The sequence below is a fragment of the Streptomyces sp. MH60 genome (assembly GCF_002939385.1).
Classification (GTDB): domain Bacteria; phylum Actinomycetota; class Actinomycetes; order Streptomycetales; family Streptomycetaceae; genus Streptomyces.
The window spans coordinates 1-57353 of record NZ_MULI01000031.1; the positions used below are offsets into that span (position 1 = coordinate 1).

Consider the following 57353-nt stretch of genomic DNA (forward strand, 5'->3'; position numbering starts at 1 on the left):
CGGCTCCGGCGCCCACTTCAGCACCGGCACCCGCTCCGGCGTCGTCTGAGCCCTTCGTGCCCCCTGCCGCGTCCTCCCTTCCGGCTTCCCCCGCGCCGACGCCCGCGCCCGCGGCCCCGCGGGTCCCCGCGCCCGCGCCGGTGCACTCCGCACCCGCGGCTCCCGCCGCCCCGGCGGACGACGCGTCCTCGCTCCGCGGCCGCACGGTTGCGATGACCCGTATCCGCCGGGCCATCGGCAACAACCTGAAGAAGGCGCTGCTGGAGCAGGCGCAGCTCACCTCGACGGTCGAGGCCGACGTCACCCGGCTGATGCGCCTGCGGAACCGGGCGAAGGACGGGTTCCTGGCCCGCGAGGGACTCAAGCTCTCCCCCATGCCCTTCTTCGTCAAGGCGGCCGCCCAGGCGCTGAAGGCGCATCCGGTGGTCAACGCCCGGATCAACGAGGACGAGGGGACCATCACCTACTTCGACACCGAGAACATCGGGATCGCGGTCGACACGGAGGCCGGTCTGATGACCCCGGTCGTCAAGGCGGCCGGTGACCTCACCGTCGCCGGGCTCGCCCGGGCCGTCCACGACCTCGCCGACCGGGCCCGCGGTGGTCACCTGACCCCCGACGACGTGTCGGGCGCGACCTTCACGATCTCCAACACCGGTTCGCGCGGCGCGCTGTTCGACACCGTCATCGTGCCGCCGAACCAGGCCGCGATCCTCGGCGTGGGCGCCACGGTCAGGAGGCCGGGGGTCGTGCGCGTCGGTGACGAGGAGGTCATCGGCGTCCGGGACCTGGTGCACCTGTCGCTGTCGTACGACCACCGGCTGGTGGACGGGGCGGACGCGGCCCGCTACCTGACGGCGGTCAAGGCGCTCCTGGAGTCGGCGGCGTTCGAGGACGACCTGTACCCCGACGCCGCTGCGTGAGCGAGGAAAGCCGGTGCGGGCGACGCCCGCACCGGCTTTTCCGTCGGCGGCGGATGCCGCGGAGGCGGAGCTTGACGGCGCCCGCGCGCGTCACCGTCGGGGGACGGTCGGGTGGGCCACCAGGTCGTGGACCCGGACCCAGGCGGTGACGGTGCCGCCCTCTTCCCTGCGCTGCACAGGAGGGGGCGCGTGGCGCAGCATGGCGTCGATCCGCTCGTCGCCGGCCAGGAAGAGACCGTAGAGCGTCGTCCAGCCGCCGGCCCGCGCGTGCTCGCCCAGGTGGTGGAGCAGGCGGGTGCCGAGTCCACGGCCCTGCCAGGAGTCCTCGACCAGCAGCGCCGCCTCGACGGCCGTGTGAACCGGCATCAGATGGCCCACGGCGACGATGCGGCCGGTGGCGCCCAGGGCGGCCAGGTGTACCGATCCGGGGCGGGACAGCAGAGTGGGCACATACGTGCGGGGGTCGGCCATCGCCCGGTGGTAGCGGCTCCACAGGGTCCGCGGCGAGCAGCGGCGGTGCATCGCCACGGTGCGGGCGAGTTGGCCGGGGCCTATCGGGATGATCCGCGGTTCGCGGCGCATGAGTCCGTCCTTGGGCGGCCGGGAACCGGGTGCGCGACACGCACACGGTGCGGGGTCGGGGAAGGGCCGGCGGTGCACCGCCGGCCCTTCGATCACCGGGTGCGCTCTCAGCGCACCGAGCGGGCGGCGTCCTCGATGACGCCGGTGACCTTTCCGGGGTGCGAGACGCTCACCGCGTGGGACGATCGCACCTCCGTGGTGCGGGCACCGGCCCGCCGGGCCATGAACTCCTGGGCGGCGGGCGGGATGTTGAGGTCCTGGGTGGCGACCAGAACCCAGGAGGGGATGGTCTTCCAGGCCGGTTCGGCCGCTCCCTCGCCCAAGGCCTCCTGGGTGACCGGACGTTGGGTGACGGTCATGAGGTCGGTCTTGTTGCGGGGCACGTCGGCCGCGAACTGATGGCGGAACTTGTCGTTCTGGATGTAGAGGTCGGTGCCCGGGGAACCGTCGGCGTTCGTCACCGGCACGGGGCGCAGCGCCTCGCCGAGGGTGCTGCCGGGGAACCGTCCGGACAGGTCGACCGCGCTCTCGCCCTTCTCGGGGAGGAAGGCGGCAAGGTAGACCAGCGCCTTGACGTTCTTGTTGCCGGTGGCGGCGTTGCTGATGACCGACCCGCCGTACGAGTGACCGGCGAGCACGACGGGGCCCTCGATTCCGGCCAGGACGTCCTTGAGGTAGGCGGAGTCGCCGCTCAGGGAGCGCAGCGGGTTGGCGACGGCGACGACCGGGTAGCCGTCGTGCCGGAGCCTGTCGATGACGCCGTTCCAGCTCGTGGAGTCGGCGAACGCACCGTGGACCAGGACGACGGTGGGCTTGTCGCCGCGGTCGGCGGGGCCGCCCTTGTCGGCGGAGGCCGGGGCGATCGTGGTGGCGAGCAGGCCGGCGGCGACACCGGCGCCGGCCAGGACGGTCATCGTCGTGTGGGTTCGGCTTATGCGGGAGGTGCGGTTCATGTCGCATGCCTTTCGGGCGGGATCGTGATCGGTGTTCGCGGCACCCATGGGGCTGCTCGCGGGAGAGGGCGGGCGCTCGGGCCGACGGGGCGTGGGTGCGCGGTGCCGACCGCCGCGGGGGCGGGCCGGTCCCGCCGGCCGTACGTTGTGTCGCCTTTTCACCTTTGAGACCGGAGACCCGCCCCATGCGTGACATGGTGTGAAGATGACCTCTGCCGGGGTGCGTCACCTCGGGGGTTCAGGACCCGTGTCGACCGGTGATCGACTCGTGCTCGGTCGCCGTGGGCTTGGGGACCTGCGTGCCGGGGCCGTAGAGGAAGCCGCTGAGCCCGCTGCGCAGGCGCTGTGTGCGACGGGGCACGGCACCGTCCCCCTCGCGCGCGGACGCGGCGTCCAGGGGCCGGTACTGCTCGTACGCGGTCAGTGTGTGCAGTCGCGCCGGGTCGAGGGGTTCGTGCACCTCGACGTACTCGCCGTGCGGCAGGCGCTTGATGACGCCGGTCTCGCGGCCGTGCAGCACCAGGTCGCGGTCCCGTCGCTGGAGTCCCAGTGCCACGCGCTTGGTGACGAGGAAGGCCAGGACCGGGACGACGAGGAGGCCGACCCGCACGGCCCAGGTCACGTCGTTGACGGACACGTGCAGGCGGGTGGCGATGATGTCGTTGGCGGCACCGATCAGGGCCACCGAGTAGACACTGAGCCAGGCCACGCCGAGGGCGGTGCGCACCGGGCGGTTGCGGGGACGGTCCAGCAGGTGATGCTCGCTGTCGTCGTCCGTGACCCAGGCCTCCAGGAACGGATAGGCCCCCATGGCCAGGAAGAGCAGCACCCCGGTCAGCAGCGGCAGGAGGTTGTCCAGGGCCAGGGTGTGGCCCCAGAAGTCGATCTCCCAGCCGGGCATGACGCGCAGCAGTCCGTCGGCGACGCCCATGTACCAGTCGGGCTGGGATCCGGCGGAGACCTGGTCGGGGCGGAAGGGGCCGTAGTCCCAGACGGGGTTGATCTCGGCGACGGCGGCCATGAAGAAGATCACGCCGGTCACGAGGAAGAAGTAGCCGGCGGCCTTCACGGCGTACACCTTGGCCGGGAGACCGACGACGTTGTCGCGGGTGCGGCCGGGTCCGGGGTACTGCGCGGGCCGGTGGCGCAGGGCCAGGACCACGTAGCCGACGATGAGGACGACCATGAGTGCGGGGATGACCAGGACGTGCAGGGCGTTGAAGCGGGCGATCAGGTCGTCGCCGGGGAACTCACCGCCGAAGAGGAAGAACGACAGGTAGGTCCCGACGACGGGGATCGACAGGATCGTGCCGTTCACGACCTGGAGGCCGGTGCCGGACAGCAGGTCGCCCGGCAGGTCGTAGCCGGTCAGACCCGCGAACATCGCCAGGACGAGCAGTCCGAATCCCAGCACCCAGTTCAGCTCCCGCGGCTTGCGGAACGCGCCGGTGAAGAAGATCCGCAGCAGGTGGGCGAGGACGGCGGCGACGAAGACCAGGGCAGCCCAGTGGTGTGCCTGGCGGACGAGCAGGCCGCCGCGGACGTCGAAGGAGATGTGCAGGGTCGAGTCGAAGGCCTCCGACACCAACTGCCCGCGCAAGGGGGTGTAGTCGCCCTGGTAGACCACGAGGTCGGAGGAGGGGTGGAAGTAGAAGCTCAGATAGACACCGGTGATCAGCAGGATCACGAAACTGTAGAGCGCGATCTCACCGAGCATGAACGACCAGTGATCGGGGAAGACCAGGCGCCGGACGGAGCGCGCGCCACGGCGTCGGCCCAGCCGGCTGTCCGCCCATCGGGCGAGCCTCTCCCCCGTGCGCTCCTGCTCCGGCTCCACCGGCCGGCTGTCGTGGCCCATCTCTTCACCCTTCGTTTCTGCGTCACCCGCGGCTCACCGGCGCCGCGGTGGCGGGCTTGGCCGCGGATCCGCGGCAGTGGCGCGGCGCGAGGGCTTCCGGCCGCCGTGCGCCCGTGGCGGGGGTGTGGGGGCCCTCGCGGATCGCCCGACCGGGAAGACCGTCCGGCACACGTATGGCGCGATGAATCCGACTCATCCGGCACCGTGCTGTTCGGCATGATTCGTGTGTTGCTGTCGTCACCATGACCGGCGAGACGGCGCGGGTGTGACATGCGCGGTGTCACCCGGGCACGACAGCGGCGGGACGGCCCCGGCGTGGCCCGCGCCCGGGTCCGGGCGTCAGCGGGACACGACGTTCTCCAGCTCCTCACCCGCGGCGAAACGGCTCAACTGGCGTCGGACGAGCTGTTCGAGACGGGGCCACAGGGAAGACGTGAACGCGCCGACGTGCGGCGTGATCAGCACGCCGGGTGTCTCCCGCAGCGGATGTCCCGGCGGGAGCGGCTCGGGGTCGGTCACGTCGAGCGCGGCCCGCAACCGGCCCTCGTGGGCCTCCTTGAGCAGGGCATCGGTGTCGACCACGGCCCCGCGTGCCACGTTGACGAGCAGGGCGCCGTCCTTCATGCGGGCCAGCATGCCCGCGTCGAAGAGCTGACGGGTCTGCGGGGTCAGCGGGGTGGACAGCACGACGACATCGGCGTCGGCCACGAGCCGGGGCAGGTGTGCGGCGGAGCGGACGGGGCCCCGGGGTGCGCCCCGGTCCGCGCCGGCGACGCGGGTCACCGCGCATCCGAAGGGCACCAGGAGCTCCTCCAGCGCGGAGCCGACGGCGCCGTAGCCGACGATGAGCACGGACAGCCCGTACAGGGACGGGAAGACCTCCGGTCTCCACGTCCCGCCGTCCTGGGCGCGGACCGACTCCGGTATGCCCCGCAGCGAGGCGAGGATCAGGGTCAGGGCCAGTTCGGCCGTGCTCGGAGCGGGGGCCTTGCCCGCGTTGCACAGGGTCACGGGGCGGGCGAGCCGGTCCAGCTCCGCGCGCAGTTCGTCCGTGCCGGAACTGAGGGCCTGCACCGCACGCAGACGTGTCATGCGGGGCAGGGGCCTGCCGATGACACCGATGTCCTTGGTCAGCGGCGGGGCGTAGAACTCCACCTCCGCCGGGTCCGACGGGAAGGCCGAACGGCCGTCCCAGCGGGCGTACTCCAGTCCTGGTGGCAGGTCGGCGAGATCGGCGAACTGGGCGGGCAGCCATACCTGCGGGGTTCTCACGGTCATGACGGCGTGTTCTGCTTTCCCTCCGGGTTCCGCGAGCCGGAACCCGGAGGACTGACTGCGTGTGCCACGCACTTGTGACAGCCCGCCCCCGTGACGGGCATCACCTCGGACCCGCTCGGGCCGGGCCCCTCGCGGGGCACCCGCTGTCACAGGCCCGGTTCACACGTTGTCTAGCTGGACATGCACCCCGTCATCACCGAAGCACCGGTGTCCCGGCCGGACCCGGACTCCTACGCCGTGACCGCCGAGTTCTACGACATCCTTCAGGCCGACCGGGACGCGGCACGCGTCCGCGACCTCTACGGCCGACACGTCGCGCGGGCCCGTCGCGGTGTGCTGGACATCGGTGCCGGGACCGGCCGGGTCACGCTGATGAGCCTGGCCGAGTCCGCGGTCGACGTGCACGCGGTGGAGCCCGCGCGAGCCATGCGCACCTCCCTGCTCACCCGCCTCGCCACCCTGCCCGCGCGTCAGCGCGAGCGCGTGACCGTGCACCCGTACGCCCTGGACGAGGCGGCGCTGTACGCGGCCGCGGACGTGGCCGTGTGCCACAACACGGTCGCCTGTCTCCCCCCGGCCGCGCGGGACGCGCTGTGGCCCGCGGTCCATGCGGCCCTGGCCCCCGGGGGCACGCTCTTCCTGGAGCCGCCGCCCGCGCTGCTGCCCCCTCGCGACATCGTGCGCCGCCTGCCGGAGCAGCGGGTGGGCGCGCACGTGTACGGCGGACGCATGACGATGTCCGCGGCGGGATACCGCATCCGCACACGTGTCGACTACTGGGTGCGCAGTGGACGGCGTGTGCTGCGGGAGCACACGGAGTCGTTCTGGATGTGGCCCGCCTCGCGCGCTCGGATCGTTGACGACCTGGCACGGCACGGCTTCGTCCCGCTGCCGGGGCACGGTGATCCGCGTGTTCTGGCCGTGACGCGGCCGGTCCGCCGGTGAACCGGCGGGCGGGGCGGGCGGCGAACTCCCGGAGCACAGGGCCGGGTGGGCCCGTGCCACGGTGTCACAACGCGTGTCGTCGCCCGGTCTGAAGAGTGACCGGACCACTCGGTCCGTGTGCGCCTCACAGACTGGGACGGGGATCTCATGCCGCGTGCGAAGACGTTCGTGATCGTCGGGGGCGGCCTGGCCGCCGGCAAGGCCGCGGAGGAGCTGCGCGAGCACGGCCACGACGGGCCGCTTCTCGTGATCGGGGACGAGCGGGAACGACCGTACATCCGGCCGCCGCTGTCCAAGGGGTACCTGCTGGGCAAGGAGGACCGCGAGTCCCTCCACGTGCACCCCGAGAGCTGGTACCGGGAGCACGACGTCGATCTGCTCCTGGGCACGAGCGTGACGTCCGTCGACGCGCGTGGCCGGGCGGTGACGCTGGACGACGGCCGGCGCCTGCCCTACGCCGGTCTGCTGCTGGCCACCGGTTCCTCGCCGCGCCGCCTGTCGGTGCCGGGCGCGGACCTGGAGGGCGTGCTGTACCTGCGGCGCGTGGGCGACAGCGAGCGCCTCAAGGAGGCGTTCACCGAAGGCGCCCGGATCGTGGTGGTCGGCGGTGGCTGGATCGGGCTGGAGACGGCGGCGGCGGCCCGGGCGGCCGGCGCGGAGGTGACCGTGCTGGAGCACGGTGAGCTGCCTCTGCTGAAGGTCCTGGGCCGGGAGGCGGCCGAGGTCTTCGCCGGTCTGCACCGGGAGCACGGTGTGAACCTGCGGCCTCGTGCGGAGATCGAGGCCGTCACCGGAACCGGGGGCCGCGTCGACGGGGTCCGGCTCGCCGACGGAACCCACCTGCCCGCCGACGCCGTGGTCGTGGGGGTGGGCATCACGCCCAACGTCCGCCTGGCCGAGGAGGCGGGCCTCGACGTGCGCAACGGCATCGTGACGGACGCCCATCTGCGGACCTCCGCCGCCGGTGTCCACGCCGCCGGCGACGTCGCCAACGCCTACCACCCCCGGTTCGGCCGGCACCTGCGCGTGGAGCACTGGGCCAACGCGCTGCACCAGCCCCGTACCGCCGCGCTGAGCATGCTCGGCCACGACGCGGTGTACGACCGGCTGCCGTACTTCTACACCGACCAGTACGACCTCGGCATGGAGTACACCGGGTACACCGAACCGGGCGGTTACGACCGCGTCGTCTTCCGCGGGTCGCGCGAGGAGCGGCGGTTCCTCGCGTTCTGGATGTCCGGCGACCGGGTGCTGGCGGGGATGAGCGTCAACCTGTGGGACGTCATCGGGACGATCCGCGCCCTGGTCGAGTCGCGCGCGGAGACGGACGACGCCGCCCTCGCCGACCCCTCGGTCCCGCTGGAGAGCCTGCTTCCCCCGCACGCGCGACCGGCGGGAGACCAGGCGTGACCGACAGCGCTCCCGCACCGCTGCGCCCGATGCCGGACGACTGGCGGCGGGCCCTGGCCGTGGTGGCCCACCCCGACGACCTCGAGTACGGGTGCTCGGCCGCCGTGGCCTCCTGGGTGGCCGACGGCAGGCAGGTCACGTACGTGCTCGCCACCCGCGGGGAGGCCGGCATCGACACCCTGGATCCCGGGCGGGCCGGCGCCCTGCGGGAGGCGGAGCAGCGGGCCGCCGCCGCGGCGGTCGGTGTCCGTGCGGTGGAGTTCCTGGACCACCGGGACGGTGTGATCGAGTACGGCGTCTCCCTGCGCCGCGACATCGCCGCCGCTGTACGGCGTCACCGGCCGGAGCTGGTGATCACGCTGAACCACCGGGACACGTGGGCCGCCGGGGCCTGGAACACCCCGGACCACGTGGCGGTGGGGCGCGCCGTGCTGGACGCGGCGGCGGACGCGGGCAACCGCTGGATCTTCCCGGAACTGGCCGGACAGGGGCTGCCGCCCTGGAACGGTGTCCGCTGGGTGGCCGTCGCCAACTCACCGACGCCGTCCCACGCCGTGTCCGCCGAGGCGGGCTTCGAACAGGGCGTCCAGTCCCTGCTGCGGCACCGGACCTATCTCGAATCCCTGACCGAGGAGGACCCCGAGACGTACGCGCGCCGCTTCCTGGGCGAGAGCACCGGCGTCCACCGCGCACGATTCGCCGGCACTCCCGCCGTCGCCTTCGAACTGTTCAGCCGATGACCGGGCGCCCGCGCACCCCGCGCGCCTCTCGTCGGCATTCCCGCCCGCCGCACGCGCCGCACGGGCCCGTGCCGAGGAAGGACCGATCATGACGTACGACTCCCCCGCCGTCCTGGACGCCGGACCGTCCGACGGCGTCGATCCGGACGAGTTCGTGCGCGCCGCCGTGCGCTGGCACTTCGACCCGGAGACCGGCTCCCGCTACTGGCTGGACCGGGCCGAACGGCTCGCCTTCGATCCGCGGCGGGACGTCAAGGGCGTGGACGACCTGGCGCTCTTCCCCGACCTGAGCGACGAACTGCGCCAGGTCCCGGTGGCGGACCTGATTCCTCGGGGCTACGGCGGCGACGCCCGACTGCTCAACGTCTTCGACAGCGGCGGGACGACCGGGGCGCCCAAGCGGGTCGTCCAGCTCGACGACTGGATGCGGCACAGCACCGCACAGGTCGACAGGCGTCTGCGGGAGCACGGCCTGCCCGTCGGTGCCCAGTGGCTGACCGTGGCGCCGACCGGTCCGCATCTGGTGGGGGACGTGCTGCAACGGGCGGCGGCCTCGCTCGGCGGCCCGGGACTGAGCATCGACATGGACCCCCGGTGGGTGCGGAAGCTGATCGCCACGGGCCGCGGCGACGAGGTCGAGTCCTACACCGACCACCTCGTCGAACAGTGCCGGCGGATCCTGCTGACCCAGGACATCGGGGTACTGGCCGCCACCACGCCCCTGCTGGAGCGCTTCGCCCGCGAGGACGACCTCCTGGAGCGGATCAACGGTTCGGTTCGGGCCATCGTCTGGGGCGGCACCCACATGGACCCCGACACCCGTCACCTGCTGGCCACGGAGGTCTTCCCCGAGGTGCCGCTGATCGGCATGTACGGCAACACCATGATGCTCACCGCGCTGCTCGAACGCCCCGGTCTGGACGCCTCGCAGCCCTGCGTCTTCGACCCGGTGTCGCCGTACGTGTTCCTGTCGGTCGTCGACCCCGCCACCGGGGAGCGCGTCGGGTTCGGCGAGCGGGGCCAGGTGATCGTCAGCCACGTCAGCAAGTCGATGCTCATCCCCCACAACGCCGAGCGCGACACGGCCGTGCGCGTCCGGCCCGCGGGCGGTCAGGCGGGCGACGCCGTGGCGGACGTGGCGCCGGTGCCCACGGTGCGGGGCGAGGCCGTGATCGAGGGCGTGTACTGATGGCCGCCGCCGATGTCGCCGCGCCGGTGTACCTGGACGCCCTGGGCCCCCGCGGCCCGTACCGCACCCGTGTGCCGGACACCGTGACGGATGTGTCCGGTGCCGAGGTGGCGCGGCTGAGCCTGGTGCCGCCGGTGTACGTCGACCGGACGCTGGCCGCGCTGCGCAAGGCCGGGCCGGTCCCGGCGGCCGGCCTGGACGCGCTGCTGGAGGCGGCCGCCGAGGAGTTCGCCACCGGCACCGTCGGCGGGCTGGGCGTGCGCGAGTACGAGTACCTGGTCAGCCGCACCTCCGGTACCCCGCTGACCGTGGTGCGCGACGCGACCCGCGGCACGGCGGGGTTCGTCGCCCGCGCCCGTGCCTCCGCCGAGCAGGGCAGGCCGCGCGGAACGGTCCGGGACCGCCGGGATCCCTCCCCCGGGTCCGGGCACGCCGTGTGGGCCCGCCGGGGCGAGGTGTTCGCGGTCAACGCCTCCGGCAATCATCCGGGGGTCCACCGGCTGTGGCTGGAGGCGCTGGCCCTCGGCTACCGCGTGGCCGTACGGCCGTCGCGGCGCGAGCCGTTCACCCCGCACCGCCTGGTCGGCGCGCTGCACCGGGCGGGCGTCGGCCGGGACCGGCTGGCGCTGCTGCCCACGGACCACCGGACCGCGCAGACGCTGATCCGCGGCGCCGACCGCGCGGTGGTGTACGGCGGTGACGAGGTCGTCGCCCGCTACGCCCATGACGCCCGCGTGCTGCCCCAGGGGCCCGGCCGGACGAAGATCCTCATCACGGCGGACACGGACTGGCGGGAGCACCTGGACACCATCGTCGCCTCCGTCGCCGACGAGGCCGGCACCGCGTGCGTCAACACCACCGCCGTCCTCGTCGAGGGCGACCCGGCACCGCTCGCCGAGGCCCTCGCGGCGCGCCTGTCCCCACTGCCCGGTCTGCCGCCGCAGGACGCCCGGGCGGTTCTCCCGGTGTACCCGCTGGACCGGGCCCTGGCCCTCGACTCCTACCTGAGGTCGGTGGCGGCGGGGACCCGCGCCTGGCTCGGCGGTGACGGCGTCGTCGACGACCTCGGGGACGGAAGTGCCGTCCTGCGGCCGGCCGTCCATCAGGTCGCCGACGCCGGTGCCCCGCAGGTGCGGACCGAACTCCCCTTCCCCTGTGTGTGGGTGGCGCCCTGGAGCCGCTCGGACGGAATCGCCCCGCTGCGCGGGACACTCGTGCTCTCCGTCCTCTCCCGCGATCGTGCGCTGCTCGACGCGCTGGTGGCGGAACCCTCCATCGCCAACGTGTACGCCGGTGACCACCCGACGTACTGGATGGCTCCGGGAGTGCCCCACGACGGCTACCTGTCGGACTTCCTGATGCGCGGCAAGGCCGTGGTCGGGCTCGGGTTCGAAGTCGGGTGACAACGGTCAGTGGGGCAGCAGCAGCATCACGGCCGTCCCCAGCGACATCGCGCCGTCGCGCACGTACCCGTACGGGTCCGTCGCGGCGGCGCGGTGCGCGGGGCCCGTGGCGGTCCGTAGTGCGGGCATGGGGCGCGTCAACGACCGCAGGGCGCAACCGAGGAGATACACCGTCAGTCCGACGGTGACCAGGGTCGCCGTCGTCGAGGCGCCCGCGGCATGGCCATGGGCCGCGGTGTGGTGCGCGGCCGGGACGCTCGCGGCGGCCACCGTTTCGGAGGCGGCGGCGCCGGGCGGGGTCCGCGACATCCAGGCCATCGCCGCCATCCCGACGGCGGGCGTCAGCCGGTCGGCGAACACCGCCGCCGTACGGGCGGTCAGCAGGAACCACAGCGTGGCGGCGGTGAAGAACACCGTCGCGGCCCGGCCGGGCAGGGGCGGGCCGAGACTCCAGGGCATCGACGCCATGGCCGCCGCCATGGTGAAGTGCAGGAGGAGATCCAGACGGTCACGGCGGACCGCACCCGGTGACCGGACACCGTGCCACAGCACGTGCAGGGCCACTGCGGCGAACAACAGCGTCAGCATGCCGTGCACGGCATCGAGAGCCGGCGTCCTGTCCGACACGGTGTGCCCCTTCTGGTCCCTGGCGGTTCGCTGTCCTGACCGGGTGCGCGATCGATCCGTGACAGGGCACGGCCCCGGGCGGGCGAGACGGCCGGACACAAGGGTCTGCCGACGACGGTGCGGGGCCGAGGGAGACCCGTTGCCACGGTGTGCCACCCGTGGGATCCGGGTGCAGGCGTGCGCCCGCCCCTCCGCCGACGCGCCCGTCCGTGCCCGCTTGTAGCATGGGGTGCACGAGGCCAGAAGGGATGTTCCATGCACGCTGGCGCCCCACCCGGCACCCTTGACCAGGCGACGAAGGACTTCCTCTCGGCGCGCCCGCAGCTCTTCGGTATCGCGTACCGGGTCCTGGGCAGTGCGGCGGAGGCCGAGGACGTCGTGCAGGAGGCCTGGCTGCGGTGGCAGAGCACCGACCGTTCGAAGGTGCACGAACCGACTGCCTTCCTGACCACGGTCGCCACCAGGCTGGCGATCAACGTGGCCCAGTCCGCGCGGGTGCGCCGGGAGTCCTACGTCGGCCCCTGGCTTCCCGAGCCCGTCGACACCACGCAGGATCCGCACCTGGGCGCGGAGCGGGCGGAGGCCCTGGAGATGGCGGTCCTGCTGCTCCTGGAGAAGCTGAACCCCGTGGAGCGCGCCGCCTACGTGCTCCGGGAGGCGTTCGACTACCCCTACGGACGGATCGCCGAGATCCTGGAGACCAGCGAGGCCAACACCCGCCAGCTGGTGAGCCGGGGCCGCAAGCACCTGGCCGCCGAACGCAAGGAGGCCGTTACCCCGACAGCCCATCGGCGGCTGCTGGAGGTCTTCCTCTCCGCGGCGCGGACGGGCGACCTGTCGGTCCTGGAGGACGTGCTCACCGCCGACGTCGTCAGCTACACGGACGGCAACGGGATGCGCGGCGCGTCGAGGATCCCGGTCATCGGGCTGCCCCACGTCTCGCACTACCTCGTGGCCTTCGCTCCGCGCTTCTGGCCGCAGTCGCAGGTCCGGTGGGTCGAGGCGAACGGGCGGCCGGCCGTCCTGGTCCTCTCCGGCGAGGAGGCCGTCGCCCTGCTGACCGCCGACATCTCGGCGGACGGCATCGACCGGCTCATGTGGGTGATGAACCCGGCCAAACTGGCGCCCTACGTGGCCTCCCTGCGCGACTGACCTGCGGTCGGGGGTCCTCGGCCGCCGACGGGGCAGGCGTCACAACAACGGTCGCTCGTCGGTCATCCAGTAGTCCCGACGCCTGCCGGGAGCGCGTACCACGACGACACCGGAGCCATGCCGTGACCGAGCGGATCAAGCTGCCCACCCTGTCGACCGAGAAGGATTTCGACGGGGAGGAGTTCTCGCCCATCTACACCACCACGGTGACCGTCCACGGTGGTGCGGCCTCGCACGGGCGGGCCTCCGGCCACGCACGCTCGGCCGACGGGGCCTTGGACCTCGACCTGCGGGTGCCGGCCGAGCTGGGCGGTGACGGCCGGGGAACCAACCCCGAACAGCTCTTCGCGGCCGGTTTCGCCGCCTGCTTCCACGGCGCGCTCAGCCTGCTGGCCCGGCAGGAGGCGCTGGACCCCGCGGCGATCTCCGTCGCGGCGACCGTCGCCTTCGGCCGGGCCCCGGAGGACGGCGGCTACCTGCTGCGCGTCGATCTGGTGGTGCGGTGGCCCGGTGTCGATCCCGCGACGGCCGACGAGCTGATCGGGAAGGCCGACGCGTTGTGCCCCTACGCGCGCATGGCGTGGAGAGGAACGCCCACCACCATCACACTCGCCCCCTGACCGGGCACGTTCGGTGGCGACGGCCGGTCAGGAGGGGAACCACAGATCCGCGTCGGCCGCTTCCTCCTTGCGGACGGTGAAGAAGGAGATCTCCTTCTTGTGCGGCCCGCTCTGCGGGGGCAGTGCCTCGACCACCGGATGATCGCCGACCGCGTCACACCGTGCCCGCGGCGGTGAGGCCGCCTCGTCGAAGTACTCCGCGTTGACGGCCAGGTAGTGCGCCCAGTGCCGCGGCAGATCGTCCTCGTGGAAGATCGCCTCCACGGGGCAGACGGGTTCGCACGCATGGCAGTCGACGCACTCCGCCGGGTTGATGTAGAGCGTGCGCGCGCCCTCGTAGATGCAGTCCACGGGGCATTCGGTGACACACGCCCGGTCCTTGATGTCGACGCAGGGCTGTGCGATGACGTACGTCATCCGTCTTCTCCACTTCGGCCGTCGGACATCTCCCGGCGCCTTGTCGCACGGTCGCCGGGTTCGTCCAGATGACCGGGGACCCCGGCACGTTGTGACACGCGTGCGCCGCCGATGTCACAGACCGCCGCCCGACGTGGTCCTAGTCAGTGACCACCCAGAGCGACGGGAGCAAGCGTGCCTCTCACCGAACAACGTCTTTCCACCACGGTGCTGGTGATCGGTACCGGCGGGTCCGGCCTGCGGGCGGCGATCGAACTGGCCGAGGCCGGCGTCGACGTCATCGCCGTCGGCAAACGTCCCAAGGAGGACACCCACACGTCCCTGGCGGCCGGCGGCATCAACGCGGCCCTGGCCACGATGGACCCCGAGGACTCCTGGCAGCAGCACGCCGCGGACACTCTCAAGGAGAGCTATCTGCTCGGCGACCCCCGTACGGCGGAGATCGTCACCCAGGGCGCGGCCCTGGGCATCGACGACCTGGAGCGGTACGGCATGGCCTTCGCCCGCGAGGGGGACGGCCGCATCTCGCAGCGCTTCTTCGGCGCCCACACATTCCGCCGTACCGCCTTCGCGGGCGACTACACCGGCCTGGAGATCCAGCGCACCCTGATCCGGCGCGCGGTCCAGTTGGACATCCCGGTACTCGACAGCGTCTACATCACGCGTCTGCTGGTCCACGACGGTGCCGTCTTCGGGGCCTACGGCTTCGACCTGACCAACGGCACCCGCCACCTGGTCCACGCGGATGCCGTGATCCTCGCGGCCGGCGGGCACACGCGCATCTGGCGCCGCACCTCGTCGCGCCGGGACGAGAACACCGGCGACTCCTTCCGCCTGGCCGTCGAAGCCGGGGCCCGCCTGCGCGACCCCGAGCTGGTGCAGTTCCACCCGTCCGGCATCATCGAACCGGAGAACGCCGCGGGCACCCTGGTCAGCGAGGCCGCCCGCGGTGAGGGCGGCATCCTGCGCAACGCCCTCGGCGAGCGGTACATGAACCGCTACGACCCCGAGCGCATGGAACTGTCCACGCGCGACCGCGTCGCCCTCGCCTCGTACACCGAGATCAAGGAAGGCCGGGGCACCGCGAACGGCGGGGTCTGGCTCGACGTCTCCCATCTGCCCCGCCAGACGATCATGAACCGGCTGCCCCGGGTCTACCAGACGCTCCTCGACCTGCAGATGCTCGACATCACCCGTGAACCAATCGAGGTGGCTCCGACGGCCCACTACTCGATGGGCGGCGTCTGGGTCCGTCCCGAGGACCACAGCACCGACGTCCGCGGTCTGTACGCCATCGGCGAGGCGGCCAGCGGTCTGCACGGCGCCAACCGCCTCGGCGGCAACAGCCTGATCGAACTCCTCGTCTACGGCCGTATCACCGGCCAGGCCGCGGCGGCCTACTCGGAATCCCTCACCGCGCAGCCCCGGTCCGCGACCGCGGTGGCCGAGGCGCGCGCCGAGGTCGACGAGCTGCTCGCCGCGGACGGGCCCGAGAACGTCCGGGCGCTCCAGCGCGCGGTCCGCAACACCATGACCGAGCACGCCGGTGTCGTCCGGGACGAACAGGGTCTGCGCACCGGTCTGGCGGAGCTGGACGCCATCGAGAAACGCATGCAGAACGTCGGCGTCCATCCCGACATCGCCGGTTTCCAGGACCTCGCCCACGCCTTCGACCTCAAGTCGGCCGCCCTGGCGGCCCGCGCCACCCTCGAAGCGGCACTGGAACGCCGGGAGACCCGTGGTTGTCACAACCGCAGCGACTTCCCCGACATGGACCCCGCCTTCCGCGTCAACCTGGTCTGGTCTCCGACGACCGGAATCACCCACGAGCACATTTCCGACGTCCCGGATGAGATCGCTTCCCTCATGGCGGACGTGTCCACCGAGGGAAAGCTCGTCGAGTAACAGGCTTCCGACCACCGGAAAAGCCATAACGCCTGAACTTCAGAAGCGCCAGAAACGCCAGAACACCGAAGAGGCAGTTCACCTTGTCACAGAGCAAGTGGGCATTCGGTCTTGTCTGGTGCAGGCGACAACGCACATCCCGAAAGGACATTCCCATGAAGGTCGTAGTCATCGGCGGTACCGGACTGATCGGTTCCAAGCTGGTCGCCAAGCTCAACGAGCACGGCCACGAGGCGGTGCCGGCCGCTCCCAACACCGGGGTCAACACGCTCACGGGCGAGGGCCTGGCCGAGGTCCTGACCGGCGCCTCCGTCGTGATCGACGTCTCCAACTCGCCCTCCTTCGCGGACGACGCCGTCATGGAGTTCTTCCGCACCTCCACCACCAACCTCCTCAAGGCGGAGGCGAACGCCGGTGTGACCCACCACGTGGCGCTCTCCGTGGTCGGCACGGAGCGGCTCCAGGACAGCGGCTACTTCCGCGCCAAGCAGGCGCAGGAGGGTCTGATCAAGGACTCGGGCATCCCGTACTCGATCGTGCACGCCACGCAGTTCTTCGAGTTCATGAAGGGCATCGCCGAGGCGGCGACCGACGGTGACACCGTCCGGCTGGCCCCGGCCAAGATCCGGCCCATCTTCTCGGACGACGTGGCCGCCGCCGTCGGCCGTACCGCGGTCGGCACCCCCGTGGGCGGGGTGGTGGAGGTCGCCGGCCCCGAGGAGTTCCAGCTCGACGAGCTGATCCGCAAGGGACTGGCCGCCAAGAAGGACCCGCGCCAGGTCGTGACCGACGTGCACGCCCCGTACTTCGGCGCGGAGCTGCAGGAGACCACGCTGCTCCCCGGTCCGGACGCGCACATCGCCGAGACGCGGTTCGCCGACTGGCTCGCGCAGCAGCACTGAGTCGTCGGGTGGCGGGTCCCGTGCGAGGGGTCCGCACCCATCACAGGGGGCCTGTCGTCCGCACCGCGGCGCGGCAGGCCCCTCTCGTCACAGAAAGCCAACTCACCATCATGATCCAGCGCGACCACGCCACTTCCCCGGCCCTCGGTGTGCACCCGGCCGTGACCGGTGCCTACACCATCGACCCGGTCCACAGCACGATCGGCTTCTCCGTCCGGCACGCCATGATCACCAATGTGCGCGGCCGGTTCGACCGCTTCGAAGGCCTCCTGGTACTCGACGGCTCCGCCCCGTCCCGATCCAAGGCGTACGTGAGTGTCCAGACCGACAGCATGGACACGGGCGCGGCGGACCGCGACGCCCACCTGGCGGGGCCCGACTTCTTCGACTCCGCGACGTTTCCCCTGATGACCTTCCACTCCACCGGCATCACCCCGCTCGGCGGCGACGAGTACCGCCTCACGGGCAGCCTGCGCATCAAGGACATCGAACTGCCCCTGGACATCGACGTCGTCTTCGGCGGGGCCGGTGACGACGCCTTCGGCAACCATCGAGTCGGCTTCGCGGGCTCCGCCACCCTGCGGCGTTCGGACTGGGGGCTGGCCTGGAACACACCGCTCGACACGGGGGGTGTGCTCATCAGCGACAAGGTGACGCTGACCCTGGACATCTCGGCCATACGGACAGAGCAGGACGCGGCGGCCTGACGGGACGCCGATGCGGGTGGGCGGTGGTGGTCCCGGCTGTCGACCATCCCCGCCCACCCGCATCGGTGTCCGGCCGACGCCCGCGCGTCGTCCGGCCGCTCAGGCGGCGCTCTCCGTCGCGCGCGAAGCGCGCACCGCGCGCCGTCGCAGGGCGCGGCGCTCCCCTTCCGTGGTGCCTCCCCAGATCCCCTCGACCGGCCCGGCGTCGACGGCCCACGCCAGACACTGCCGGGTGACGGGGCAATGGCGGCAGACTGCCTTCGCCTCGTCCGTCTGTATCGCCGCCGGCCCACTGTTGAAACCGCCGATCGGGAAGAAGAGATCGGGGTCCTCGGTCAGGCAGAGGCCCCTTGCACGCCAGTCCATGAATTGTCTCCTGTGCGAGAAACGGATACCGGTTCGGGGGGTGGCTCGTCGACCGGGGGTAATGCGGGGGGAATTCGGGGTGCACACGGTCGCTTTCCATGGAAGACCGGGCTGTCGGTGCGAATGTGACATGCGCCGTGCCGCGGGTGCGCAGCGACGGGACCGGCTCCGGGAACGGCCGTGCGCCGGTCCTCAAGATCAGCGGAAAAAAGCCCGCACAAAGGTGTAACGAAACGTCGGCGCCGCCGGTCGTTCGGGGCGAAGGTGAGCACCGCGCCCTGCCGATCCCTCAGTACGCCGGGCCAGCGCTCCGGCGGTCGGACGAAGCGTCGTCCGGCCGCCTCCGCAGACACCGGCAACAGAGAAACGGAGACCCGGGATCATGCATCCAGAGGCGACCCCCGTGGAAGGCGACCTGAGCGAGGCCGTTTCCGTCTTCGTCGAACTCCGGCCCCGCCTCTTCGGCATCGCCTACCGCGTGCTGGGCAGTGCGGTGGAGGCCGAGGACGTCGTCCAGGAAGTGTGGCTGCGTTGGCAGCGGACCGACCGCACCGTGGTGATCAGCCCCGCCGCGTTCCTGTCGAGCACCACCACCCGGCTGGCCATCAACGTGGCCCAGTCCGCCCGCGTCCGCCGCGAGACCTACATCGGTCCGTGGCTGCCGGAGCCCGTCGACACCAGCAACGACCCGGAGGTCGGTGCCGAGCGGGCGGAGGCACTGGAACTCGCCCTGCTCCTGGTGCTGCAGAAGCTCCCCCCGACCGAACGCGCCGCCTACGTCCTGCGGGAGGCCTTCGACTACGCCTACCCCGACATCGCGCGCATCCTGGGTCTCAGCCCCGTCAACGTCCGCAAGATCGTGAGCCGGGCCCGCAAACACCTCACCGAGGACCAGCGGGACAGCGTCGACGCGGCCGAGCACCGGACGCTGCTCCAGACGTTCGTCGCCGCCGCCCGGCAGGGCGACGTCGCCGGACTGGAGGCGCTGCTCACCCCGAACGCGGTCAGTTTGTCCGACGGCAACGGCATCAGGGGAGCGGCTCGGGTGCCCGTTCTGGGCCGTGCCCGCGTGGCGAACCTGTCCACCGCGCATCCGCGGTTCTGGCCCACGGTCGAGGCGGAACCGGTCGAGGCCAACGGACGCGGCGGCATCCTGATCCACCGGGACGGCCGGCCCGCCACCTTCATGACGGTCGCGGCCACGTCCCGCGGCATCCACCAGGTGATGTGGGTCTTCAACCCGGCCAAGATCACCGCTTTCCTGCAGTCCCGCACCCGTCACCAGAGCGCGGCGGCCCTTTGCGTCTGAGCGGGCCACTGACGTGGTGTGTCGGGCGCGGGCCGAGGCGGGTCAGGCGCGGGGGCGGTTCCAGGAGCGCAACTTGTCCGGATTGAGGACGACCCACACCTGTACGACGCGTGAGCCGGCCAGGTCGAGGCAGACCACTGCGGCGACCTGGCCGTCGTAGCGTGCGACGAGACCCGTGCGCCCGTTGACGGGACGGGTGTGCAGAGTGGTGCGCGGGTGCCGGGCCAGCAGGGTCAGGAGACTCCGGGCGACCCGTGGGCCGCCGACGACGGGCCGTGTCAGTGTGCGGACCTTGCCTCCGCCGTCGTAGAACGCGACGGCGTCGGGGTCCAGCAGGGCGGCCAGCCGGTCCGCGTCCTCGTCGGCGCACGCCTGCCGTACGGCGTCGACCAGTTCGTCCTCGACGCGTGGTGGCGTGGGGCGTGCGGCCCTGGCCCGGAGGCTGTGCCGGGCTCTGTCCGACGGTCGGGTGTCCGGTCCCGGCCGGTCCCGGCCTGCCGGTCCCGCAGTGCTCACGGGGTCTGAGGCCGCGCTGCCGAAGGCGTCGTTGAGTACGAGAGCCGCTCGCTCGGCGGGTGTGAGCGCGTCCAACGCCCCGGCCCACAGCGCGTCGAGATCGTCCTCCGGAGCCGGGCCGGACGCTTCACGGCTCCTCACGCCCACGGGACCCTGTGGGCCCCCGTCACGATCGGAGAGGGCGAGCCGTCCCAGGGAGATGCTGCCCACGACCCGGGTCAGCCAGGCCCGCGGCGCGCCTATGCGGTCGCGCTGGTGCTCGGAGAGCGCGTACCACTCCCGGTACGCCTCGTCGGTGACGTGCTCGGCGACGATGCCACTGCCCAGCATCCAGTGCGCGACGTCCAGCAGGTGCCGCCGCTCGTCGAGCAGCTCCCCGATCGGCATGGTGTCAACCACTGGCTCCATACCGTCTCCTCCTCCTGAACGACCCGTCCTTGTGACGGCTCGTCCTCCCGCACGCGGTTCCCGCATCGCGCGCATCGCCAGGTTACCCGCGGCACCTCGACGGCCGCATCCATGTCCCTGGCCTGCGCGGAAATCTCCTTCCCCCGCAACGAGACACACCTTCACGACGTTCTCACTGTCCGACGTTGCGTCCGCATCAATACAGTGTGTTGTGGCGGCCGGGCCGGCCATGCGGTCCACCTACCCGTGGCGGCCTCTCGCACACCCGTTTTCCGCGAGGAATCAGCATGTCCACATGTTGCGCGCCATCGGCGACAAGGACTACGTCCTTCGTGGGATCACCATCCCCTCCGCCCAGGCGACGGGGTGGCCGTACCACGACGGCACTCTGTACGCCTACGTCAAGCGGGGGCCGTCGAGCCACTTCGACGCGACCTGTGCCTCCGACGGGGTGCACGAGAAGGGCACCTTCCCCTGATGCAGCCTCCCCTGACCCGGACTGCACACCGCAGTGACGCGCGGGCCTCGCCCAGGGCTGTCACAGCGCCCGGGACTGTCCGGTCAATGCGATGTCGACGGTTCACGAGCCGACGGCACGAGCTGAGGAAGGACGAGGGATGTCCCAAAGCACTGACCGGCAGACCGATCCCGCCGCCGCCACCGCGTCGCTGGCGGCGGAGGCCGCCCTGCTCGAGGGGCGGTTGAGCCTGCTCCGAGAGGCGATCGACTCGGTGGACGCACGTATCGACGCGGTCTCCGAGAGCCTACGGCGACTGCGGCGCCCGGTGACCGGGCCCACCGACGGCGAGGCTCCCGAGGGGCAGGAGAGCGGCGCCGGGCCCGGCCGCTCGCAGCGGGGCCGGGCCTGACGGAGCGGACCGGCGGGTCCGGTGGCGCGTCGCGACGGACACCGTGGTCGCCGCGCCGCCGGCCCGCCGCGCTCGCCGCCCGACGTGGGCCGTTTCCCGGCGGTGCGGGTATCCTGCCCCCGGTGCCGGGCCGAGTGACGGAGCCCGCATCGGGCGGCCCCGCCGGAACAAGGGGTGAGAACGAGAGGAACGCATGGTCTCCGTGACCCCCAAGGCTCGCAACATCGAGATCACCGCCGAGGGCCTCCAGGAGGACCTGGCCCGGCTGGAGATCCAGAAGCAGGCACTGGAGCGGGAACTGGCCGCGGTCACCGCTCATCTCGGCTCCGTGGAACGGGCCCTCAGCGCCCTGCAGGCCCTCATGCCCGAGTCCGTTCCCTCGTCCGCGGCAGCCCGTCCGGCGGACGTGGTCGCCAAGGCGCCGGCCACGACGGCACCCGTGCCCGCGGCCGTGCCGTCCGCGGACCAGGCGGAGGAGGGTGCCGATGACGGGGACCGTGCGGAGGACGGCTCCAGCACGGGTGACGCCGACGGCTCGAAGTCGTACGGCAAGCTGACCGAACAGATCCTGGCCTACTTCGCGGACGCCGGAAACACCGACGTCCGGGCCAGGGATGTGGCGTCCGCTCTTGGCCGCGACACCGACAGCGGCAGCATCAACGCCGTCCGGAGCACGCTCGACCGTCTGGTCGGTCAGTCCCGTGTCCGCCGGGTGGGCCGCGGTCTGTACCGCGCGGCCAAGCGCTGAGCCGCCCTGCCGTGTCCTCGGGGTCTACCGGGGGTTCATCGGGCGACGGCGTCCGCGTCGGAGGACTTCTCGCTTCGCCGTGGGTCACCGCTGGAGACGAAGGCCTCCCTCGGGTGCTGGACCGAGGCGAGGGAGATGACGTCGCGGCCGAAGAAGGCGGCGGTCACCCAGACGGCGAACACCCGTGCCTTGCGCTCCCAGCTCGGTACGGCCAGTACGTGGTAGCCGCGGTGCATCAGCCAGGCCGGGAATCCCTTGATGACCAGACGCCGGTACTGGAAGATGCCGCGGCCCAGCCCGAGGGTGGCCACCACGCCGAGACTGTGGTGCACATAGTCCTTGGTGGGCCGGCCGCGCAGTGACGCCAGGATGTTCTTCGCCAGCCGCTTGCCCTGACGGACGGCGTGCTGGGCGTTGGGCACCGTGCGGGCGTCCGGCCGGCCGGCGGCGAGATCGGGCACGGAGGCGTCGTCACCGGCCGCCCACACGTCCGCCACGAACTCGCTCTCCGTCCCGACGCGGAGATCCGCGCGCACCAGCAGCAGACCCCGTGCGTCGACGGGGAGGTCGGTGTGGTTGTGCACGATGGGATTGGCGGCGTTGCCGGCCGTCCACACGAGCAGCTCCGAGTCGTACTCCGTTCCGTCCGACAGCACCACGCGGCCGTCCTTCGCGGAGACCAGCTGGGTGTTCAGGTGCACCCGCGCACCACGCTTCTCCAGCGAGCGCACCACCCACTCCCCCGGCCGGTCGGTGACCTCGGGCAGGATGCGCCCCCGTGCCTCGACCAGGTGGAAGGCGAGTTCCTCCGCCCCGATCTCGGGATAGTGCTTGAGCAACGCGGATGCCAGGCTCAGCAGTTCACCGAAACCCTCGACCCCGGAGAACCCGCCACCGACGACGGTGGCGGTGAGCAGCCGACGGCGTTCGGGCCCGTGGGGCAGGGTCGCCGCGCGGTCGAAGGAGGTGAGCAGCCGGTCGCGGATCGCCACGGCCTCCTCGACGTGCTTGAGCCCGAACGCCTGGTCGCTCAGGCCCGGGATCGGGAAGGTGCGGGTGACGGCTCCCGCGGTCATCACCAGCATGTCGTAGTGAAGGTCGAACTCCGGCCCGGACGGCGGCCGGACCGTCGCCGTGTGCGCGCTGTTGCGGATCTCGGTGACCGAGCCCGCGATCAGGCGGGTGCGGTGCAGGTGCCGTCGGAGCGAGACCGCGGCATGACGGGCCTCCACCGAACCGGCGACCACCTCGGGCAGGAACGGCTGGTACGTCATGTAGGGGCGCGGGTCGACGACGGTGACCCGCGCCTCGTCCCGCCGCAGCTTCTTCTCCAGGCCCCACGCGGTGTAGAAGCCCGCGTAACCGCCGCCCACGATCAGGATCTCACGCACGGTGTCCTCTGTTTCTCTTGGTTTCACCCTTCAAGACCGGCCGGCACCGCCCCGTGTGACAGCACCGGGCCCGGTGCCGGCGTTCCCGTCCGCCCCTCAGGCGGCGGCGTGCGCGCTCCAGTGCTTCTCCAGGATCTCCGCGACCTCCGCCGGGCGTTGGAGCACCGTCCAGTGGTTGCAGTCCATCTCGACCACCTCACTGGAGTGCAGGGAGTCACCCAGCCGGCGCCCGAACTCGATCTGGCAGGCGGGGTCCCGCGCTCCCCAGAAGACGACGCACGGCGCGGACACCGCGGACAGTTCCGGTTGCCACTCCGCTCCCATGGTGAGCGCCGACCTGTACAGCCTGAGCACCGCGTCCTTCATCGGCTCGTCCACGCGGCTCGCCATCTCCCTGGCCAGGTGGAGGGGTACGTCGAAGCCTGCCGCCACCTCCTCCGCGAAGGGCTCCGCGCGCAGTTCGGCCATGTAGCGGTCGCCCTGGACCCGGTCCTGCCAGATCCTGGCCAGCGGATGCCAGACGTACCCGGCGTCGACCGGCCCGTTGCCTCCGGCCCAGGTGCGGACGAGGTCAGGGCGCAGGGAGGCGACGCGGAGGGTGAGAATGCAACCCCAGTCGTGCCCGACCAGGTCCACCGGTTCACCGACCCGCTCCAGTCGCCGGACGAGCCAGTCCACGTACTCCTCCTTGGTGGAACCGAAGCCGGCGGGGCGCTCGGCGCCGAAGCCGGGCAGGTCCCACGCTTCGGTGTCGGACCTGGTCAGATGACGGCGCACACCGTCCCACACATGGTGGGTGTCGGGAACGCCGTGGATCAGGATCGCGGGCATGGTGGACCCTTTCGTCGGTGGACGAGGTCGCGTGCGGTCGGCGACACCTCACAGTGTCACACGGTTGTATCCTCCCTTCGTCTCCGCTCCCCTCTCCGTCTCCGTCGCGGCCTCCAGTTGTCACATGATCCGCGCTTGTGCGGTCTGCACTGCCGAGGGCACGGCCAGCCGACCGCGGTGGTGGCGATGCGGTGCCGGTAGAGGGAGGACACCTCATGGGTGGGACCGGTGACACGACACCGCTCGCGGAGCTGCTGGACGAGCGACAGCATCTGATCGACGTCGCTCGCTGGATGCTGGGCGCCGGGCCGACGGCCGAAGAAGCCGTCACCGAGGCCTACCGCCGGTGGTACGGCCTGACCGACGACGAGCGGACGGGCATCAGCGATCCGTGTGTCTGGCTGACCAAGAGCACGGGCGCCATCTGTCTGGCGCGCCTGTCCGCACCCGCACGCCAACTGCCGGGCCCTGGGGAGGTGGACGCCGGCCCCGGCATCGAGCCCGACCAGGCCCTGTCGGAGGAGATCAGCGACGTCCTCCTCAACGCCCTGGACACTCTCTCCCCGTCCGAACGGGCGGTTTTCGTGCTCAACGACGTCTTCGCCATGCCCCCTCGGACGGTCGCCGACATCGTCGGACGGACCCCGCACGAGTGCGCCGAGCTGGCTGAGAGCGCCCGCCGCAGCCTGCGTGCCGACCGCGCGCATCCCACCCCGTCGCACCAGCACGACGGGATCGTCCGCGCCGTCCGGCAGGCCTGCGTACTCAACGACGCGAGGCATCTGGTGTCCCTGCTGTCTCGGCACGCCATCGCGTTCTTCGACGGCGGAGGCAAGATCCGTGCGCTGACCAGGCCGGTGCACGGCGACCAGCACGTCGCCCGGGCCCTCCTCACACTCCTCGCCCCCCGCCCCCGCACCGTCCTCCACCTCCAGGCGGCCAACGGTCGCACCGCGATCGTCGTGCGCCACCACGACCGGGTCGCCGCCGTCATCAGCTTCGACGTCACCGACCAGCGCGTCACACACGTCTGGGCCGTCCTGAACCCTGACAAGCTGCGCGGGTGGAACCGCCCCCACCCGCCCGCCGACGGACACGGAACGGTTCAGCACGTCTGAGGAGACTGCCGGAAGGTGCCGGAAGGTACCACCGGCCGGGGACTCGGTGCGCAGGGTGCGCTCACCCGTTGCGCTTTCCACGTGTCAGTGGCAACAATTGCAGGTGGGCTTCCACCGTATCGCCACCACATCTTCATCACGGTGACAGTGGGAGCCGTCCGACGACGACGACGACGACGTTCCAGCACTCCTTGAAGGAAGACATGGTTCCGGCATCTCGCTCGACACGCGACATCGAAGTCACGGCTGAGAGCCTCCAGGCCGATCTCAGCCGCCTGGAACTGCAGAGGCGGGCGCTGGAGAGGGAGCTTGCTGCGGTCGTCGCTCATCTCGACACCGTTCAGCGGGCACTGGGGGCTCTGGAAGTCGTGATGGCATCCCCCGCGGCGGGAACGGCCTCCGGGGCCGCGCCGGAGACCGCCGGCGACGCCGCGCGGCGCCGTGTCACAGGTCCGGTGCGGGCCGCGGCCCGGCCGAGAGCCGGCACGGAGCGCACGTACGGCAGGCTGACCGAACAGATCATGGAGTACTTCGCGCAGGTCGGCGACACCGACGTGCGCGCCCGGGACGTGGCGGTGGCATTGGGCCGGGCCACCGACAGCGGGAGCATCAACGCCGTTCGCAGCACGCTCGACCGCCTCGTCGGCACTTCGCGTGTCCGGCGCAGCGGTCGAGGCCTCTACCGCGCCGGATGATCCCGGGCAGTCCCCTCCGGCCCACGAGAGCGGCCCCGGACGCCGACTCGCGGGGGATCGGTGGCGTCCGGGGCACAGTGCCCCCGCCAGGCTCTAGGTGGCAGGGGAGCGTTCTCGGCGCCGTGTGTGGGGTGTCCAACCCAACGCCGTGAACACTGTGAAGAGTGTATCGCACCTTCACACGCTCCAAAGACAACGTCGTGATCCATAGGGGCGTGGGCGTCTCCTCCGCCGGTCTCAGCGGTCGCCTCAATGCCGACGCTTCGAGGAGGAGCGGCAGTCTGCGCACCGCGCCGACGACCATGACCCGCTCCCGCGCATCGAGCACGGACAGCAGCTCACGCTCCGAGTGAACCGGTCGGGTACGGCGGGGCCGAGCCGCTCAGCCCGCCGCCACCAGGACCAGGAGGACGAGCAGAACGATCACGGTCGCCGCGAGCACGGCCAGCGCCACGCGGTACGTCCGACGCAGCCGGGCGTAGCGTCTGGTGTGACGCGCTTCCACCAGCGTGATCTGATCGGTGAGGTGCCGGGCGATGGCGCGTGAGACGCCGATCTGCTCCTCGACGTACCACCACTCCAGGTCGGTCTTCTGTCCTTCGCTCAGTCCGGGCACGTGTGCGGCGAACTCCGCCGCGCGGCGGTGAGCGGCCCGGCGGTGGGAGTCCCAGTACAGGTAGTCCTGTATGACCGTCAGGCCGCGCTCGGCCTCGTCCTTCGCATCCATGGTGTGCTCCAGCCATAGGTGTCCCGCGTCATGCCCACGACGCCGCGGCCACCGCCTCGCGAGACGCCACCGGGGCGGCGCCCGGGCGTGCGGCAGATCGTGTCACACCATCATATCTCTCGCTCGCGAGGGGACGGCGAGCCAGCCGCCCGACCAGGAGGGGATGCATAACAGTGTCATCACTCGTTGTGTTCTCTCTTGTGATGTTGCTGCCCCGCACGGATCATGGGACGACGTGAAGCACACGCATCGGCCGGGGATTCTCCCGCGCACACCCGAAGATCCCTCCTCGCCCCTGTCCCCCGGCACGCACACGATCACCGTTCCGCACGGTCCCGCCCGCGTCGCACTGCGCTACCACGTCGCCGGCTCGGGCCCCGTGTGTCTCGCTCACTCGGGCGGGCCGGGCATCGGCTGGGAATACCTGCGCATGCCCGGTCTCGAGGACTCCTTGACCATGGTCTACATCGAACCGGTCGGCACCGGCGACTCCGGTCGGCTCCCGGATCCGCGCGACTACACCGTGGCCACGTACGCGCGCTTCCTGGACGCCGTGGTCCAACACCTGGACGTGCCACGGTTCGCCCTGCTCGGTCACTCCCACGGTGGTTTCGTGGCCCAGCGGTACGCCCTCGACCATCCCGCACGGCTCACTGCCCTCGTTCTCTACGACACCTCACCGGTCGCGGACGAGGAGTTCTGGTCGGCCGCAGTCACCGCCATGGAACGGTTCGTGAAGGATCACGTCGAGGACCGTCCGGAGGTCGCGGGTTACGCCGCGGCCCTCACGTCCCGTCTCGGCCTGCTGGACGACGACGGCGCCACCGCCGTCCTGCGCACACTGATGCCGGCCTATCTCTTCGACTACTGGGGCAGACAGGCGGAGTTCGCGCCCGCTCGTCGGACGCTGCGCATGTACGCGGCACCCTCCCTGGGGGAGGAATCTCCCTTCGACGTCCGGGACGAACTGCCCGTCCTCACCCCACCGGCCCTGGTCCTGGCGGGCCGTCACGACTTCATCTGCGGACCACGATGGGCCGCCCTGCTGCACGAACGCCTGGACACGGCCGAGTTGACGGTCCTTGAGGAGGCCGGGCACCTCGCGCACCTCGAACAGCCCGCACGGTTCGACGCTTCCGTCCTGGCGTTCCTCCGTGCGCACCAAGTCGGTTCCTGACCCCGGTGCCGTCGCCCGCGTGCGGAAGCGGGAGGGGAGTCCGGCTCACGGGCGCAGGCGTTCAGACGCTCGACGCGGTCGCGGTGAGTCCGGCGAGGGCGGGCTTCAGCTCCGTGCGCCGCTTGATGCCGAGCTTCACGAAGACCTTGCGCAGGTGGTACTCGACGGTGTGCGCGCTGATGAACAGGCGGGCGCCGATCTCCCGGTTCGTCAGTCCCTCGCGGGCCAGGCGCGCCACGTTCAGCTCCTGTTCGGTGAGCCGCGCCGCCGACCCCCGTGCGTGGACCCGCAAGGTCTCACCGCTCGCGCGCAGTTCGTCCGCGGCGCGCTGGGCGAATCCATTCACTCCGCAGGCTGTCAGCACCCGGTGCGCCGTGCGCAGCTGTTCACGCGCTTCGGCGGACCGCCCCTGTCGGTTGAGTGCCTCGCCGTACAGCAGGCGGCAACGCCCCACCCAGATCGGGATCCGCTCGTGCTCGAAGCGCTTGATCGCGTCCAGGAAGAGCTTCTCGGCCTCGTCCCCCGCCCGCAGTTGCGCCTCGGCCATCTCCAGCACGGCCAGCGCGTAACTGGTGCCCACCGGCCGCGTGACGCCGGCCAACTGCTCGAGTGCCTGCTCGGCGAGCACGCGCTCACCGGTGTGCGTGGCCGCTTCCACCAGTTCGACCAGCGTGCGCATCGCGAGGTTCAGTTCGTGGGTGTACGGCAGCTCGTGCCGGCCGCGGGCCACCGCCTCGGCGAAGCGGCCCAGGCCGTTGTAGAGGACCGCCTCGGAGAAGTTGGCCGCGCTCAGCGCCTGCCCCTCGCCGCGGGCGCGACCGTCGGCCCGGACCCGCTCGGCCAGGCGCTCCGCCTCGTCGGCCTGCCCCCGGTACGCGGTGAGGAGGAGCCGTCCGTACGGCGGCAGCGGGTTGCCGGTGACCTCCTTGATGGCGTCGATCTCGTCGCAGGAGGCTTCCGCAGCGTCCAGGTCGCCGTCGATGGTCTGCACGAGTATCAGCAGGCTCAGGGCGATCGGCAGTACGGTGACGACGCCTTCGGCACGAGCGAGTTCGACCTGCCGGTCGGCGAGCGCACGCAGCCCGGCGGGGTCCCACAGGTCCTGGGCGGCGCGGGAGGCGAACCACATCCAGTGCAGTTCCAGGAAGTCCGGCGCCTGCTCGAGGAACGCACGCTGCGCCCGTCGCAGGATGGGGAGCGCCGCCGCCTGCCCCTCGGTGGCGAGCAGCGCCTGTCCGCGCAGGATCAGGTCCCGTGCCCGGTCGGTCTCGTCGGCGGCGGGCGTGGCGCCGAGAATCGCGTGCGCGACGGCGGCCACCTGCTCGGCGTCGCCGAGCCTGCCGCCGTAGGTCGCCGCCGCGAGCGCTTCGATGTAGGTGTCGCGGGCCAGGACCGGGTCGAGCCCTTCGAGTCCCCGTGCCGCGTCGAGCAGGTGCTGCGCCCCGCTGCGGTCACGCCGCAGCGCGTATCCTGCCCGCGCGCGCAGCCGCACCACGAGCGCCTCCTGGAGCGCGGTGAGGGGCAGGGCGCGGGCGGACTCGAGCAGGCGCAGGGCCGCGTCCGACGCGCCCGCGTCGTGCTTGGCCTCGGCGGCCGCGATCAGCCTCTGCCCGCGGCGGAACGGCGAGGGCGTGAGCTCCGCCGCCCGCTCCAGAAACGCGCCGGCGGCCGCCGCGCCGCCGCGGGTTCGCGCACGCACGGCGGACTTCTCCAGATCGGCGGCGACCTCCTCGTCCGGTTGCAGGGTCGCGCTGGCCCGGTGCCAGGCCCTGCGGTCCGGGTCGTGCTCGGCGCCGGTGACGTCCGCCAGAGCGGCGTGGACGCGACGCCGGTCCGCCGGTGACGCCACCCGGTACACGGCCGAGCGCACCAGCGGATGGCGGAAGCCGACCCGGGTGCCGACGACGAACGCATCGGCGTCCTTGGCCGCGTCGAAGGCTTCCGGCCCCAGTCCCAGTACCGCGCTGGCACGCCACAGCAGCCCCGGGTCACCGGTGGGCTCGGCGGCCGCCAGCAGCAGCAGGAGGCGCGCCGGTGCGGGCAGCGGGGCGAGCTGGACGACCAGGCTCTGCTCGATGCGGCTTTCCAGCGGCAGGGAACCGGTCAGGGTGAAACCGCCGGCGATCTGGGCCGGGCTCAGGGCCCGGGGCAGTTCACGCAGGGCGAGGGGATTGCCGCGGGCCTCCGCGATCAACTGGTCGCGTACCCGCAGGTCGAGACCACCGGGCACGGCCAGACGCAGCAGTTCGCACGCGTCCTCGTGACCGAGCCCTTCGACGACCAGGTGAGGCAGGCCCGCGAACACCGGGTCGGGCTGCCGCATGGCGAGCACCAGGGCGATGCCCTCGGCGTCCAGACGCCGGGCGGCGAAGGCGAGGGCGCGCGCGGACGCCTGGTCGAGCCACTGTGCGTCGTCGACGACGCACAGCAGTGCCTGCTCCTCGGCGGCCTCGGTGAGCAGCCCCAGCAGGGCCAGCCCCACGAGGAACGGGCTCGGCGCGGCCGCGCTGCGCAGCCCGAAAGCCACCTCGATCGCCTCCTGCTGCGGAGTCGGCAGCCGGGCGGCCGCGCCCATCATGTGCCCGCAGAGCTGCTGAAGGCCGGCGTAGGCGAGTTCCATCTCGGACTGGGAGGCCACGATGCACTCGGTGCGGACGCGTGCCGCGGCCCGTGCCGTGAGGTGGTCCAGGAGCGCCGTCTTGCCGACACCCGCCTCACCGGAGACGACCAGCGCCCCACTGCGGCCCCCGCGGGCACGGCTCACCAGCGCTTCCAGTTCCGCCAACTCGCCGCGACGCCCCCGCAACGGCGCGATGTCAGGCACTATGTCCGCCTTCGCCGGGAAGTACCGCTCCGCCATGTCCTTGTCCCCGCATCCTATCGGAGCGTCCACCTGAACCGTCCAGCGTCGCGGTGCCGTGCGCGGTGAGCATCGACCGCCTGTCACAGCGGCGGGGTGTCACCGGACGGAGGGACATGACTCATTTCCCGGAGCACACGCCTTCGTGGCAGCGAGCGCGCCGAACCCACTAGGCGGCCAGGCTCGGGCCCGCCGTCCATCCGTGGGCCGCCTGCCCCGAGTCACGGAACCGCATATGCCTTTGGCACAATTCGCGCATGTCGAGCCGTGACACCATCCAGTACGCCCCTGACGTGGGGCTCCTCATGATCCCTGGTGATCCGGGTAAGGACTACTCCCCGGGGTTCGCGGTCTTCGACGACTCCGTCCCCGCCCTGCGCTCGTTCATTCTGGAGCGGCTTCGGAAGGTGGACATCAGGCCGACGGCGCCCAAGGCGAAGGGCCGTGCCGTCATACCCGTACGCGTGGGTCTGGTCCCCCGGCCCGACAACGACTACGACACGCGTGCCGTGTCGGTCACCGCCCCGCCCTGCCACGGCGGGTCCGTCCTCGACCGGCACATGGGCTACCTCTACAGCAGCGCCCTGCACGTCACGAGCGAGAGCATCCGCGAGCTGACCGAGGAGACGGGGGTGCCCGTCGGCTGTCACGGATGGATAGAGCTCTACGACCTCGAGAACACCAGCCGCTTCTACGACGACGAGGACGCGGACGGCGCGGACGGCGACGACGTGGACTGGGAACCCAGCCGCGACGAGCCGGTGTCGTGGGCCGAGCAGAAGGCGTTCGGGTACGCGGTCGGTTCGGTCCGGGTCCTACTGCCCGAGCGACAGACCGTGCGGGCCCTGGTGGACGACTACCTGGCCACTCACCGGCGGGAGGCCGACCGGTGCGTGGAGAGGGAGCCGGCCCCGTCCGGTGTCGAGCCGGACCTGCGCCGGGCGCTCGCCGAACGCCTCGCCGTCCGGCTGCGCACCGGTCTGCGCCACCGCGCCGCCGGCGGGGTCTGGGGCCGGGAGACCGAGCGCGAGCGCGCGCGTCGGCGCCGGGACGTCGAGGCACGGCCGCTCCTGGACGCCTGGGAGGCATACCGGACCTCGCCGCACGACTTCCGTGACCTGCGCGCCGTCACCCGGTCCGTCTTCCACCACACCCGGATCCTCGTCCTGGACGGATCCGGCGTGGAGGTGGGGCAGTACCACGAGCCGGACGGCCCGCTCACCCTGGTGGACGAGCGGGTGCGCGCCGAGGCGCTCGACGCACTGCGCGCGCACGGGGTGGACGTGGACGCTCCCGAGGACCTGGCGTCCCTCGACGGCTTCCCGGACGCCGTGGTCGTCGCGGGCGGGGACAAGTGGTCGATCCGGCTCTCCAAGCCGGGCGTGCCCCGGAGCCGACTGCCCGAGGCCGGCTGGTTCGACCCGGACTCGGGCACACTCACCGTGTACGCCGCGTCGCTCGCCGAACCGCTGACGGTGCTGCTGCTCCGGCACGGCGTGCATCCCCTGCTCGTGACCTGGGGCACACCGCACGAGGAGGTGGAACGGCACAACCGCCGTGCCGCGGTCGCGCCGGCCGAGATCAGCCCCGTCAACAGCTACAGCCGGGTGACGGCCGCCGCGCAGCAGCTGATCCCGGAGCTCCACCGCCGGTGGCTCAACACGAGGCCCGACGACGGGGAGGCGCTCGCTGCGCGGGCCGGCAGCCTGCTGCCGCCGCTCATCGACGACGCGGCGGAGAACTCGTACTACCGGCGAGCGCTGGAGGCGCTCTTCGGCGCGCCCGTGAACCTGGCAGAGCGCGGGCCGTGCCGGCTCTGCGGGCGCTCCGCCCAGTCGGCCCGTCCGGGGTTGTTCTACTGCCACGGCTGCTGTGCCCTGGCGCGAGGCGGAGTGCTGCGGGACACCGGAGTGGACGGGGCGTGGACGGAGGCGATCGTGTACGCGCTGCGCAGGCTGGCGGAGGCCGAGTTCTCCGGGCCGCCGTCCCTCACCCAGCTGGACCGTGTCGGCGTTCCCTTCGAGGACCACGCCCTGGTCGACGAGGTGTTGCTCTGCCGTTTCCTGCTGCCGCGCCCCGGCTCCGCGGTGCTGAGCGCGCGCCCGCTCCGCCCGGCCCGCACCTGGACGGAGTGGCTGGCGCACGCGGGGCTCCTCACGGACGGGGTCCGCACCTCGATGGGTACGGCGACCAAGGCCACGGACGGACACCTGTGCCGCTCCCTGTTCGAGCGGCACGTGGACGACTTCCTCCACCACCGGGGCGTGGCGCACGAACCGGAGCCCGCCTACCCGCGGCACCCGGAGCTCAACACGACCGGCCTGCGGGCGGACTGGCGCCTGGCGGACGGCACGTTCGTCGAGGCCCTGGGCCTCATGACGCGGGAGACGTACGCGGCGAAGGTCGCCCGCAAGCGGGAACTGGCTCGCCTCCACGGCCTGCGGCTCGTCACCGTCACGGCCGAGGACCTGAACCGCCTGCCGGAGATCTTCACGGACTGGCTCCCCAAGGGCTAGGCCGGAGAAAGCCGGTCGTCTGACAGCCAGGTACGGCTACCTGATCTCGTTACCGAGCGGGAGCCCGCCTGCCAGTGGTGCGAGAGGAAGGAGAATGGGTCATGACTCACCGATCGCGCCCCCGCGTGCACCTGCTGACCGGCGGGCCCGACTGGGAACAGCGGCGAGCCACCGTGAAACCGGTACCGTTCAGCAGACGGCAGAAGGAGGCCCGCAAGCCTCTGCTGGCGCTGATGCAAGACCTGTGCGCGGCCATCGAGCGAGGTGACTGGGCCTCTGCCCGCGCGGCCCGGTCAGCGGCCTGGGGCGAGGTGAACCGCCTCGCGGACAACCTCACGACGGAGGAACGCAAGCAGCTGTGGCGGGACAAGCGGCGCATCGTTGCCGGTGAGGCCCGCGACCGTGCTCGACGCGCCGGTCGCGGCTGAGACCGGCGCATTGTGACGAGGTCAGCCCAACGCGTCACCAAGGGCACCGTGCGAGGCGGTATTCCCAGGGGAGTACAGGAGCGCCAAGGGTCGTCCCGGGCGTTGCCGAGCATGGCCGGGTAGCCGCCGTCGGCGATCGTGAGGATCTTGCCGACAGCGGCCTTGGCGTCGACCGCTCGGCGACGGTGTGGTCCCGGGAGGTGACGATCGTGTGCACAGCCGTGGTGGTGGGCACGTGGCCTGAGCGCACGGCCTCGGGTCACCGGACGCGACGCGGGGCCCCCGGTGGCGCCGACGGGTCCGGTTCGCCGGCCGTCAGCGGGTCTGATCGGTGGGACGGATGAGGATCTCATTGACGGCGACATGCTCGGGCTGGGTGACCGCGTAGAGGACCGCCGCGGCGATGTCGTCCGGGTCGAGGGTCCGCATGGACTCGGCCATGTTCTTCGCCGCGGCCTGCATGACCGGATCGGTGATGTGGCTGGTCAGCTCGGTCGAGACGAATCCCGGCTCGATGACGACAACTCGTACGCCCTGCTCGGTGACCTCCTGCCGCAGCGCCTCCGTGAAGGCGGTGATGCCGAACTTGGTGGCCGCGTAGGCACCGCTCGCCGCCGATGAGATGCGTCCCGAGGTGGAAGAGACCTGCACCACGGCCCCCTTGGCCGCGAGTAGATGGGGCAGCGCAGCGTGCACCGTGTACATCGACCCCAGCAGGTTGGTGTCGACCATCCGCGTCCACTCGGTGGTGTCCGCGCCCAGGATGGCTCCGCTGAGCATGAGGCCCGCGTTGTTCACCACAATGTCGAGTGCGCCGAAGTGTCCGACGGTCGCCGCGACGGCGTCCTGTACGGAGCGGGGATCGGTGACATCCAGCTCCAGGGCGAGCATCTCGCCGAAGCCCTCCTGGACCAGGGAGTCCAGCCGGTCGGCCCTGCGGGCGCCGACGGCCACCCGGGCGCCCGCCTTGGACAGGGCGAGTGCCGTCGCCCGGCCTATGCCCGAGGATGCCCCCGTGACCAGGGCGACCTTGTTGTCAAGCGTGGTGCTCATGTCTCCTCCGAGAGTTGTCGCCGTCGGGCGATCGGGCCCGAGGCCGATGAGGCAATCCGCTCCGACCTAAAGTGACCGGGCGGTCATGTTTCCCGAGCATAACACCCAGAGATGACCCCGCGGTCATCTTCGGTGTAGGTTCAGGGCGAAAAGAGGTGACATGGCTGACACGACGCCCGCTTCCGGCCCCAGGGCCGACATGGTCCGCAACCGGCGCTTGCTGCTCACGGCGGCGGCCGAGGCTTTCGCCGAGTGCGGAGTCGATGTGTCGATGAGCGAGATCGCCCAGCGGGCCGGCCTCGCCAAGGGCACCGTCTTCCGGCACTTCGCGTCCAAGGACGATCTGCTCGCGGCTATCATGCTGCAACTGCTCGACCGGCTCACCGACCTGGCGGCACACCTGTCGCGGGCTGAGGACGCGGGCGCGGCGCTGCGTGAGTTCATGACCGCGGGGGTCGAGGCGCTCGCCGCCGACCAGGCGTTCTGCGATGTGATCGGACGGCCCTCGCTGCAGCAGGCGGAGGTACGGGACGCCATCGGCCGCCTCGGCGACGTCGTGGACGACCTCACCGCCCGGGCGAAGGAGCAGGGCGCCGTCCGCCCGGACGTCACGGGCACCGACATCACGCTGCTGCTCGGCGGAATCCACCAGACGGCGGCCCCTCTGCTGGACACCGACCCGCAACTGTGGCGGCGCTACCTGGAACTGGCCCTCGACGGCCTGCGCGACTCCGGTGCCCGCGCCCTGCCGCATCCACCGCCCGCCCGGCTGCGCCTGCCGGCGCCTTCTCCACAGGACTGACCCCGGCACGCCGTCGGTGGCACGGCGGCCGGTTCCCGCCCCTGTATTGACTGACGTACCAGCCGTTCCCGCCCGGGCAGATGCTGCACGCGGAGGCACGGTCAGAGGGGTGCGGGCGCTGTGGGGGAAGGACCGGCCGTACCGTCGGGGCTACGGTGAGGATGATCCCGAGGGTGACGGGGGTGGCTCGGATGCTGCGTCGAGGAGGGCGAGTTGTTCATGGGCGTCGGCGACCTTTGAGGGGTCGGCGTCCGGGCCGAGGGCGATGCAGGAGTGGAAGGCTTCCCGGGCGGGTTGGGTGCGGCCCGCGTCCGTCAGGGCGTGGCCCAGCTTGTTGAGGAGCCGGCTGGACATCCCGGGGTTGTCCTGGCTCAGGTCGAGTGCGGTATGCAGGTGATCGACCGCGGCATCCCAGTTGCCCAGCGAGCGGTGGGCGTCGCTGGAGACCGAGTGCATCTGGACGCTGGCGAAGTGGGCGATGTGGGGGGTGATGCGGTCACCGGCCTCGTCCATGAATGCAAACGTCTCCGCGAGGAACGCCAGGCCCTCGCTGGGCCGGTCGGTCTTCACCAGGACTGAGCAGACGGTGAACCGGGTCTGTAGGGAACCGTTGAGGTCTCCTCCCGCCTCGAACAGGTCGGCCGCCTGCAAAGTCCTCTCCATGGCCCGGTCGAAGTCCTCAAGTGCCCGGTACGCGGAGGACTGGTAAATCCGCGACCAGGCTTGCTGGTTGAGGTCTCCGGCGCGTTCGGCGGCTGTGAGGGCCTGTGCCGCCCGGTCGATACTGTCGTGGTGGCGGCCCTCGATCAGGTACAGGGCCCAGGCGTGGTAGTTGAGCTGGGTGGCTTCGAGGAGCGGGTCGCCGAGGGCCTGGGCGCTTCGGGCGGCGGTGTCGAAGATCTCGGTCCAGTGGCCCCAGAAGATCCACTGGTCGGAGAACCAGTGCAGGGCCTCGGCGACCTCGACGACGGTGGTGTGCTCGCCGGTGGCGGCGGCGGTGCGGTAGGCGGCGAGCCAGTTGTCGCCCTCGGCCTGCAGCCAGGCACGCGCCGGATCCGGACCGGAGAGGTCGACGTCCCCGTCCCAGCCGTCGGGCAGGGCGCCGTAGTCGGGTTCGTACCAGCGGCCGGCCACGATCGCGGTCTCCAGCAGCCAGCCGTGCAGGCTCACGCGGGCGGCGTCCGTGTCGCCCGTACCCTCCTCCGCGTCCAGGCAGGTGCGGGCGTACAGGCGCAGCAGGTCGTGGAGGCGGTAGCGGGTGCCTGTGGTGCCCAGGAGTCCGGTCTCGACCAGTTCTTCCAGGGTGTCCTCGGTGTCGTAGACGTCCTGGCCGGTCAGCCGGGCGGCGGCGGCCGGTGAGGTGTCGGCGCCGGGCACCAGGGCCAGACGCCGGAAGAGGCGGGCGGCCGCGGGGGTGAGCTGCTGGTAGGACAGGGCGAAGGCGGCGGAGACGTGCACGTCACCGGCGGAGAGCACCTGCAGTCTGCGGTCCTCGTGGGCGAGGCGGTCGGCGAGGTGCCGCACACTCCGGCCGGTGCGGGTGGCCAGCCAGTTGCCCGCCACGCGCAGGGCCAGGGGCAGGTGGCCGCAGCGTTCGGCGACCTCGGCCAGGGCGGCGGGTTCGGCCCCGGCCCGGTCGGAGCCCACCAGGCCGGCCAGCAGGGCCGTCGCCTCCTCGGGGCCGAGTTCGGCAAGGGGCAGACGGCGGACGCTGTCCAGGCCGGTCAGCATGCGCCGGCTGGTCACCAGGACCAGACCGGTGCCGGCGCTGGGCAGCAGCGGACGCACCTGCGCCTCGTCGCGGGCGTTGTCCAGGACCAGCAGACAGCGCTGGTCGGCCAGCAGGTGCCGGTACAGCTCCGGATGCCCTTCCGGACCGACTCTGGCGAGGTCGCGGTCGGCCACCTGCAGTGCCTTGAGCACACCGAGCATGAGTGCCGCCGGGCCGGGCGGATCGTCGGCCATGCCCCGCAGGTCCACCACCAGCTGGCCGCCGGGGAACGCGCCGGCCACGGCCTGCGCCGCCTGCAGCGCGAGCGTGGTCTTCCCGGCACCGGGCGGTCCCGAGATCACCACCACCGTCGGCCCGGCCGGCCCCCACGATTCCCCGGCACCGGCCGGTCGCGCCAGGTCGGTGAGCTGCTTGATCTCGTGTTCACGGCCGATGAAGTCGTCGATGCCCCGGGGGAAGGACCGCACCCCCGTGGGGGAGTAGCCCGGGACCCGCCCGGTCCGCGCGGTGGTCAGCAGCCGTTCGCGATCCGCCTCGCCCAGACCCAGACCGTCCGCCAGAGCCGCCACCGTCCGCCGCTGCGGCGCCGCCCGCCGGCCCCGCTCCAGATCCCCGATCCCCCGCACACTCACACCGGACGTCTCGGCCAGACCCTCGATCGTCAGCGACGCAGCCAGCCGCAACTCCCGCAGCAAGGCACCGAACGCCACCTGCCCACCGGCCACGCCGCCCCCTCCCCGCCGCCACCCCACCACGCCTCACAGCGACCCGGGTGATTGAAGCGCATACTATCCGGCCACTCACAACCCGGGAGAACCGGCCAACGACCACGCGTGCAATACGGCACGTGCGATGCGGCACGCGGATACCGGTATGCCGACTGCACCGTGCCGGTGACGGTGGAGTCCCCTGACGGCTGACGGGCGGCCGGTAGTCGCACTACGACCAGGTGTGCGTGGCGTCGGCCTCGGGTCTGGACATCGACCACCTGGGTCCGCTGGCCGAGGCTCGGGACAGCGGCGCGTCCACGTGGTCGGCCAAGCGGCGGAAGGCGTACGAACCGGCTTCCCGCAGGGTAGGCGCAGGACTTCGATCCGTGCGAGTACGAGGACTTACGACTTCCTATCCATGAGTCGGCATGGTGGCCACACGCATAGCCAACCCTCGAACTATGTTGCCCCGCCACATGTGCGCCTGACCTGCGGATTCCTACGGTATGGCGATACCCAACCGCCCCCATACATCCCCAGGAAGTGGTGCCGATGTCGTCGCCCGCAACCGCTCCACCAGCTCCGAACAACCTCAAGCGCATCGTCGCCGCCAGCCTCATCGGCACCACCATCGAGTGGTACGACTTCTTCCTCTACGGCTCCGCCGCCGCGCTCGTGTTCAACGAGTTGTTCTTCCCGGACTCCGACCCGCTGGTCGGGACGCTGCTGTCCTTCCTGACCTACGCCGTCGGGTTCGCCGCGCGGCCGGTCGGGGCCCTGGTGTTCGGGCACTACGGTGACCGGCTCGGGCGCAAGAAGCTGCTGGTGCTGAGCCTGTTGATGATGGGCGGGGCGACCTTCGCGATCGGACTGCTGCCCACCCACGCGACCGTCGGCACGGCCGCTCCCGTGCTGCTGACCGTGCTGCGGCTCGTCCAGGGCTTCGCCCTCGGCGGCGAGTGGGGCGGGGCCGTGCTGCTGGTGTCCGAGCACGGGGACGCGCGGCGGCGCGGGTTCTGGGCGTCGTGGCCGCAGACCGGGGCGCCGGCGGGGCAACTGCTCGCCACCGGTGTGCTGTCGCTGCTGACGGCCGTGCTGTCGGACGCCGCGTTCAACAGCTGGGGCTGGCGGATACCGTTCCTGCTCTCCGGGGTCCTGGTCATGGTCGGTCTGTGGATTCGTCTCTCTGTCGACGAATCGCCGGTCTTCAAGCAGGCGTTGGCGCAGGCGGAGACGCGGAAGGCGAAGGCCGAGCCGCTTCCGCTGGTCGCCGTGATGCGGTACCACTGGCGCGACGTGCTGATCGCCATGGGCGCGCGGATGGCGGAGAACATCAGTTACTACGTCATCACGGCCTTCATCCTCGTCTACGCCACGTCCGCTGCCGACGTCTCCAAGCAGACCGCGCTCAACGCGGTGCTGATCGCCTCGGCCGTGCACTTCGCGGTCATCCCGGCCTGGGGCGCGCTGTCGGACCGGATCGGCCGACGCCCCGTGTACCTGCTGGGCGCGGCCGGTGTCGGGCTGTGGATGTTCCCGTTCTTCATGCTGATCGACTCCGGTCGCTTCGGCGGTCTGCTGCTCGCGGTGACCGTGGGGCTGGTGCTGCACGGCGCCATGTACGCGCCCCAGGCGGCCTTCTTCTCCGAGATGTTCGCGACCCGGATGCGCTATTCGGGGGCGTCGATCGGCGCCCAGTTCGCCTCCGTGGCGGCGGGTGCGCCGGCGCCGCTGATCGCCACCGCGCTGCTGTCCGAGTACGACAGCTCGACGCCGATCTCGCTCTATGTCATCGCGGCGGCCGTACTGACGCTGTTCGCCGTGGGCGTCGCCCGGGAGACCCGGCACCGGGACCTCGCGGACGTCGACCCCGTGTCCGGCGACGGAGACGTGCCCGGGCCGGTGTCCGACTCCGCTGCGCAGCGGGCGCGCACCGTCTGAGCCGTCCCGTCACCTGCCCCCGTACGCCCGTGCGTGCGGGGGTCAGTGCCGTTTCGGGGCCGCCAACCGGTGGAGTCTGAGGGCCAGTTGTATCTCCAGCGCGCGGTCGGGGCTCTGCCAGTCCTCGCCCAGGAGCCGGCCGACGCGCTCCAGGCGCTGGGCGACGGTGTTCACATGCACGTGCAGGGCCTCCTTCGTGCGGGCGGGGCTCATCCCGCAGGCGAAGTACGCGTCGAGGGTGCGTACGAGTTCCGTGCCGCGCCGCTCGTCGTAGGCGACGACCTGGCCGATGGTGCGGTCGACGAACCCGGGCACGTTCTGCTCCCCGGCCAGCAGTAGGCCCACGAACCCGAAGTCCTCGGCCGCCGCGCCGTCCCCGCCCCGGCCCAGCAGGCGCAGGGCGTCCAGGCAGCGTCCGGCCTCGGTGTAGGCGGCGACCACGGCGTCGGGGCGGGCGGCGAGATCCGGCACGGGGGCGGACGCGCCGACGGTGACGGCCTCGTGCACCGCGCGGCCCAGGTGCCGGGCGGTGCGGCGGGCCAGATCGGTGGCCCCGTCCCCGTCCGCCAGGGGCAGCAGCAGCACGGTGCCGCCGTCCCGGGCGGCGGCCAGGCCGTGCCGGGTCGCCGCGAGGTGGGAGGCCGCGGCCCACAGGCGTCGGCGCGCGTCCGCCTCCTGGTCGGCGTCGGCCGAGGTGGCGTCGAGGCGGGCGACGAGGACGACGTGGGCGACGGAGAGGTCGGCGTGCAGCCGTCGGGCCCGGTCGTTCAGCAGGCGGGGATCGCGGTCGCGGGCGTCGAGCAGATCGTCCAGCAGCTCGCCGCGCACCCGCTGTTCGGCCTCGGCGGCGGAGCGGCGGGCGAGCAGCAGCAGGGAGGTGACCATCGCGGCGCGTTCGAGGGTGAGCTGGTCGACCGGGTCGAGGCCGGGGTGGCCGCGCAGGACGAGGGCGCCGAACAGCTCGTCACCGGCGGCGACGGCGGCGATCCAGTCGTCCTTGTGCCGCACCACGTGCCCGTCCGCGCGGGATGCCTCCAGCGCGTACTCCGGCGCCGCGGCGGCCTCGGTGAACTCCACGGTGCCGTCCAGCACCTGCGAGACGGCGGCGGCCACGTCGTGCACCCCTCCGCCGCGCAGGACGAGCTCGGCGAGCCGGTCGTGGACGTCGGAGGCGCGTTCGATGACGCCGCTGCGGTCCCTGATGATCTCGTTGGCCCGTTCCAGACCGGCGAGGGCCGAGCGGGTCTCGGCGAGCAGGTTCGCGGTGTCGATGGCGGCGGCGGCGAGGGCGGCGAAGGAACCGAGCAGGGCGATCTGCTCGCGTTCGAAGACCCGGGCCCGCCGGTCGGCGGCGAAGAGCACCCCGATGACGTGGTGGCCGAGCATGAGGGGGACGCCGAGGATGGCGACCAGGCCCTCGTCGCGCACGCCCGCGTCGATGGTGCCGGTGTGCTGGAAGCGGGCGTCCTCGAAGTAGTCGTCGGTGACGTAGGGGCGGGCGGTCTGGGCGACGAGGCCGCCGAGCCCCTCCCCCATGCCGAGCCGCAGGGCCTGGAAGCGGGCGGCGACCGAGCCCTCGGTGACCCGCATGTAGGTGTCGCCGCGCTCCGGGTCGTTGAGGCTGAGGTAGGTGACGTCCGTGCCGAGCAGGGAGCGGGCCCGCTGCACGATCGCCCGCAGCACCGCGTCCAGGTCGCGCAGCCCGGCGAGGTCGTGGGCGGTCTCGAACAGCGCGGACAGCTCGGCCTCGCGCCTGCGCCGGCCCTCCAGCTCCGAGCGCACCCGCAGCGCGAGGTGCTTGGCCCGTTCGAGCGCGTCGATCCGCTCGGCCGGTCCGCCCTCGGCACGGGCGAGCAGCACCGGCTGCTCGTAGGCGTCGGCGGAGGCGCCGCGGGCCAACAGCTCCAGGTACGGCGTCTCGGCGGACTGCGCGTGATCACGGGACATGCTCACAGGATTCCCCATCACCCGCCCGTCCCGGCAGCCCTGTGGAAAACCCCGGCTCAGTGCGCGGTCCAGCCGCCGTCCAGGACGAGTGAGGTTCCCGTGAGGCTGGAGGCGTACGGTCCGCACAGGTACGCCACCGCTTCGGCGACCTCGTCGGGTTCGATCAGCCGCCGCACGGCGCTGTCCCGCAGCAGTACGTCGGAGAGCACCTGCTCCTCGGGGACCCCGTGGGCCCGGGCCTGGTCGGCGATCTGCCCCTCCACCAGCGGGGTGCGGACGTAGGCGGGGTTCACGCAGTTGGAGGTGACGCCGTGGGCGGCGCCTTCGAGGGCGGCGGTCTTGGACAGGCCCTCCAGGCCGTGCTTGGCGGACACGTAGGCCGCCTTGTAGGCCGAGGCACGCAGGCCGTGGACGGAGGAGATGTTGACGATGCGGCCCCAGCCCTGCCCGTACATGTGGGGCAGGGCGCCGCGGATCAGCCGGAAGGGTGCCTCCAGCATCACGGTGAGCACGGTGTGGAAGACGTCCGGCGGGAACTCCTCCAGGGGGCGCACGAGTTGCAGCCCGGCGTTGTTGACGAGGACGTCGGTGCCGGCCGCGGCGCGTTCGGCGGCGTCCAGGTCGGTCAGGTCCAGGACCTGCGGTTCGACACGGCCCGCGAGGTCCCCACAGCTCCCGGCGAGCGCCTCGAGACCGGCGGCGTCCCGGTCGACCGCTCTGACCTCGGCCCCGGCGGCGGCCAGCCGCCGTGCGCAGGCACGGCCGATGCCGCCGGCGGCACCGGTGACGAGGGCGGTGCGGCCGTGGAGGTCGAGCGAGGAGGCGTGGGGGGCCTGGAGGACGCTGGGCGAGGTCATGTCCCGACCCTAGGCAGCGTGCACCCCGTCCCCCATGTGGGCACGCCCCATACTTCAGAGGGAACCAGTGGGTTCGAACCATGTGGGGGCGTCGGACAGGGCCTGCTTGACCCTGGTCTGCCCGAACTCCTTGATGTCGGGCAGCGCGTCCACCGCGAACCAGCCCACCTCGAGCGACTCGTCGTCGTTGACCCGGGCCTCGCCGCCCACGGCCCGGCAGCGGAAGGTGATGTCCATGAACTGGCAGACGTCACCGTTGTCGTAGGTGACCGGCTTCAGCGCCTGCACGAGGACCAGTCGCTCGACGACGCACTGGACGGCGGTCTCCTCCTCGACCTCGCGCACGGCGCAGGCGGCGGGCTGCTCCCCCGGCTCCGGGATGCCTCCGATCAACGACCAGCGCCCGTTGTCGGACCGTCGGCCGAGCAGCACTCTGCCCTCGTCGTCGAAGACGACGGCGGTGACTCCGGGGAGCCACAGGAGCTGGTGTCCGGCCGAGGCGCGCAGGTCGCGGATGAAATCGGGAGTAGCCATGCGTCCGACCCTAACGGGGCGGCCCGACCGCTCCCGACGATCTCGTGGGGCGTGCGGCGGGCGTACGGCTACACGTCGCGGGCGCGTCGACCGCGCACACCGGCGCCGACGGCCCAGCCGAGCCCACCGGCGGCGACCAGCACCAGGGCGATCTCGGGTGCGATGCCGAGCCGGGTGGCGGGCGTCTCGGAGGAGCGCAGGGGCACCTCCTGCACCAGGGAGTCCGCCACGAACATGCCGGTCTTCTGGGTGATCCTGCCGTCCGGCATGATGATCGCACTGACGCCGCTGGTCACCGGGACGGTGACGGTCCGGCTGTGCTCGACCGCCCGGATCCGGGACATGGCGAGCTGCTGGTAGGTCATCTCGCTGCGGTCGAAGGTCGCGTTGTTGCTGGGCACGGAGATCAGCTGGGCGCCGTCGGTGACCTCGGAGCGCACGGCCCAGTCGAAGGCCGCCTCGTAGCAGGTGACCAGGCCCACCTTGGTGCCGGCCATGGTGAACACGCCGGGCTCGGTGCCCCGGCTGAAGTCCCGGCTGACCATGGTGGTCCAGGTGTCGTTGATCGCCCCGATGAGCGAGCGCAGCGGCAGGTACTCGCCGAAGGGCTGGATCTGCCGCTTGTCGTAGGTGTCGACGGGGCCCTTGTCCGGGTCCCACAGGATCTGCTCGTTGAGCAGTTTCCCGTCGCGTTCCACGACGCCGCCGACCGAGATGGGCGCGCCGATCGCCTGGGCGGCCCGGTCGATGATCCGGCGGGCGTCGGCGTTGGCGAAGGGGTCGATGTCCGAGGAGTTCTCCGGCCAGAGCACGAAGTCCGGGCGTGCCACCTTGCCCGCCTTCACCTCCGCGGCCAGACGCTGTGTCTCGCGCGCGTGGTAGTCGAGTACGGCGCGGCGCTGGGCGTTGAAGCCGAGACCCGCGCGCGGCACGTTGCCCTGGATCACGGCGACGGTCGCGGTGCCGTCCTCCGCCGTGTCGCTGACCAGCGGTCGGGCGGCCACGGCGCCCACGACGGGCACGGCCACGCCGAGCAGCGCCACCGCCGCGGCACCGCGTCGCACCTTGTCGCCGCGGCGGGCCCGGACGGCCAGGCGTACGGCCTCGCAGAGACCGAAGCCGCACAGGACGACCGCGAAGCTAAGTACCGGTGTGCCGCCGACCGCCGCGAGCGGCAGGAACACGCCGTCCGCCTGACCGAACGCGATCTTCCCCCAGGGGAAACCCTCGAAGGGCACGCGCGCGCGTGCCGCCTCACCCGCGACCCACAGCGCCGCCGCCCACACCGGCCATCCCGGCAGCTTCGACACCGCGGCGACGCCCGCGCCGACGGCCGCCACGAAGAGCGCCTCGATCGCGGCCAGGGCGAGCCAGGGGCCGGGGCCGACCTCCACGCCGGTCCACACCAGCAGGGGGAGCAGGAAGCCGAGGCCGAAGAGGTAGCCGAGGCCGAGGCCCGCCTTCCAGCCGCGGCCGCGCAGCACCCAGCCGAAGACGGCGAAGGCGGGCAGCGCGAGCCACCACAGGGTGCGCGGCGGGAAGCTGATGTAAAGGAGCACTCCGGAGAGCGCCGCGGCGGCGGCCGGGACGAGGCGCACGAGCCGCGCGACGGCCCGGGAGGCGGGCGTGGTCTGCGGCTCTGTCCGGTCCGACTCGCCGACGGAGGTTGCGGTGGCTGTCACCCCCCGGAGTGTACGGCGGGTGACCTGGCCGCGGACAGGACGGTCCGTCGGCCCGACCTGCTCGCCAACGGCCTCCCGGGCGGCTGGGCACTCCCGGTCTGCTCTCCCCCCCCTCGGCGGGACGGACGGTCCGCAGACCCTGCTCAGCGGGTCGATCGGAGCGTTCAGTGGGCCGGGCCCGGTGTCTTCGGGCGCAGTCGGTCCTTGATGACCTGAACGGCCGCCTCCGCGTCGTCCACGGTGATCGTGAAGGTGTGTCCGTCCCACAGCCGCAGGATCAGGCCCTCACCGCGCCGCACGACGACGGCGGTGCCCATCTCCGGCCGCCAGCGGTAGCCCCAGCCGCCCCAGTGGCGCGGGGTGACGTGCGGCGCGAACTCGGCACCGGCGACATGGGAGAGGGGGATGCGGCGGCGGGGAACGCCGATGTGGCCGCAGCGCACCTCGAGACAGTCCTCGTCGACTCTCAGCGCGACGTGCACGAACGCGAGTGTGCCGAACAGGACCAGCAGCCCCGCCGCGATGCAGCCGACGACGGCCATGGCGAGCGGGGCGACGCCGGACTCCCAGGCCGATTCGACGGCCAGGGCGATGCCGAGCGCCAGGCAGGCGGCGCCGATGAGCGCCAGGAACCACTGGACCCGGTTGGTCGCACGGCCGGTCCAGACATTCGACTGTGGGACGGTCTCGCCGTGGCGATGCCTCATGGAGATGAGGTTACTCATGTTTCGCTGCGCGGGTACCTCGTCGCGCAGGGTGACTGAGCCGACCGGGCGGAGCGGAGCGTCAGCCGGCCGGCGTGACCGCGCGCAGGAGTCTGCCTTCGTCGTAGGCCAGCGCGGGCGCGGGCAGGGTGCCCTCGCGCCCGCTCAGCAGCACGGTCAGGGTGCCCTCCGCCGGGGCGCCGGGGTCGGGGCGGGCACCGATCCGGCGCAGCGCCTGGGCGGCCACCGCCCCGGCGGAGCCGTGCAGGACCAGGCGCGGGGCGTGGGGGCGCTGTACGGCGGCGCGGATGCGTTCGGCGACCAGTTCGTAATGGGTGCAGCCCAGGACGATGGTCGTCACGTCGCCGGGTGTGAGGGCGGCGGCGGCGCCGACGGCCTCGGTGATCGCCGTCTCGTCCGCGTGCTCGACGGCGTCGGCGAGTCCCGGGCACGGCACCTCGGTGACCGTCGCCCCGCCGGCGAACTCCTCGATCAGGCCGCGCTGGTAGGGGCTGCCGGTGGTGGCCGGCGTCGCCCAGATGGCCACGGGGCCGCCGCCGGCCGCCGCGGGCTTGATCGCCGGCACGGTGCCGACGACGGGCACCCCGGGCTCGAGCCGGGCACGCAGCGCGGGCAGCGCGTGCACCGTGGCGGTGTTGCAGCCGACGATCAGGGCGTCCGGACGGTGCGCGGCGGCGGCCTCGGCCACCGCGAGGGCACGCCCGGTCAGGTCCTCCGGGGTGCGCGGGCCCCAGGGCATCCCGTCGGGGTCCAGGGAGAGGATGAGATCGGCGTCCGGTCGCAGCCGCCGTACCGCGGCGGTCGCCGCCAGCAGACCGATTCCGGAGTCCATGAGCGCGATCTTCACCCGGCCACCATAGACGATGCGCCGCCACCGGCCGGTGCCGTGGGGCAGACTGCGCACGTGAGCGCCGATGTGTGGACTTCCGTCGTGACCGTCGTGGCAGCCCTCTCCCTCGCCGCCTGGCTGTGGCTGCTGCTCGCCCGGGGCTTCTTCTGGCGTACCGACGTCAGACTTCCGGCCCGGGAGGAGCCCGAGGTCTGGCCCTCGGTGTGCGTCGTCGTCCCCGCGCGCGACGAGGCGGCGGTGCTGCCCGCGAGCCTGCCGTCCCTGCTCGCCCAGGACTATCCGGGGCGGGCCGAGGTCTTCCTGATCGACGACGGCAGCACGGACGGCACGGGTGAGCTGGCGTGCGAGCTGGCCCGGCGGCACGAGGGGCTGCCGCTGACCGTGGCCTCGCCCGGGGAGCCGCCCGCCGGCTGGACGGGCAAGCTGTGGGCGGTGCGGCACGGCATCGGCCTGGCACGCGCGCGTGAGCCCGAGTACCTGCTGCTGACGGACGCCGACATCGCGCATGCCCCGGACAGTCTGCGCGGATTGGTGTCGGCGGCCGGCACCGGCGGTTTCGACGTCGTCTCCCAGATGGCCCGGCTGCGGGTGGAGAGCGTCTGGGAGCGGCTCGTGGTGCCGGCCTTCGTCTACTTCTTCGCCCAGCTGTACCCGTTCCGGTGGATCGGCGGTGGCCGCGCCGGGGGCAGGCGGAGAAGGGTGACGCGGACGGCGGCCGCGGCGGGCGGTTGTGTGCTGCTGCGTGCCGACGCCGCCGAGCGGGCGCGGATCCCCGACGCCATCCGGCACGCCGTCATCGACGACGTGGCCCTCGCCCGCGCGGTGAAGGGCACCGGCGGCCGGGTCTGGCTGGGCCTGGCCGAGCGGGTGGACAGCGTGCGCCCGTATCCGCGGCTGCACGACCTGTGGCGGATGGTCTCGCGCAGCGCGTACGCGCAGTTGCGGCACAACCCGCTGGTGCTGGCCGGAACGGTGCTCGGTCTGGCGCTGGTCTATCTGGTGCCGCCGCTGTCGTTCCTCGTCGGCCTGGCGACGGGTCGGGGCGCCACGGCCGTGCTGGGCGCCGCCGCCTGGCTGGTGATGGCGGGGACGTATCTGCCGATGCTGCGCTACTACCGGCAGCCCCTGTGGCTCGCGCCGTTGCTGCCGTTCACCGCGTTCCTCTATCTCCTGATGACGGTCGACTCGGCGGTGCAGCACTACCGGGGGCGGGGCGCGGCCTGGAAGGGCCGCACCTACGCCCGTCCGGACACCGTGCCCGAGGAGGGCCGAGCAGGCTGAGCACACCCGGGGCGGCCTACTTCCGGCCGGGGGTCCAGTTCATGCCCCAGCCGTAGGCGTGGTCGACCGTCCGCTGCGGGCTCACGCCGCGCTCGGGCACCAGGTAGCGGGCCTCGCGCTGGACGACGAGGTCGCTTCCGGTGTTGGTGATCAGCGCGAGGGCGCACACCGTCGAGGGCACGGTGCACTCGTCGAGCGAGAAGTCGACCGGGGCACCGTACTGCGGCTGGAGGGTGACCGTGGCGTGCAGGTCGGCGAAGGAGCGGGCGCCCTCGTAGATGGTCACGAAGACGAGGATGCGCCGGAAGTACCGCTGGTGGTCGAGGCTGACGGTGAGGTTCTCGCCGGTCGACACGGCGCCGGTGCGGTCGTCGCCGTCGAGGTGGATGAACGGCGGCTGGTGCAGCGCCCCGAAGGCGTTGCCGAGTGCCTGGACGACGCCCTTGCTGCCGTCGCTCAGTTCGTACAGGCAGCACAGGTCGAGGTCGAGGTCGTCGTGCATGGCGACCGGGCGGCCGAGCTTGCGGGCCCAGCCCGAGAACTGTTTGCGCACCTGCCAGTTGAGGTTGACGCGCATGGCGCCGGAGGTGCCGCCCTGCTTGGTCAGCGAGACGGAGGGCGCTGCCTTGGTGAGCGTGACCTTGGTCAGCCGGACCGGTTGGGCGGGGGGCGCGGAGGGTGCCGGCGGGGGCGGCGCGGCAGGGAACGCGGGCGGGGCCGGCGGGGCCATCGGCGCCGGAGGGGCGGGCGCGGGCGGGACCGGCGCCGAAGGGGCGGGCGCCGGAGGGGCTTGCTGCGGTTCGTCCACCGAGATGCCGTAGTCCGTGGCCAGGCCCTCGAGACCGCTGTCGTAACCCTGCCCGACGGCGCGGAACTTCCAGGCGCCCTGGCGGCGGTAGAACTCGCCGAGCACGAAGGCCGTCTCGACGGTCGCGCCGGGATTGTCGAAGCGGGCCACGACGGTGTTCCGCGCGGTGTCGCGCACCTCGATGTACAGGCCGGGGACCTGGCCGAAGGATCCGCCGTCCGAGGAGGCGGCGAGGATCACGGTCTCGATCGCGGGCTCCACGCGCGCGAGGTCGACGAGCAGGCTGTCGGTCACCCGGCCGCCGGCGTCCCGCTTTCCCTCGTGACGGACCGATCCGGAGGCGTGGGCCGACTGGTTGTAGAAGACGAAGTCCGCGTCGGAACGGACCTTGCCGCCCACCAGCAGGAGGGCGGAGGCGTCCGCGTCGGGCACGCCGGGTCCGGACCGCCAGCCCAGTTCGACCCGCAGCGCCGTCGTCGGCACCGGGGTGTTCGATCCTTTCGACATTGACATGTCCGCCCCCATCACGTGTCACCGGGCCGGGTGATGTCCCGGCGCATCGTCGAGTTCCTGACGCACAACCTATTCTCCGGGCCGCCCGCCCCTGAAGAAGAGGCCGGGCGGAAGGTTCGGTCAACCGCCGGTAACCCGCCCGGAACTCGGCCTTTACCGCAAAATCGCGTGACCTGACGCCCTATTTTGCCAAGTTCGCTCGCATTGGGGATGCCCGGTCACTGCGGACACGGAAAACAACCCTCTTATCGGTCTCCCCAACCAGCACATCGTGGGCTTAACTTATGGCCATGACCTCCCCCCGCTCCACTTATGGCGGCGGCTACTACTCCGCCTCCTTCCCGGACACCCCGATCTACGACTCGCTCGTGGCCGAACGGGGCACACCGCAGATCGCCCCGATCCGGGTCCCCGCCGCGTACGACATGCCGAGCAGCAACCACCTGCCCGCGCTGCCGTCCGCTCTGCCCGCCCTGCCGGCGGGCCCCTCGCAGCCCTCCTACGGATATGCGCAGCAGGCCCCGCAGCCCGCCCCGCTGCAGCAGGCCCCCGCCGCGTACATCCCGCACCAGGCGTCCGCGCCACGCGGATACCCGGGCCCCCAGCAGCCGCAGCAGCCCCGCCCGGCCGCGCCCGGCCCCGCGGGGTACGAGGCGATGCGCCCCGCGGCTCCCCGGCCGGCCCCCGCGCCGTACCAGGATCCGTACAACCAGCAGCAGTACCGCGGCTACTGAGCCGTCCTGGGGGTTGTCGGTGCCACCTGGCACGATGACCCCATGGGGTACGCGCGACTGCGGTCGATCCACGTTCATCCGGTCAAGGCGTTCCGGAGCCTGTCGCTCCAGGAAGCCGTGGTGGAGCCCTGGGGGCCGGCCGGAGACCGACGCTGGATGCTGATCGACGACGGGGGAAAGGTCGTCACGCAACGCGGGCAGCCGCGCCTCGCCCTGGCCGCCGCCGAGCTTCTGCCCGGCGGCGGCGTACGGCTGTCCGCGCCCGGCATGCCACCGCTCACGGTGCCCGTCCCGCGCGCGCCGGGCACCGTGACGGTGCGGATCTTCCGGGACAAGGTCGAGGCACTGCCCGCCGAGGACGAGGCCGCGCACGCCTGGTGCAGCGCGCTGCTCGGAGCCGACGTCCGGCTGGTGCACCTGGACGACCCCGCCGGCCGCCGCCCCGTGGACCCGGAGTACGCGCTGCCGGGCGAGACCGTCTCCTTCGCGGACGGCTTCCCGCTGCTGCTGACCACCACCGCCTCGCTCGACGCCCTCAACTCCCTGATCGCGCGCGGCGAGCACGCGGACGAGGGCCCGCTGCCCATGAACCGCTTCCGGCCGAACCTGGTCGTCTCCGGCACCGAGCCCTGGGCCGAGGACCGCTGGTCGCGCGTTGCCGTCGGCGAGGTCGTCCTGCGGGTCGCCAAGCCGTGCGGGCGGTGTGTCGTGACGACCACCGACCAGGGCACCGCGGACCGCGGCGTCGAGCCCCTGCACAGCCTCGGCCGGCACCGACGCGTCGACGGCCAACTGGTGTTCGGGCAGAACCTGGTCCCCCTCGGCCGCGGCACGGTCCGGGTGGGTGACCCGGTGCGGATCATCGAGTGAGGTGCGGCCGCCCGCCCGGACCGCGCGCCGGTTCCGGACAAACGGCCCGGTAACGGGAACCCGGTGCGGGGTCCGCGCGTTGGGCTTGGTGAGAGGTTCATGAGAACCGGCCGTGACGGGCCGAGCGGGGACGGCGCCCCCGCGGTCCGGTCCGCCCGGGATCCCTGTGAACGGCTCGACGGGGGGTGGAGCGGAGCGGGAAGGGGGTGCGTGCGTGCGGGCGATCAGAGGTCTGTGGCGTTGGCGTGGCAATCCGCTGTGCCGCACGAGCGACCTGGCCGAGGCATGGGTGGCCCTGACGGCGCTGCTGCTGATCGTGTTCGTGGCGCCCCTGATCGGCGTGCTCGTGGGCAGTGCGGCGCAGAGCGCCCTGCAGCGGTCGGTGCGCGAACAGCACGAGGCGCGGCACCGGGTGACGGCCACCGTGGTCCGGGCCCTGGAGCGTTCGCCCCTGACCGTCGACCCCGAGGGTGCCTCCTCCGGCGAAGAGCTGCGCAGCCGCGTCCTCGCCGCCTGGTCCGGGCCGGACGGCTCGCGGCACGAGGGGCCCGTCCTGGTGGGCATCGACCGCCCGGACAGCGGCGACCGGTTCGCGATGTGGACGGACGCGCGGGGCCGTGAGGTGGCCCGCCCGCTGGACTCCGCGACCGCGGCCACGCACGCCGTGCTCGCCGGGATCGGCACCGCGGTGGCGACGGCGGCCCTGGTGGAGGCCGCCCGGCGGATCGTGGTCTGGCGCCTGGTCCGCCGCCGGTACGCACGCCTGGAGCAGGAGTGGGAGCGGGCGGGACCGGACTGGGGCAGGACCGGAGCGGGCAGTTGACGGGCTTCGGGCTCCGGTCAACTCACCACCTGCGCGCACGCTACGGTGGACCGGCCGAACCGAATCGGCGACGACCCGCGTACGACGAGGTGGGGGCACAGCAACGCCATGGCACAGGGCACGGTCCAGGTGACGCACACCGGCACCTCGCGGTGGCGGCGCCGCACGGGTGAGTACGCATCGCTCGCCGCCGCCCTGGAGGCCGCGGCCGACGGTGACGTCCTCACCGTCGCCCCCGGGACCTACCGGGAGAACCTCGTCCTCCAGCGGGCGGTGACCCTGCGCGGGCCCGAGGGTGTCCAGGGTTCGGTCCGGATCGCGCCCGCCGACGGTGTCCCGCTGACCGTGCGCGCCTCGGCGGTGATCCAGGACCTGCACGTCGAGGGCCAGGACGCGGCGGCGCCCGCGGTGCTGGTGGAGGACGGCACGCCGGAGCTGCTGGGCCTCCGGGTCGTCGCGCGTTCCGCCTCCGGGATAGAGGTGCGCGGCAGCGCGCGTCCCACGGTGCGGCGCTGCACCGTCGACAACCCGGCCGGTGTCGGCATCGCCGTCCTGGACGGCGGGGGCGGCGTGTTCGAGGAGTGCGAGGTCGTCGCGGCCGGTCAGGCGGGCGTCGCGGTACGCTCCGGCGCCCACCCCCGGCTGGAGCGCTGCCGGGTCCACCACGCGGCGGGTTCCGGACTGACGGCGACCGGCGAGGGCTCCGCCCTCGAGGCCGTGGGCTGCGAGGTCTACGAGGTCCGCGGCAGCGGCGTGCAGGTGACCGGCCGGGCCACGGCCCACCTGACCGACTGCGACGTGCACCGCACCACCGGCGACGGCATCACGCTGGACACGGACGCCGTGCTCACCCTGGCCGACTGCCGTATCCACGACATCCCGGAGAACGCGGTCGACCTCAGGTCCCGCTCGGTGCTCACCCTGACCCGCACCAGCGTGCGGCAGTTCGGGCGCAACGGCCTGTCGGTGTGGGACCCGGGCACGCGCGTGGACGCCAACCAGTGCGAGATCTTCGACAGCACCGGCGACTACCCGGCGGTCTGGGTCAGCGACGGCGCCACCGCGGTGCTCGACTCCTGCCGGGTGCACGACGTGCCGGACGCGCTGTTCGTCCTGGACCGCGGCTCGCGCGTGGACGTCGTCGACAGCGACCTCTCCCAGGTGCGCAACACCGCGGTGTCGGTGAGCGACGGCGCCACCGCGCAGCTCGACGACTGCCGCATCCGGGACGCCGCCACCGGCGCGTGGTTCCGCGACCACGGCAGCGGCGGCACCCTGAACAACTGCACCCTGGACGGCAATCGCACCGGTGTGATCGTCACCAAGGGCGCCGACCCCACCATCGAGCGCTGCACCGTCGACTCCCCCTCCGAGGCGGGTGTCTACGTGTCGGCCGGGGGCCGCGGCAGCTTCCTGAACTGCCGGGTCACCGGCAGCGCCGGTTACGGCTTCCATGTGATCGACGGCTGTCGTACGACGCTGAAGAAGTGCCGCACGGAGCGGTGCGCGCGCGGCGGGTACGAGTTCGCGGACGGCGGCCCCGACACGGCGTACGACTCCGGGCCGCTCGTCGAGGACTGCACCAGTGACGAGAGCACCTCTCTGACGTCACCCGCCGCGCCCGAGCCGGTGGTGCAGACGACGGCCCAGTCCCCCGGGCTGCTGGGCTCGATCCCCGGGCAGCGCACCACGGAGCAGGAGCCGCTGATCGCGGGCACCGCCCCCCAGGAGCCGGCGCGGACCTCGAAGGCCGTACTGGGCGAACTGGACGCCTTGGTCGGCCTGGACAGCGTCAAGCGCGAGGTGCGCGCGCTCACCGACATGATCGAGGTGGGCCGGCGCCGGCAGCGGGCGGGTCTGAAGGCGGCGTCGGTCAAGCGGCACCTGGTCTTCACCGGCTCCCCGGGCACCGGCAAGACGACGGTCGCCCGGCTGTACGGCGAGATCCTCGCCTCGCTCGGCGTGCTGGACAAGGGCCACCTGGTCGAGGTGTCCCGGGTGGACCTGGTCGGCGAGCACATCGGCTCCACGGCGATCCGCACCCAGGAGGCGTTCCAGCGGGCGCACGGCGGCGTGCTGTTCATCGACGAGGCGTACGCGCTCTCCCCCGAGGACGCGGGCCGGGACTTCGGCAAGGAGGCCATCGACACACTGGTCAAGCTGATGGAGGACCAGCGGGAGGCCGTCGTCGTGATCGTCGCGGGGTACACGGCGGAGATGGAGCGTTTCCTGTCCGTCAACCCCGGTGTGGCGTCTCGGTTCTCACGGACCATCACCTTCGGCGACTACGGCCCGGGGGAGCTGCTGCGGATCGTGGAGCAGCAGGCGGACGAGCACGAGTACCGGCTGGCGCCGGGCACGGCCGAGGCGCTGACGAAGTACTTCACGGAGATTCCGAAGGGCCCGGCCTTCGGCAACGGCCGCACCGCCCGCCAGACCTTCGAGGCGATGGTGGAGCGGCACGCGAGCCGGGTCGCCCAGCTGCCCGACCCCAGCACGGACGACCTGACCCTGCTGTACCCCGAGGACCTGCCCGAACTGCCGTAGCGGAGCCGGAGTCCGGGCCTCAGCATTCCTCCGTCGCGTCGTCCGCCGCCGGGACGGACGCCGCCGCGCCGCCCGTGTGGCGCGGTGCCGGTACCTCCGGTCGCAGCCGGCCCAGCAGCCGTCCGCGTTCCTCGGCGAAGGCCGGGTCCGCCTGGTAGTCGGAGTGGCCGAGGACCGGTGCCGGCAGCGGGTGGAGTTCGGTCCGGCCGTACGTCAGCGGGTCCTTGAGGGGCGCGCGGTCCACCGCGGGGCCGGCGTCGCCGGGCAGTCGCATCGGGCCGCCGATGGGATCGGTGCGCCGGTAGAGGTTGCGCCAGCAGTCGACCTCCTCGTGCAGCGAGGCGAGCGCTTCGGGACCGAAGTGGGCCGGGAACCAGCGGCCGTACAGCCGCTCCAGCGGGGAGCCGTAGGTGAGCAGGGCGACCCGCTTGCGGGCGGACGGTTCGAGTTGCCAGGACGCGGCGGCGGCGAGGACGCTGCCCTGCGAGTGCCCGGAGATGACCAGCCGGCCGCCGGTGGCGCGGGTCCAGGTCGCCATCCGCCAGGTCAGGTCGGGCACCGCGCGCTCGGCGTAGCACGGCGGCGCGAAGGGGTGCGCGGCGCGCGGCCAGAAGGTGCCGACGTCCCACAGTATGCCGATGGTGCGCCGCGCGGAGGCGTCCTTGTAGGCGCGCCTGCCCCAGGTGACGAACAGTATGAAGCCGAGGCCGATCAGCCAGGAGCCCAGCTCCTGCGCGGTCTGCGCGGCCCCCTGGACGACGGCGTACGTCCCCCGCGCGGCCTCCCCCGGCACCTTCTCGGTCGTCAGGGCGCCCGCCAGGGCTCCGGCGCCCAGGAGCAGGGTGGCGGCGGAGGTGATGGCGACGAGGAGGGGCGCCCGGTCGGTGAGCGTGGCCGTGGCGCGGGTGAGGGCGATGCGCCGGGTGCGCCCCGGGTCTCCGGTCTCCCCCGGGTGGTCGCGTTCCACTGCGTCCCGTTCCGCGCGGGCCAGGCGCAGGGTGTGCCAGGCGAGCACCGCGCACATCAGCAGCACGACGACCAGCAGCGGCGGGATGACGGACGCCTGCCAGGTCAGCAGGACGGGCGGTCCGTCGAGGAAGGTGCCGGTGCCGTCCAGCCAGTCGGAGACACGCTGGGAGACGCCGCCGGACATGACCCCGCCCAGCGCGCAGGCCAGCATGGCGACGGCGGGACCGCCCAGGCCCCGGATCGCGGCGCGGGCGTCGGGGCGGCTGCGGTGGAGCAGGTGGGCGACCACGGCCAGCGCGATGACCAGCAGCCCCTGCACCAGGGCGATGCCGCCGAAGGCCGTGTCACCGGCCAGCCGGCCCTCCGACGTCCATGCCGGGCGGGCCCAGCCGCCGTACAGCAGGGCGAGGAGGAGCAGGAGGAGGGCGGCGAGCGGCAGACGGCGTACGAGGTGCTCGTCGAGCCGACGGTCGAGGCGGCACTCGCTGCGGCCCCGGCGGCACACCACCGCGACCACGGCGACGGCCCCCGCGGCCAGGGCCCCCAGCAGCACCCATCCGAGCGTGTCGAGCAGCGCGGGCCCGCCCGGCCGGCGGTCGAACCGGGCCGCCGGAACGGCTGCTCCCACGGCGACGGTGAGCAGCCCGGCGGCGGTGTGCGCGCCGCGCAGCCGGGCCACCAGGCGGCGTCCGTACCAGAACCCGGGGCGGCCGAGCGCGGCGTGGCGGGGGTCCTCCTCGGGGTCGGCCTCGCGGTCCAACGGCTGCTGGGACTCGTACGCCCGCCAGGTACGCAGCGACAGGTACCAGAGCAGCCCGGTGAGTGCGGCGGGCACCGCGGCCGCGAGGGCGAGCCTGCGGCCCGGCGTGCTCCACCAGCCGCCGTCGGACATCACCGGCGACAGGAAGCCCAGCCAGCTGTGCCGCTCGGCGCACGCGCGCGTGCCCGCGCACTGCCAGGCCACGAGGTCGAGGGCGACCTCGCAGGCGGCGGCGACGAGGAGCACCGTCAGGGTGAGGGCCGCGAGCCGCAGCAGCAGCCCGTAGAGGCGGACCGTGCGGATCCGGCCGTGGGCGGCGGGCCGCATCCAGTGGGCGATGTTGACCACCATGAAGGGCAGGAGCAGCAGCCACAGGGCGCGGGTGCCGTTGCCGGAGGTGAGGTTGCACCAGACGTAGGCCTCGGGCACCGGCCGGCCCCGGTAGTCCTCGGGGCGGGACTCGGCGTCGGCGTCCTCGGTGCGCCGGAAGACGGCCGCGACGTGGTCGCCGGTGATCCGCACGGTCCGCGGGTCGTCCAGCATCTCGGCGGGTGTCGTCCCGCCCACTCCGTGGACCAGGAGTTCCAGGGCGGTGCCGCTTCTCGCGTCGGTCCCGCCCGTCCCGGCCCGTTCCTGCGCCTTCTTCACTGTCCGCACTCCCCCGTGACGCGCCGTCGGCCGTGTCCGTGCGGGCACAGGATCTCCCGTCCGCGGGCGTCGTACACCCCTGGGCACGGAATCTCCCCGATCCGTGTGACCGGTGACGCCGGGCGGGCGGTGACGCGGGCCGTGGCGGGGCGTGCGAGGATGGGACGTCCGCGCACGGGTGCGGGGAGAAGTCCTCATCAGAGCGAGTGCGGCGGCGTGTCGGACGGTTTTGCGGCGAAAGGACCGAAGCGTACGTGAGTGAGAATCCGAACCTCCTCGCGGAGCAGCGGCGCGCCCTGATCCTCGACGAGGTGCGCCGCCGGGGCGGTGTCCGGGTCAACGAGCTGACCCGCAAGCTCGGCGTGTCGGACATGACGGTCCGCCGCGACCTCGACGCGCTGTCCCGGCAGGGTGTGCTGGAGAAGGTGCACGGCGGAGCGGTCCCGGTGGCGGAGGCGAGCACCCACGAACCGGGGTTCGAGGCCAAGTCGGGTCTGGAGCCGACGGCCAAGGAGGACATCGCGCGGGCCGCCGCGGAGCTGGTCGCGCCCGGCGCCGCGATCGCCCTGTCGGGCGGTACGACGACGTACGCGCTGGCGCACCGGCTGGTGGACGTGCCGGATCTGACGGTGGTCACCAACTCGGTGCGGGTGGCCGACGTGTTCCACGTGGCGCAGCGCACCTCGGGGGCGCGGCAGGGCGGGGCGACGGTGGTGCTCACCGGCGGTGTGCGCACGCCCTCCGACTCGCTGGTGGGCCCGGTCGCCGACCAGGCGATCGCGACGCTCCACTTCGACCTGCTGTTCCTGGGCGTGCACGGGATATCGGCCGAGGCCGGCCTGTCCACGCCGAACCTCGCGGAGGCCGAGACGAACCGGCGCCTGGTGCAGTCGGCACGGCGTGTCGTGGTGGTCGCGGACCACACCAAGTGGGGTGTCGTGGGACTGAGTTCGTTCGCCGCGTTGGAGCAGGTGGACACGCTCGTGACCGACTCGGG

Annotated in this window: 48 protein-coding genes and 3 pseudogenes (1 of these 51 running past the window's edge); 29 read left to right on the forward strand and 22 right to left on the reverse strand. The window is 72.4% G+C overall.

The annotated features are described in order from the left end of the window. Positions 1–923: 2-oxo acid dehydrogenase subunit E2 (locus tag BZZ08_RS20020; protein ID WP_104633694.1), on the forward strand; the 923-nt coding region annotated here is incomplete at its 5' end. Between the two features lie 90 nt (positions 924–1013). Here the strand turns inward: BZZ08_RS20020 and BZZ08_RS20025 are convergent. The 4 genes from BZZ08_RS20025 to BZZ08_RS20040 all read right to left on the reverse strand — a co-directional run bounded on the left by BZZ08_RS20025 (position 1014) and on the right by BZZ08_RS20040 (position 5594). Continuing rightward, positions 1014–1505 carry a GNAT family N-acetyltransferase gene (locus BZZ08_RS20025; protein WP_104633631.1) on the reverse strand — a complete coding sequence of 164 codons (492 nt, stop codon included), beginning with the start codon at positions 1503–1505 and terminating at the stop codon, positions 1014–1016. A 107-nt stretch (positions 1506–1612) separates the two neighbouring features. Next, a complete protein-coding gene (locus BZZ08_RS20030; RefSeq protein WP_104633632.1) occupies positions 1613–2458 on the reverse strand; it encodes an alpha/beta fold hydrolase in 846 nt (281 codons plus the stop codon). Between the two features lie 238 nt (positions 2459–2696). Beyond that, entirely contained in the window at positions 2697–4316 is a 1620-nt protein-coding gene (gene qcrB / locus BZZ08_RS20035) for a cytochrome bc1 complex cytochrome b subunit (protein WP_104633633.1), read from the reverse strand. Between the two features lie 339 nt (positions 4317–4655). Further along, positions 4656–5594 (reverse strand): 2-hydroxyacid dehydrogenase, encoded by a 939-nt coding sequence (locus BZZ08_RS20040; protein ID WP_104633634.1) that lies wholly within the window; start codon positions 5592–5594, stop codon positions 4656–4658. A gap of 180 nt (positions 5595–5774) precedes the next feature. Here BZZ08_RS20040 and BZZ08_RS20045 point away from each other — a divergent pair, with 180 nt between their 5' ends. The 5 genes from BZZ08_RS20045 (at position 5775) to BZZ08_RS20065 (ending at position 11281) form a co-directional block, all read left to right on the forward strand. Then, positions 5775–6539: a class I SAM-dependent methyltransferase gene (locus BZZ08_RS20045; RefSeq protein ID WP_104633635.1), complete on the forward strand. Its 765-nt coding sequence runs from the start codon at positions 5775–5777 to the stop codon at positions 6537–6539. A 147-nt stretch (positions 6540–6686) separates the two neighbouring features. Then, positions 6687–7949 carry an NAD(P)/FAD-dependent oxidoreductase gene (locus BZZ08_RS20050; RefSeq protein WP_104633636.1) on the forward strand — a complete coding sequence of 421 codons (1263 nt, stop codon included), beginning with the start codon at positions 6687–6689 and terminating at the stop codon, positions 7947–7949. Continuing rightward, complete coding sequence (locus BZZ08_RS20055; protein WP_104633637.1) at positions 7946–8689, forward strand: PIG-L deacetylase family protein; 744 nt, start codon at positions 7946–7948, stop codon at positions 8687–8689. The genes BZZ08_RS20050 and BZZ08_RS20055 overlap by 4 nt, the downstream gene beginning before the upstream one ends. Positions 8690–8777: 88 nt before the next feature. Then, the gene (locus BZZ08_RS20060) at positions 8778–9878 is read left to right on the forward strand and encodes an AMP-binding protein (RefSeq protein ID WP_104633638.1); all 1101 of its coding nucleotides are present in this window, start codon (positions 8778–8780) and stop codon (positions 9876–9878) included. Next, entirely contained in the window at positions 9878–11281 is a 1404-nt protein-coding gene (locus BZZ08_RS20065) for an aldehyde dehydrogenase family protein (protein ID WP_104633639.1), read from the forward strand. The genes BZZ08_RS20060 and BZZ08_RS20065 overlap by 1 nt, the downstream gene beginning before the upstream one ends. Positions 11282–11287: 6 nt before the next feature. Here the strand turns inward: BZZ08_RS20065 and BZZ08_RS20070 are convergent, their stop codons facing one another. Next, entirely contained in the window at positions 11288–11908 is a 621-nt protein-coding gene (locus BZZ08_RS20070; RefSeq protein WP_104633640.1) for a DUF5134 domain-containing protein, read from the reverse strand. 255 nt (positions 11909–12163) lie between these two features. Between BZZ08_RS20070 and BZZ08_RS20075 the strand changes: the two genes are divergently transcribed. Further along, on the forward strand, positions 12164–13060 hold the full coding sequence (locus BZZ08_RS20075) for an RNA polymerase sigma-70 factor (protein ID WP_104633641.1): 897 nt from the start codon (positions 12164–12166) through the stop codon (positions 13058–13060). Between the two features lie 122 nt (positions 13061–13182). Next, a complete protein-coding gene (locus BZZ08_RS20080; protein WP_104633642.1) occupies positions 13183–13680 on the forward strand; it encodes an Ohr family peroxiredoxin in 498 nt (165 codons plus the stop codon). A 105-nt stretch (positions 13681–13785) separates the two neighbouring features. Here the strand turns inward: BZZ08_RS20080 and fdxA are convergent. Continuing rightward, positions 13786–14097: pseudogene (gene fdxA / locus BZZ08_RS20085) on the reverse strand (ferredoxin); the annotation flags it as partial. Positions 14098–14271: 174 nt separating this feature from the next. Here fdxA and BZZ08_RS20090 point away from each other — a divergent pair. The 3 genes from BZZ08_RS20090 to BZZ08_RS20100 all read left to right on the forward strand — a co-directional run bounded on the left by BZZ08_RS20090 (position 14272) and on the right by BZZ08_RS20100 (position 17611). Then, the gene (locus tag BZZ08_RS20090; protein ID WP_104633644.1) at positions 14272–16002 is read left to right on the forward strand and encodes an L-aspartate oxidase; all 1731 of its coding nucleotides are present in this window, start codon (positions 14272–14274) and stop codon (positions 16000–16002) included. A gap of 155 nt (positions 16003–16157) precedes the next feature. After that, on the forward strand, positions 16158–16904 hold the full coding sequence (locus tag BZZ08_RS20095; RefSeq protein ID WP_104633645.1) for an SDR family oxidoreductase: 747 nt from the start codon (positions 16158–16160) through the stop codon (positions 16902–16904). A 110-nt stretch (positions 16905–17014) separates the two neighbouring features. Next, positions 17015–17611, forward strand: coding sequence for a YceI family protein (locus BZZ08_RS20100; RefSeq protein WP_104633646.1), 597 nt, complete (start codon positions 17015–17017; stop codon positions 17609–17611). Positions 17612–17710: 99 nt separating this feature from the next. Here BZZ08_RS20100 and BZZ08_RS20105 read toward each other — a convergent pair whose 3' ends face one another. Then, positions 17711–17977, reverse strand: coding sequence for a WhiB family transcriptional regulator (locus BZZ08_RS20105; protein WP_104633647.1), 267 nt, complete (start codon positions 17975–17977; stop codon positions 17711–17713). A gap of 382 nt (positions 17978–18359) precedes the next feature. Between BZZ08_RS20105 and BZZ08_RS20110 the strand changes: the two genes are divergently transcribed. Continuing rightward, positions 18360–19286 carry an RNA polymerase sigma-70 factor gene (locus BZZ08_RS20110; protein WP_241965518.1) on the forward strand — a complete coding sequence of 309 codons (927 nt, stop codon included), beginning with the start codon at positions 18360–18362 and terminating at the stop codon, positions 19284–19286. Between the two features lie 42 nt (positions 19287–19328). On the opposite strand, the gene BZZ08_RS20115 is transcribed toward BZZ08_RS20110, so the two are convergent. Beyond that, positions 19329–20210 carry an RNA polymerase subunit sigma gene (locus BZZ08_RS20115; protein WP_104633649.1) on the reverse strand — a complete coding sequence of 294 codons (882 nt, stop codon included), beginning with the start codon at positions 20208–20210 and terminating at the stop codon, positions 19329–19331. A gap of 295 nt (positions 20211–20505) precedes the next feature. Between BZZ08_RS20115 and BZZ08_RS20120 the strand changes: the two are divergent. The 3 genes and pseudogenes from BZZ08_RS20120 to BZZ08_RS20130 form a co-directional block, all read left to right on the forward strand. Continuing rightward, positions 20506–20682, forward strand: a pseudogene (locus BZZ08_RS20120) (cupin domain-containing protein); the annotation flags it as partial. A gap of 145 nt (positions 20683–20827) precedes the next feature. Beyond that, a complete protein-coding gene (locus tag BZZ08_RS20125) occupies positions 20828–21079 on the forward strand; it encodes a hypothetical protein (RefSeq protein WP_241965519.1) in 252 nt (83 codons plus the stop codon). 193 nt (positions 21080–21272) lie between these two features. Continuing rightward, positions 21273–21827: a hypothetical protein gene (locus tag BZZ08_RS20130; RefSeq protein ID WP_104633651.1), complete on the forward strand. Its 555-nt coding sequence runs from the start codon at positions 21273–21275 to the stop codon at positions 21825–21827. A 35-nt stretch (positions 21828–21862) separates the two neighbouring features. On the opposite strand, the gene BZZ08_RS20135 is transcribed toward BZZ08_RS20130, so the two are convergent. Both BZZ08_RS20135 and BZZ08_RS20140 read right to left on the reverse strand, forming a co-directional pair. Next, positions 21863–23218 carry an NAD(P)/FAD-dependent oxidoreductase gene (locus tag BZZ08_RS20135; protein ID WP_104633652.1) on the reverse strand — a complete coding sequence of 452 codons (1356 nt, stop codon included), beginning with the start codon at positions 23216–23218 and terminating at the stop codon, positions 21863–21865. Positions 23219–23314: 96 nt separating this feature from the next. Further along, positions 23315–24049: an alpha/beta fold hydrolase gene (locus BZZ08_RS20140; RefSeq protein WP_104633653.1), complete on the reverse strand. Its 735-nt coding sequence runs from the start codon at positions 24047–24049 to the stop codon at positions 23315–23317. Positions 24050–24264: 215 nt separating this feature from the next. Here BZZ08_RS20140 and BZZ08_RS20145 point away from each other — a divergent pair, with 215 nt between their 5' ends. Both BZZ08_RS20145 and BZZ08_RS20150 read left to right on the forward strand, forming a co-directional pair. After that, entirely contained in the window at positions 24265–25167 is a 903-nt protein-coding gene (locus tag BZZ08_RS20145; RefSeq protein WP_104633654.1) for an RNA polymerase subunit sigma, read from the forward strand. Positions 25168–25370: 203 nt separating this feature from the next. Then, the gene (locus tag BZZ08_RS20150; protein WP_104633655.1) at positions 25371–25862 is read left to right on the forward strand and encodes a hypothetical protein; all 492 of its coding nucleotides are present in this window, start codon (positions 25371–25373) and stop codon (positions 25860–25862) included. A gap of 382 nt (positions 25863–26244) precedes the next feature. On the opposite strand, the gene BZZ08_RS20160 is transcribed toward BZZ08_RS20150, so the two are convergent. Continuing rightward, positions 26245–26589 carry a hypothetical protein gene (locus BZZ08_RS20160; RefSeq protein WP_104633656.1) on the reverse strand — a complete coding sequence of 115 codons (345 nt, stop codon included), beginning with the start codon at positions 26587–26589 and terminating at the stop codon, positions 26245–26247. A gap of 235 nt (positions 26590–26824) precedes the next feature. On the opposite strand from BZZ08_RS20160, the gene BZZ08_RS20165 reads away from it, so the two are divergent. Next, positions 26825–27766: an alpha/beta fold hydrolase gene (locus BZZ08_RS20165; RefSeq protein ID WP_104633657.1), complete on the forward strand. Its 942-nt coding sequence runs from the start codon at positions 26825–26827 to the stop codon at positions 27764–27766. A gap of 61 nt (positions 27767–27827) precedes the next feature. Here BZZ08_RS20165 and BZZ08_RS20170 read toward each other — a convergent pair whose 3' ends face one another. After that, positions 27828–30659 carry an AAA family ATPase gene (locus BZZ08_RS20170; RefSeq protein WP_241965520.1) on the reverse strand — a complete coding sequence of 944 codons (2832 nt, stop codon included), beginning with the start codon at positions 30657–30659 and terminating at the stop codon, positions 27828–27830. Positions 30660–30883: 224 nt separating this feature from the next. Here BZZ08_RS20170 and BZZ08_RS20175 point away from each other — a divergent pair, with 224 nt between their 5' ends. Then, entirely contained in the window at positions 30884–33142 is a 2259-nt protein-coding gene (locus BZZ08_RS20175) for a hypothetical protein (RefSeq protein ID WP_104633659.1), read from the forward strand. Between the two features lie 101 nt (positions 33143–33243). Further along, positions 33244–33570: a hypothetical protein gene (locus BZZ08_RS20180; RefSeq protein WP_241965521.1), complete on the forward strand. Its 327-nt coding sequence runs from the start codon at positions 33244–33246 to the stop codon at positions 33568–33570. A gap of 315 nt (positions 33571–33885) precedes the next feature. Here the strand turns inward: BZZ08_RS20180 and BZZ08_RS20185 are convergent, their stop codons facing one another. Continuing rightward, positions 33886–34623 (reverse strand): SDR family NAD(P)-dependent oxidoreductase, encoded by a 738-nt coding sequence (locus BZZ08_RS20185; protein WP_104633661.1) that lies wholly within the window; start codon positions 34621–34623, stop codon positions 33886–33888. A 160-nt stretch (positions 34624–34783) separates the two neighbouring features. On the opposite strand from BZZ08_RS20185, the gene BZZ08_RS20190 reads away from it, so the two are divergent. Then, positions 34784–35425 carry a TetR/AcrR family transcriptional regulator gene (locus BZZ08_RS20190; RefSeq protein WP_104633662.1) on the forward strand — a complete coding sequence of 214 codons (642 nt, stop codon included), beginning with the start codon at positions 34784–34786 and terminating at the stop codon, positions 35423–35425. Between the two features lie 150 nt (positions 35426–35575). On the opposite strand, the gene BZZ08_RS20195 is transcribed toward BZZ08_RS20190, so the two are convergent. Then, entirely contained in the window at positions 35576–37882 is a 2307-nt protein-coding gene (locus tag BZZ08_RS20195; protein ID WP_104633663.1) for an ATP-binding protein, read from the reverse strand. A gap of 209 nt (positions 37883–38091) precedes the next feature. Here BZZ08_RS20195 and BZZ08_RS39590 point away from each other — a divergent pair. Continuing rightward, a pseudogene (locus BZZ08_RS39590) lies at positions 38092–38214 on the forward strand (HNH endonuclease); the annotation flags it as partial. Positions 38215–38419: 205 nt separating this feature from the next. Continuing rightward, positions 38420–39808 carry an MFS transporter gene (locus BZZ08_RS20205; RefSeq protein WP_104633664.1) on the forward strand — a complete coding sequence of 463 codons (1389 nt, stop codon included), beginning with the start codon at positions 38420–38422 and terminating at the stop codon, positions 39806–39808. A gap of 42 nt (positions 39809–39850) precedes the next feature. Here the strand turns inward: BZZ08_RS20205 and BZZ08_RS20210 are convergent, their stop codons facing one another. The 6 genes from BZZ08_RS20210 to BZZ08_RS20235 all read right to left on the reverse strand — a co-directional run bounded on the left by BZZ08_RS20210 (position 39851) and on the right by BZZ08_RS20235 (position 46400). Next, positions 39851–41755, reverse strand: coding sequence for a helix-turn-helix domain-containing protein (locus tag BZZ08_RS20210; RefSeq protein ID WP_104633665.1), 1905 nt, complete (start codon positions 41753–41755; stop codon positions 39851–39853). Between the two features lie 56 nt (positions 41756–41811). Further along, positions 41812–42612, reverse strand: a complete 801-nt coding sequence (locus BZZ08_RS20215) for a 3-hydroxybutyrate dehydrogenase (protein ID WP_104633666.1) — start codon at positions 42610–42612, stop codon at positions 41812–41814. Between the two features lie 54 nt (positions 42613–42666). Continuing rightward, on the reverse strand, positions 42667–43146 hold the full coding sequence (locus BZZ08_RS20220) for an NUDIX hydrolase (RefSeq protein ID WP_104633667.1): 480 nt from the start codon (positions 43144–43146) through the stop codon (positions 42667–42669). Positions 43147–43214: 68 nt separating this feature from the next. Continuing rightward, complete coding sequence (gene lnt / locus BZZ08_RS20225; protein ID WP_104633668.1) at positions 43215–44828, reverse strand: apolipoprotein N-acyltransferase; 1614 nt, start codon at positions 44826–44828, stop codon at positions 43215–43217. A 164-nt stretch (positions 44829–44992) separates the two neighbouring features. Next, the gene (locus BZZ08_RS20230; protein WP_104633669.1) at positions 44993–45535 is read right to left on the reverse strand and encodes a hypothetical protein; all 543 of its coding nucleotides are present in this window, start codon (positions 45533–45535) and stop codon (positions 44993–44995) included. Between the two features lie 79 nt (positions 45536–45614). Further along, complete coding sequence (locus BZZ08_RS20235; protein ID WP_198601587.1) at positions 45615–46400, reverse strand: glutamate racemase; 786 nt, start codon at positions 46398–46400, stop codon at positions 45615–45617. A 39-nt stretch (positions 46401–46439) separates the two neighbouring features. Between BZZ08_RS20235 and BZZ08_RS20240 the strand changes: the two genes are divergently transcribed. Next, positions 46440–47684, forward strand: coding sequence for a glycosyltransferase (locus BZZ08_RS20240; RefSeq protein WP_198601588.1), 1245 nt, complete (start codon positions 46440–46442; stop codon positions 47682–47684). A 16-nt stretch (positions 47685–47700) separates the two neighbouring features. Here BZZ08_RS20240 and BZZ08_RS20245 read toward each other — a convergent pair whose 3' ends face one another. Beyond that, positions 47701–48999: a TerD family protein gene (locus BZZ08_RS20245; protein ID WP_104633672.1), complete on the reverse strand. Its 1299-nt coding sequence runs from the start codon at positions 48997–48999 to the stop codon at positions 47701–47703. A 296-nt stretch (positions 49000–49295) separates the two neighbouring features. On the opposite strand from BZZ08_RS20245, the gene BZZ08_RS20250 reads away from it, so the two are divergent. The 4 genes from BZZ08_RS20250 to BZZ08_RS20265 all read left to right on the forward strand — a co-directional run bounded on the left by BZZ08_RS20250 (position 49296) and on the right by BZZ08_RS20265 (position 53979). Then, complete coding sequence (locus tag BZZ08_RS20250; protein ID WP_198601589.1) at positions 49296–49739, forward strand: DUF6643 family protein; 444 nt, start codon at positions 49296–49298, stop codon at positions 49737–49739. 42 nt (positions 49740–49781) lie between these two features. Next, positions 49782–50609, forward strand: coding sequence for an MOSC domain-containing protein (locus BZZ08_RS20255; RefSeq protein WP_104633674.1), 828 nt, complete (start codon positions 49782–49784; stop codon positions 50607–50609). 214 nt (positions 50610–50823) lie between these two features. Continuing rightward, entirely contained in the window at positions 50824–51432 is a 609-nt protein-coding gene (locus tag BZZ08_RS20260) for an Rv1733c family protein (RefSeq protein WP_104633675.1), read from the forward strand. A gap of 108 nt (positions 51433–51540) precedes the next feature. Then, positions 51541–53979 (forward strand): right-handed parallel beta-helix repeat-containing protein, encoded by a 2439-nt coding sequence (locus BZZ08_RS20265; RefSeq protein ID WP_198601590.1) that lies wholly within the window; start codon positions 51541–51543, stop codon positions 53977–53979. A gap of 19 nt (positions 53980–53998) precedes the next feature. On the opposite strand, the gene BZZ08_RS20270 is transcribed toward BZZ08_RS20265, so the two are convergent. Further along, positions 53999–56356 (reverse strand): hypothetical protein, encoded by a 2358-nt coding sequence (locus BZZ08_RS20270; protein ID WP_104633677.1) that lies wholly within the window; start codon positions 56354–56356, stop codon positions 53999–54001. 254 nt (positions 56357–56610) lie between these two features. Between BZZ08_RS20270 and BZZ08_RS20275 the strand changes: the two genes are divergently transcribed. After that, positions 56611–57353, forward strand: the 5' portion of a protein-coding gene (locus BZZ08_RS20275) for a DeoR/GlpR family DNA-binding transcription regulator (RefSeq protein WP_104633678.1). Its footprint extends 82 nt past the window's final position; only the first 743 of its 825 coding nucleotides appear in the window; the start codon lies at positions 56611–56613; its stop codon lies off the right edge, out of view.

Bases quoted from the DNA above. Each gene is read 5' to 3' on its own strand.
- BZZ08_RS20130 (WP_104633651.1), top strand. From the start codon at position 21,273: ATGGTCTCCGTGACCCCCAAGGCTCGCAACATCGAGATCACCGCCGAG.
- BZZ08_RS20150 (WP_104633655.1), top strand. From the start codon at position 25,371: ATGGTTCCGGCATCTCGCTCGACACGCGACATCGAAGTCACGGCTGAG.
- BZZ08_RS20220 (WP_104633667.1), bottom strand. From the start codon at position 43,146: ATGGCTACTCCCGATTTCATCCGCGACCTGCGCGCCTCGGCCGGACAC.
- BZZ08_RS20215 (WP_104633666.1), bottom strand. From the start codon at position 42,612: ATGACCTCGCCCAGCGTCCTCCAGGCCCCCCACGCCTCCTCGCTCGAC.
- BZZ08_RS20095 (WP_104633645.1), top strand. From the start codon at position 16,158: ATGAAGGTCGTAGTCATCGGCGGTACCGGACTGATCGGTTCCAAGCTG.
- BZZ08_RS20065 (WP_104633639.1), top strand. From the start codon at position 9,878: ATGGCCGCCGCCGATGTCGCCGCGCCGGTGTACCTGGACGCCCTGGGC.
- BZZ08_RS20115 (WP_104633649.1), bottom strand. From the start codon at position 20,210: ATGGAGCCAGTGGTTGACACCATGCCGATCGGGGAGCTGCTCGACGAG.
- BZZ08_RS20125 (WP_241965519.1), top strand. From the start codon at position 20,828: ATGTCCCAAAGCACTGACCGGCAGACCGATCCCGCCGCCGCCACCGCG.
- BZZ08_RS20105 (WP_104633647.1), bottom strand. From the start codon at position 17,977: ATGGACTGGCGTGCAAGGGGCCTCTGCCTGACCGAGGACCCCGATCTC.
- BZZ08_RS20245 (WP_104633672.1), bottom strand. From the start codon at position 48,999: ATGTCGAAAGGATCGAACACCCCGGTGCCGACGACGGCGCTGCGGGTC.
- BZZ08_RS20060 (WP_104633638.1), top strand. From the start codon at position 8,778: ATGACGTACGACTCCCCCGCCGTCCTGGACGCCGGACCGTCCGACGGC.
- qcrB (WP_104633633.1), bottom strand. From the start codon at position 4,316: ATGGGCCACGACAGCCGGCCGGTGGAGCCGGAGCAGGAGCGCACGGGG.
- BZZ08_RS20100 (WP_104633646.1), top strand. From the start codon at position 17,015: ATGATCCAGCGCGACCACGCCACTTCCCCGGCCCTCGGTGTGCACCCG.
- BZZ08_RS20250 (WP_198601589.1), top strand. From the start codon at position 49,296: ATGACCTCCCCCCGCTCCACTTATGGCGGCGGCTACTACTCCGCCTCC.
- BZZ08_RS20045 (WP_104633635.1), top strand. From the start codon at position 5,775: ATGCACCCCGTCATCACCGAAGCACCGGTGTCCCGGCCGGACCCGGAC.
- BZZ08_RS20145 (WP_104633654.1), top strand. From the start codon at position 24,265: ATGGGTGGGACCGGTGACACGACACCGCTCGCGGAGCTGCTGGACGAG.
- BZZ08_RS20175 (WP_104633659.1), top strand. From the start codon at position 30,884: ATGTCGAGCCGTGACACCATCCAGTACGCCCCTGACGTGGGGCTCCTC.
- BZZ08_RS20160 (WP_104633656.1), bottom strand. From the start codon at position 26,589: ATGGATGCGAAGGACGAGGCCGAGCGCGGCCTGACGGTCATACAGGAC.
- BZZ08_RS20075 (WP_104633641.1), top strand. From the start codon at position 12,164: ATGCACGCTGGCGCCCCACCCGGCACCCTTGACCAGGCGACGAAGGAC.
- BZZ08_RS20210 (WP_104633665.1), bottom strand. From the start codon at position 41,755: ATGTCCCGTGATCACGCGCAGTCCGCCGAGACGCCGTACCTGGAGCTG.
- BZZ08_RS20030 (WP_104633632.1), bottom strand. From the start codon at position 2,458: ATGAACCGCACCTCCCGCATAAGCCGAACCCACACGACGATGACCGTC.
- BZZ08_RS20050 (WP_104633636.1), top strand. From the start codon at position 6,687: ATGCCGCGTGCGAAGACGTTCGTGATCGTCGGGGGCGGCCTGGCCGCC.
- BZZ08_RS20265 (WP_198601590.1), top strand. From the start codon at position 51,541: ATGGCACAGGGCACGGTCCAGGTGACGCACACCGGCACCTCGCGGTGG.
- BZZ08_RS20255 (WP_104633674.1), top strand. From the start codon at position 49,782: ATGGGGTACGCGCGACTGCGGTCGATCCACGTTCATCCGGTCAAGGCG.
- BZZ08_RS20230 (WP_104633669.1), bottom strand. From the start codon at position 45,535: ATGAGGCATCGCCACGGCGAGACCGTCCCACAGTCGAATGTCTGGACC.
- BZZ08_RS20025 (WP_104633631.1), bottom strand. From the start codon at position 1,505: ATGCGCCGCGAACCGCGGATCATCCCGATAGGCCCCGGCCAACTCGCC.
- BZZ08_RS20190 (WP_104633662.1), top strand. From the start codon at position 34,784: ATGGCTGACACGACGCCCGCTTCCGGCCCCAGGGCCGACATGGTCCGC.
- BZZ08_RS20185 (WP_104633661.1), bottom strand. From the start codon at position 34,623: ATGAGCACCACGCTTGACAACAAGGTCGCCCTGGTCACGGGGGCATCC.
- BZZ08_RS20205 (WP_104633664.1), top strand. From the start codon at position 38,420: ATGTCGTCGCCCGCAACCGCTCCACCAGCTCCGAACAACCTCAAGCGC.
- BZZ08_RS20180 (WP_241965521.1), top strand. From the start codon at position 33,244: ATGACTCACCGATCGCGCCCCCGCGTGCACCTGCTGACCGGCGGGCCC.
- BZZ08_RS20110 (WP_241965518.1), top strand. From the start codon at position 18,360: ATGCATCCAGAGGCGACCCCCGTGGAAGGCGACCTGAGCGAGGCCGTT.
- BZZ08_RS20040 (WP_104633634.1), bottom strand. From the start codon at position 5,594: ATGACCGTGAGAACCCCGCAGGTATGGCTGCCCGCCCAGTTCGCCGAT.
- BZZ08_RS20140 (WP_104633653.1), bottom strand. From the start codon at position 24,049: ATGCCCGCGATCCTGATCCACGGCGTTCCCGACACCCACCATGTGTGG.